Genomic DNA, 51,389 nt, shown 5'->3' on the forward strand with positions numbered 1-51,389 from the left:
CCCGGGGTGATGCCCACTTCAGGGTGACCTGGCGTCTTCGAATGCATCTGGCGGAACGCGCGCAGATCGTCCATCGACAGGTCATAGCCTGCCAGGTGCAGCAGCGCGTAATGCAGCATCGAGCCGTGGCCGTTCGACAGCAAAAAACGGTCGCGGTTCATCCAGCCCGGATTGGCCGGATTGTGGCGGTAGTGCTTGTCCCACAGCGCGACGGCAATCTCGGCCATGCCCATTGGCATGCCCGGGTGGCCCGAGTTGGCTTGCTGGACGGCGTCCATCGCCAGCGCGCGGATCGCGTTGGCCATCAGGGTGGTGGTTTGCGTAGATTTCATGGAGATCGGGGATCAGGGATTGGAAAGCATGTGGCCTGCGGCTGGCCGTAGCCCGTTATTTTACCAGACCGATGTAGCAACGATTTAAAATGCGGGCCTGCCCATATCGATTTCAGGAGTGCCATGCCGCGTTTTTATTGCCCCCAGCCGCTCGTCAACGGCAGCACCGTCGAGCTCCCGGAAGCGGTCGCGCACCACCTGCACGTGGTGCGGCTCCAGCCGGGGGCCGCGCTGACGCTGTTCAATGGCGAAGGCGGTCAATACCGCGCCACGCTGGTCGAGACCGGCAAGCGCCGCGCCACCGCCATCGTCGACGGCCATGAGGCGCTCGAGGCCGAGGCGCCCTACGCCGTCACGCTGGCCCAGGGCTTGCCGGAAGGCTCTAAAATGGACTGGATCGTCGAAAAGGCGGTCGAACTGGGCGTGGCCGCGATCCAGCCGCTGGCGGCGGCGCGCAGCGTGGTGCGCCTGTCGGGCGAGCGGCTCGAGAAGCGCCAGGCTCACTGGCATGGCGTGATCGTGGCCGCGTCCGAGCAGTGCGGGCGTAATCGGCTCGCGCAGCTGTTGCCGATGGCGGACGTGCAGCCGTGGCTGGCGGCAAGCGCTGGCACGACCCGCATCCTGCTCAGCCCGCGCGCCACCGAATCGCTGGCCGGCTGGGCGCGCACCAATCCGCCGCAGGCCGTCACGCTGCTGATCGGCCCGGAGGGCGGACTCACGCCCCAAGAAGAAGACGCGGCCGTTGCCGCCGGCGCGCTGTCGCTGTCGATGGGGCCGCGCGTGCTGCGTACCGAGACGGCGGGCCTGGCGGCGCTGGCCGTGTTGGCCGGGGCGTGGGCAGGCGTGTAACGCTATATATAGATAGAGCACATATAAAAAACCCCGCCGGCATCGCTGCCGGCGGGGTTTTTATTGACAGCGACAGGCTTAGAACGTGTAGTTCGCGCCCAGGCTGAAGAAGCGGCCCACTGCGCCCGGCTGGTGCAGCGAGGCGTTGTACGACGTTTGCGCACCGGCGTTGCCGTAGGTGGCGACGTCATATGGTGCTTCCTTGTCGAACAGGTTCAGGATCGCGCCGCGAATGGTCAGGTTGTCGGTGACCTTGTAGGCCACGTTCAGGTTGGTAACCGTGAACGACGACACGTTGCAGTAACCGGAAGGCTGGACGAAGTTCTGGAAGTAGGTGCGGCCACCCACATCCAGCGCGGTCGAGGCGCAGTCGAACGCACCCAGCGCCGGGTCGGTCGTCGAGAAGCCGCTCGTGTAGTTCACGGTGGCGGTCACGTCCAGGGGGCCACGGTTGTAGCCGAGGGTGAACTGGGCGCGGTCTTTCGGGTTGCCGGTGGCGCCGCCAACCGACGATGGGCCCTGGGTGCCTGCCAGCTGATACGACTCGCCGGCCACTTCGGTCACATAACCAAACACGTGGGCTGCGCTCAGATTGGCCGTCACGGTGCCCATTTCATTGGCCAGGCGCCAGCGGTAACGGATATCCGCTTCGACGCCGTGGGTCTCGGTGCTGCCGGCGTTGATGTACGGCGAGGTTGCGTACAGGATCGGACCGACCGAAGGGATGCCGGTCACGCGGCCAGTACCCACGCCGGTGGCGATATCGATCGGACCTGCCGGGCCACGGACCCAGGTCGGCTCGAAGCTCGGATCGTTACCGGCTTGCGTGACGATCAGGTTCTTGATCTGGATCTTGTAGTAATCCAGCGTCATGTTCAGGCCACGCATCGGCTCGACGATGATACCGGCCGTGAACGACTTCGATTTCTCTGGCTGCAGGTCCGGGTTGGTGGTCTGGACGTACGGCGGCGCGAAACCGCACGCGGTCGGCACGTTGCCGGCGGTGTTCTGGCTGCCATTGGCGCACAGGATCGGATCGTTGATTGCGTTGAACGTGAAGAACGAGCCTGCGTTGCCGACTTCGGCCGGGTTCGGTGCGCGGAAGCCGCGTGCGAACGTGCCGCGCACGCCGAACTGCTGGATCGGCGTCCACTTGAAGTTGGCCGATGGCGTGAACGAATTGCCGTAGGTATCGTAATGGTCGTAACGGCCAGCCAGGCCCACTTCGACATTCTTGATCGGCGTGGCCTGCAGCTCGGCGAACACCGCGCTGTTGGTCTCGTCGCCAATGGTAAAGGCCGACGTGTTGGCAACCGAACCGTTCAACGTCAGGCTCGACGGTGGCGCATTCTGCTTGCGCTCATGCCAGTGCACACCGGCAGCGAAGGCCAGCGGGCCGGCGCCGAAGTTCGACAGCAGCTCACGCGAACCGACCAGGTCGGCGTAGTTCAGGGTCGAATCGATTTTGTTGCTGAACTGCGGCGAGACGGCATTCACGGTGGCCGGGTCGTTATTGCCCAGCACGTTGAAGGTGCCCGCGCGCAGCGCGTTGTACAGATTGGTACGGTTGACGTAGCCGCTGTAGTCCAGGTCGCTCTTGACGCGGGTGCCGCCGATCGCAGCGTTCACGTCCCAGCCGTAGGCGCTACCGACGAGGTCAGCCGAGAAGCGGGTCGCAGTCGACTTGTTGTCGGTGGTCAGGGCCGCGCCGACGTCCGGGATGTAGCCGTACAGACGGGCGGCTGCGCCGAGCTGATTGGTGATGTTGGCGCCGACTGGCGCGTTGGCGGCAAACGTGGTGTTCGGGATCGCGCCCACGCGTGGGGTCAGCACACCGTTGACCAGGGTGGTGGTGCCGTTGAAGCTGATCGGGTTGAACGCTTGCGGGGTCGCGTTGCGGTTGTTGCTGCTTTCGCGCTGGAACATCGAACCATTGAAGCGCACTTCCCAGTTCTCGCTCAGCTTTTTCGTCATGCCGATCATCAGGTTGACGTTTTCGGTCTCTGGCTGAATGTTCGACAGTTCATCGCGCACCGAGCAGCCGCCGGCGCGGTACAGCGTGAAGTTGCAGCTCGGGTCGAGGAACTGGTAGTTGGCCGCGTTGTTGACGCCGCCTGCGCCAGCCGGGTTGTACAGGAACGGGCTGCTCGATGGGGTCAGGAAGCTGTTCAGGGTGGTTGGAACGCCCAGGGTCAGGTCGTTACCGCCACGTGCGCGCCAGTCGCGGTTGGCGTAGCCAAATTGTTCGCGGTCGACGACCTTGATCGCGTTCTGCTTGCGGTATTCGGCGGTGATGAACGCGTTGTAGCCGTCGTTGTCGAGGTCACCGATGCCGGTGCTGATCGAGGCGCGCTTGGTCTTGCCACCGCCATGCTGCGTGTCGCCGACTTCGGCCGACATGCGGGTGCCGTTCAGGTTTTTCTTGAGCTTGATGTTGATGACGCCGGCGATGGCGTCCGAGCCGTACAGCGACGAGGCGCCGCTTTTCAGGACCTCGATGCTCTCGATGGCGTCGAACGGGATCGACGACACATCGACGAACGAGCGCTGGGCATCGTCCGACAGCGGGTACGGGGCCATGCGGTGGCCGTCGATCAGCACCAGGGTGGCGCCGACGGTCAGGCCGCGCAGCGAGATGCCCGATGCGCCGTTGGCGAACGCGCCGGCAAAGCCGGTGCCGAGGGTACCGGCGCCGTTGGCCGCCAGGTCAGTCAGCAGTTCGGCGACCGAGGTCTTGCCGCTCTTCTGGATGTCGGCTGCAGTCAACACCTGGACCGGGGTTGGCGTCTCGGTGTTGGTGCGGCTGATCAGCGAACCGGTCACGACCACGCGTTGCGCGGTGGGTTCGGTGCTGCCTTGCTGGGATTGGGCCAAGGCCGGTGCAGCGCCAATCAGGGCGCCGCTGGCAATTGCGCAGGCAATTGCGAATGGCATCGACTTCAGTTTCAACATCATGTGTACTTCTCCTTGTGCGTTTTTCTTGTCAGTGGTGGCTCGCCGGCGCGCATTTGTGACATGCGACGGTCTCCTCCCCTCCGGCTGCTTGCCTGCATGCGGGTCGCACGCCCGGCTTTCCTGCGCCGGCAGCGAGGGGGTTCAATCTTGTTCGTCCAAACATACGGACCGCATAAATCGCATTTCACGGCAAGATATGTCATGCATATCCCTAAGGAAGGACGAACGGCCTCAATATTCGCTGGTCGTTAAACCAAACGTTATTCAAGTAAACACATAAAAACATACGGCTCAGAAAAGTGTCAACACAGCATCAAGCGTGCGGAGTGTTAAATACAACACATTATTTTCATGCCGCTACGCGATGCTGGAAGCTGGTGCAACGCAGCACCAATTCAGAGCGCATAGTCAGATTTTCCGGAGAAATTTGAAAGAGAGGACTAACACCTTGTATTGACAAGGTTTTAAGGCGAGCCGAACAGGTGCCAAAATAGCGCTTGCCGTGCACTGAGGGTGACGGGATATGCACGCGATATGTACATCATTTAACGCGCTGCACCAAATTGATGCGGACGATATTCGGTTGGATAAAAACAACGCTTTTCGGTAGGGAGCTGCTGTGATCGCCATGTGGCAGGCCACCGGGACCAAATGTCACCCGAAAAAAAAGCCGCTCCAAAGAGCGGCCTGGATCATGCGGGGGCGGTTACGCCCCCCGGCAAATCAATTAAAACCTGCGGTCATACATCAGCGAGAAGCGGGCATAACGCGGCGTCGTGTACGACAGCGGTGTCTGATACAGGCTGCTGACGTTGGCGCCATTGTTGTAGGCCTCGGTCACGTTGGCAACCGACTGGCTGTTGAACACGTTGAACACGTCGACGCGCAGCTGCAGGCCCTTGATGAAGTTGGGCTTGTAGGCCAGGTTCACGTCCCAACGGTGGGTCCATGGCAGGCTGCCGACCGAACCGCGTGGGGTGATGACGTTTTGCGCACGGGTCGCACCGCCGCAGAAGAACGTCTGGTTCGCATAGTTCGGCGAATCGCCCGGGTTGGCCGCGCTGCCGATGCAGCTGCGTGGACGACCCGATGCGATCAGCGCATTGCCACCCACGCTCAGTTCGTCGGTGAACTGGTAAAACCCGAACGCCTTGACCTGGTGCTTGCGGTGGTTCGGCAGGTAGCCGTACGAACCTTCCATCAGCTCGGGGTAATCCCAGGTCGAGGTCACGGCGACATCAGCCTGGCCGTTATCCGAACGCACCTGGCCTTCGGTATTGCCCTTGTTGCGCGACCAGACATAGCTGAACTTGCCGTACCAGCCATTGCGGAACGGGTGCTCCAGGAACGCCTCGATCGACGAGTAGGTACGCTTCGGCTTGTCGAAGCCCTGGTCGGCTGCGCTCAGGTTCACTGCCGTCAGGTTCGATGCGTCACCCGAGAAGTCGACCAGGAACTCGTTGTCTTCGCCCGGGTTGAAGGTCTGGCAAGTATTGCCCCACAGCGGATTGGTGATCGCAATGCCATTGGCTTCGGCGAAACGCTCGAACGGACGCACGTCGCAGAAGTCATCGATGGTCGATTGCAGCTTGCGATGGATAGCCTTGGCGCCGAAGTTCAGCGTTGGCGACCAGGCTTTTTCAAAGCCGAGGGTCACTTCGTCCTGGTAGGTCGGGTCCATATTGCGCGCTGCCAGGGTCTCGACGACCTTGTCCTGGCCGAATTCGTTATTACCCGACAGTGGCTCGCTCAGCTGCACCAGGCCGGTCGGCGCGCCATTGGCGTCGGTACCGGTGTAGGTATAGTACTGCGACGTGTAGGTCGAGCGGCCGGCGCCGCGCACCGAGATGTGGGTCGGGATCGGCACCGAGTAGCGGCCCAGGGTTGCGTACACCTTGAAGGTCGAATCGCCATTCACGTCCCACACTGCGGCCAGGCGCGGCTGGATCTGGTTCTTCATTTCCAGGAACGTGGTCTTCGAGTCGTTCTGGTTCTTGAACGATTCGCTGCGCACGCCCAGGGTCAGCAGCACGTTGTCGGCGGCCTGCCAACGGTCTTCCAGATACCATGCGCTCTGTTCGCCGAACGAGTTCGTCACGGTCGAGAACAGGTCGCGGCTCACGTAGTAGCCCTGGCTGCCCAGTGCGCTGCCGGTGCTGGCTGGCGACGGCACCAGGATGCCCAGCGGGCCTTCGATCTCGGCAGTCGGATCGCTGGCGCGGCTGTAGGTCCAGGTGCCGCCACCGGCAGTCAGGTCACCTGCTGCGCCAGATTCGATCTTGGTCTGGTCGAAGCCGCCGCGCAGGGTGTGGGCGCCGAGGCGCCATTCGAGGTCGAGACGGGCCGAATCGACGATGTCTTCGGCGCCCGGGGCCACGATGGTGCCGCTGATGTTTTGCGGGTTGGTATAGTTCAAGCCAGGCGCGCGCGCATCGACTGTCGACGCAATCTGGAACAGGTCCGGGTTGTAGCCGGTGAAGTAGTTTTCATGCGGCGATTTCGAGCGGCCGTACAGGGCCGTCACGGTCAGGTCGTCGGTCAGGTTGCCGACGTAGCGCAGGGTGTTGATCTTGGCGCCGTTGCTGTCGACGTTGCTCAGGCGCGAGCCCGAGCTGACGACGCCGGTGCGGGTGCGGGTTGCGTAGTTGAAGCCACTGTTCACGTTGTTCACTTCAGGCGTGTCGCCCAGCGTGGTGAATTCGATGCGGTGATTGTCGCTGATGTTCCAGTCGATCTTGGCCATGTAGCGCTCGAGCTTGGTGTCGCGCTCGCGCCAGCCGACGGCGGCATTGTTGGTGGCAACACGGAAGCCATTGACCAGGCCTTCTTCGGTGTCGGTCTTCTCGGCCGATGCAAAGAAGAACAGCTTGTCCTTGATGATCGGGCCGCCGACATAGGCGCCATACACCTTCTGGTCGCGCGTATTTTCGGCGCGGGCCAGGCGCAGCGTGCCATCGGTGGCCGTATTGTTCGGGGTACCGGTGTTGCCGTAATAGATGTCTTTCGGCGTGGCGCGCAGCGATTTCGGTTCCCAGGTCACGAGGCCGCCCGCTTCCCAGGTGTTGGTGCCGCTCTTGGTGACGATGTTGACCACGCCGCCGATCGAACGGCCGAACTCGGCGCCGGTGCCGCCGGTCAGCACTTGCGCTTCGGCGATTGCGCCGAAAGGCAACTGGGCAGCGCCCAGGCCGGTCAGCGGATTGGTGACAGGGAAACCGTTGACGTAGTACGAGTTCTCGGATGCTGCGCCGCCACCGAACGAGGCGCCGCCAGCGAAGCGCGAGTCGGCGGTGGTGGTGTTCGGCGCCAGCTGGATGATCGCTTCGACACTGCGGCCGATCGGCAGCGCGGCCAGTTGGCGCGCGCTGAATGTCGTGTTGCTGCCAGCGCTGCTGGCGTCGATCGTGGTGCGGGTGCCAGTCACCTCGACGACCTGGGTGCTTGCGGTCGGTGCGGTGGCGAAAACGGCTTCGCCGTTGCGGCCGATGCTGGTCTCGACGTCGACCGAGCCGACGACGGCGCCATCACGAACCTGCGACACGCGGTACACGCCGCTTGGCAGCGAGCTGGCCACGAAGCGGCCCTGGGCATCCGGCGTCAGGGTGCGGCGAATACCGATGTCGGTGTTTTCAATGAGAATCTGCACATTGCTGCCCGGGGCGACGGTACCGAACACGCTGCCCGATGCATTCGACTGGGCCATGGCCGGCGACATCGCGGCCATGCCAATCACTGCGCCACCAAAAGCCAGGCCCAGTGCATGCACTAATACGGTTTTCTTCAACATTGTGGTCTTTTCCTGTCTTGTAGTTGTATTCGACGACTCTCGTGGAGTTGCCAATCGTGGTTTCAGGTGCAAATCACTGCGGCCGCAGCATTTGCAACTCTCTCTCCCTTTGCCTTTTTTACAGAGTAGTCATCTACATGACTGCCCTACCAAAAGGCGCTTTTTTATAAAACCACGCGGCAACTTCTTGTGTCAATGACACAGAATCGACGTATGCATAGAAACAACAGTCCACTGGAATTGCTTACGCAGGCTGAATAATAATCGCCTAACTGGTGCGTTAACGCACGATATTGGCGCTGCACGCCCTGCTTTGGCAAATTAATGCAATTTCGATCTATAGTGCCGTTATTGCCTGGATAGACAGTAGATATGCACTGAATTTTGCAATTGCATGCCGGGCCGCTCGCACACTTTGGCAGCGCCCATAAAAAAAGCCACTCCGAAGAGTGGCCTGGATAACGCGGGGGCTTTACGCCCCCATGCGCATCAATTAAAACTTGCGATCGTACATCAGCGAGACACGTGCGTAACGCGGCGCGGTCAGCGACAGTGGCGTCTGGTACAGGCCGCTGACGTTGGCTGCGCTGTTATAGGCCTCGGTCACGCTGGCAACCGACTGGCTGTTGAACACGTTGAACACGTCGACGCGCAGTTGCAGGCCCTTGATGAAGTTAGGCTTGTAGGCCACGTTCATGTCCCAACGGTGGGTCCATGGCAGGCTGCCGACCGAACCGCGTGGCGTGATGACGTTTTGCGAACGGACCAGGCCGCCGCAGTAGAACGTCTGGTTCGCGTAGTTCGGCGAATCGCCAGGAGCGGCGGCGCTACCGATGCAGCTGCGTGGACGACCCGATGCGATCAGGGCATTACCGCCGATGGTCAGCTCGTCGGTGAACTGGTAGAAGCCGAACGCCTTGACCGAGTGCTTGCGGTGGTTTGGCAGGTAGCCGTAGGCACCGACCATCAGCTCTGGATAATCCCAGGCCGAGGTCACAGCAACGTCAGACTGGCCATTGTCCGAACGCACCTGGCCTTCGGTATTGCCCTTGTTGCGCGACCACACGTAGCTCAGCTTGCCGTACCAGCCGCTACGCAGCGGGTGCTCGAGGAACGCTTCGATCGACGAGTAGGTACGCTTCGGCTTGTCGAAGCCCTGCTCGGCTGCGCTCAGGTTCACCTGGGTCAGGTTCGACGCGTCGCCCGAGAAGTCGACCAGGAACTCGTTGTCTTCACCCGGGTTGAAGGTCTGGCAGGTGTTGCCCCACAGCGGGTTGGTGATCGCGATGCCGTTGGCATCGGCGAAACGCTCGAACGGACGCACGTCGCAGAAGTCATCGATGGTCGATTGCAGCTTGCGATGGATGGCCTTGGCGCCGAAGTTCAGCGATGGCGACCAGGCTTTTTCAAAGCCGAAGGTCACTTCATCCTGGTAGGTCGGCTCCATATTGCGCGCTGCCAAGGTCTCGACGACCTTGTCCTGGCCGAATTCGTTGTTGCTCGACAGCGGCTCGCTCAGCTGCACCAGGCCGGTTGGCGCGCCATTGGCGTCGGTACCGGTGTAGGTGTAGTACTGCGACGTGTAGGTCGAGCGGCCGGCGCCACGCACCGAGATGTGGGTCGGGATCGGCACCGAGTAGCGGCCCAGGGTCGCGTACACCTTGAAGCTCGAATCGCCATTCACGTCCCAGACTGCGGCCAGGCGCGGCTGGTACTGGTTCTTCATTTCCAGGAATGTGGTCTTCGAATCGTTCTGGTTCTTGAACGACTCGTTACGCACGCCCAGGGTCAGCAGGACGTTGTCGCTGGCCTGCCAACGGTCTTCCAGGTACCAGGCGCTCTGTTCACCGAACGAATTGGTCACGGTCGAGAACAGGTCGCGGCTCACGTAGTAGCCCTGGTTGCCCAGTGCGCTGCCGGTGCTGGCTGGCGACGGCACCAGGATGCCCAGCGGACCTTCGATCTGTGCATTCGGATTGCTGGCGCGGATATAGGTCCAGGTGCCGCCACCGGCAGTCAGGTCACCTGCTGCAACAGACTCGACCTTGGTCTGGTCGAAGCCGCCGCGCAGGGTGTGGGCGCCGAGGCGCCATTCGACGTCGAAACGGCCCGAATCGACGATGTCTTCCGAACCCGGGGCCGCAATCGTGCCGCTGATATTTTGCGGGTTGGTGTAGTTCAAGCCAGGCGCGCGCGCGTCGACCGTCGACGCAATCTGGAACAGGTCCGGGTTGTAGCCGGTGAAGTAGTTTTCGTGCGGCGACTTCGAGCGACCGTACAGGGCCGTCACGGTCAGGTCGTCGGTCAGGTTGCCGACGTAGCGCAGGGTGTTGATCTTGGCGCCGTTGCTGTCGACGTTGATCAGGCGCGAGCTCGAGCTGACGCCGCCGACGCGGGTGCGGGTTGCGTAGTTGAAGCCGCTGTTCGAGTTGTTCACTTCAGGCGTGTCGCCCAGCGTGGTGAATTCGATGCGGTGATTGTCGGTGATGTTCCAGTCGATCTTGGCCATGTAGCGTTCGATCTTGGTGTCACGTTCGCGCCAGCCGACGGCGGCATTGTTGGTGGCAACGCGGAAACCGTTGACCAGGCCTTCTTCGGTTTCAGTTTTCTCGGCCGATGCAAAGAAGAACAGCTTGTCCTTGATGATCGGGCCGCCGACATAGGCGCCATACACTTTCTGGTCGCGCGTATTTTCGGCACGTGCCAGGCGCAGCGTGCCGTCGGTTGCCGCATTGTTCGGGGTGCCGGTGTTGCCGTAGTAGATGTCTTTTGGCGTGGCGCGCAGCGATTTTGGTTCCCAGGTCACGAGGCCGCCCGCTTCCCAGGTGTTGGTGCCGCCCTTGGTGACGATGTTGACCACGCCGCCGATCGAACGGCCGAATTCGGAGCCGAAGCCGCCGGTCAGCACTTGCGCTTCGGCGATTGCGCCGAATGGCAGCTGGGCAGCGCCCAGGCCGGTCAGCGGATTGGTGACAGGGAAACCGTTGATGTAGTACGAGTTCTCGGACGCTGCGCCGCCACCGAACGAGGCGCCGCCAGCGAAGCGCGAGTCGGCGGTGGTGGTGTTCGGCGCCAGTTGGATGATCGCTTCGACGCTGCGGCCGATCGGCAATGCAGCCAGTTGGCGCGCGTTGAAGGTGGCGCTGCTGCCGGCGCTGCTGGTGTCGATCGTGGCGCGGGTGCCGGTGACCTGGACCACCTGGGTGCCTGCGGCTGGTGCGGCGGCAGCGAAGATCGCTTCGCCGTTGCGGCCAATGCCGGTCTCGACATCGACCGAGCCGATCACGGCGCCGTCACGGACCTGCGACACGCGGTACACGCCGCTTGGCAACGAGCTGGCATTGAAGCGGCCTTGCGCATCCGGCGTCAGGGTGCGGCGGATACCGATGTCCGTATTCTCGATCTGGATCTGCACATTGCTGCCAGGGGCAACGGTACCGAACACGGAACCGGACGCGTTGGACTGCGCCATCGCCGGCGACATCGCGGCCATGCCGATGACTGCGCCACCGAAGGCCAGGGTCAGTGCGTGCACTAATACGGTTTTTTTCAACATGTGATTTAGCTTTCTCTCTTGTGTCGGGCCGCTCGTGGCAGTCCTGTTGTTGGTCGCATCGACCAGCCTGATGGCGCCGATGCTTTCCCTGTTCCACCTGCACTGCGCACAGGTACGTTCATGCCATTTTTCCCTCTCGGGGAAAATGAACGCTCATCTACGTTCGTGCATGAGTCGTTATGGCGTCAACAACTTTTTGTGCATATGTGTATGCGGAGGACATTTTTCGAACGCACAATGTTGCGCTCGCGATACACCGCGCCAGGGTGGTGCGCCCATTCACCAAAACAGCCCAAATCTCGCTCTGCTGCAGTGCGATTTACTGCGCATCTGGCGTGCTGTTTCAGCGCCATTTTTCTCGTAGATTCGTTGTTCAGCGCCCACAAAATTCTGGGTAGATTTCCAGCACAAGACTAACCACCAAGAATATTTAATTAAATACCAAGAAAGATAAATCATTCTGCGCATATCGATTTTTTAAACTATTCGTATTTACTTGATAGATACCAACTAGAAGGCTTCCGGCGCGGTAAAATAACGCCTTGCCCGTCTTCCCTTTTGTTGCCTCACCAGCAACCACTCCCATGCTGCGTATTAACGAACTCAAACTCCCCCTGAACCACCCGGATGCCGCCCTGCGCGATGCCATCGTGTCGCGCCTCGGCATCCTCGATGCCGACCTGCTCGACTTTTCCGTCTACAAGCGCAGCTACGACGCGCGCAAGAAAAGCGCGATCGTCCTGATCTATTCAATCGACGCCACGGTGGCCAACGACGACGCCGTGCTGGCGAACCTGCGCGATCCGCACGTGATGCGCGCCCCCGACGTCGGCTACAAATTCGTCGACGCCGCCAAACCGGCTCCCGGCACCCCGCGCCCGGTCGTGGTCGGCACCGGCCCGTGCGGCCTGTTCGTCGCGCTGATCCTGGCGCAGATGGGCCTGAACCCCATCGTGCTCGAGCGCGGCAAGGTCGTGCGCGAGCGCACCGTCGACACGTTCGGCTTCTGGCGCAAGCGCAAGCTCGATACCGAATCCAACGTGCAGTTCGGCGAAGGCGGCGCCGGTACCTTCTCGGACGGCAAGCTGTACAGCCAGATCAAGGACAGCAACCACCACGGCCGCAAGGTGCTGACCGAGTTCGTCAAGTTCGGGGCGCCCGAAGAAATCATGTACGTCAGCAAGCCGCACATCGGTACCTTCCGTTTGGTCAAGATGGTCGAGCAGATGCGCGCCGAGATCATCAACCTGGGCGGCGAGATCCGTTTCGAGACCCGCATGGAAGATGTGCTGATCGAAGAGACCGGCGGCGTGCGCCAGGTGGTCGGCGTGCGCCTGGCCAGTGGCGAAGAAATCCCCACGCGCCACCTGACCATTGCCATCGGCCACAGCGCGCGCGACACCTTCGAGATGCTCTACGAGCGCGGCGTGTACGTCGAAGCCAAGCCGTTCTCCATTGGCTTCCGGGTCGAGCACCCGCAGTCGCTGATCGACGTGTGCCGCTTCGGCCCCAACGCCGGCAACAAGCTGCTGGGCGCAGCCGACTACAAGATCGTGCACCACGCCTCCAACGGCCGATCGGTCTACAGCTTCTGCATGTGCCCGGGCGGCACCGTGGTGGCCGCATCGAGCGAAGAAGGCCGCGTCGTCACCAACGGCATGAGCCAGTATTCGCGCAACGAGCGCAATGCCAACAGCGCCATCGTGGTGGGCATCACGCCCGAGGATTTCCCGGGCCACCCGCTGGCCGGCATCGCCTTCCAGCGCGAACTCGAATCGCGCGCCTTTGTGCTGGGCGGCTCGACCTACGACGCGCCGGGCCAGCTGATGGGCGATTTCGTCCGCGGCGTGCCGTCGACCGCGTTCGGTTCGGTCATGCCGTCGTTCCGCCCGGCCGTGCACCTGACCGACCTGGCCACCTCCTTGCCCGACTACGCCATTTTGGCGATGCGCGAAGCGTTCGTCGCCTTCGACAAGCAGATCAAGGGCTACTACAAGGAAGACGCCGTGCTGACCGGCGTGGAAACGCGCACCTCGTCGCCGATCCGCATCCGGCGCAACAACGACGACCTGCAAAGCCTGAACACGCGCGGCCTGTTCCCTGCCGGCGAAGGCGCCGGCTACGCGGGCGGCATCATGTCGGCGGCCGTGGACGGCATCCGCGTGGCCGAAGCGGTGGCGCTGGCCATGGCCGCGCGTTGAACCCCATCGACCGGCATGCGGCATGGGGCCCGGGTCTGGCGATCCTGGCCTCGATGGTGTCGGTCAATGCGGGCGCGGCCTGGGCCAAGGGCTTGTTTCCAGCCGTGGGCAGCGAAGGCGTCACCGCCCTGCGCGTGGGCCTGGCGGCGCTGATCCTCCTGGGCATCGTGCGCCCGTGGCGCTTTGGCCGGCCGGCGCGCAGCGATGTGGGCAACTTGCTCGTGTACGGCCTGATGCTCGGCGCAATGAACCTGTGCATCTACCGCGCGTTCGAGCGCATTCCACTGGGGATCGCCGTGGCGATCGAGGTCACCGGGCCGCTGGCGGTCGTGGTGCTGTCCTCGCGCCATGCGCGCGATTTTGTCTGGGTGGTGTGCGCCGGATTCGGCCTGTGGCTGCTGCTGCCGGTGGCCGGCGCCACGCAGCTCGACCCGGCCGGCATCGCCTACGCGCTGGCGGCGGCGTTCTGCTGGGCGATGTACATCGTGTTCGGCAAGCGCGTCTCGACCCTGAACGGCGGCCAGGCCGTGGCCTGGGGCTTGCTGGCGGCGAGCGTGTTCGCGGTGCCGTTCGGCGTGGCGCATGCCGGTATGGCGCTGTTCACGCCGGCCATGCTGCTCGGCGGCGTGGCGGTGGCGCTATTGTCGTCCGCCCTGCCCTACTCGCTCGAGATGATGGCCCTGGCGCGCCTGCCGCAACGGGTGTTCGGCATCCTGGTGAGCAGCGGACCGGCCATCGCGGCGCTGGCCGGCTTCTTGTGGCTGGGCGAGCGCCTCACCAGCGTGCAGTGGCTGGCGATCGCGCTGGTGATCGTGGCGTCCGGCGGCGCGGCCGCCACCAGCCGTAGGGTTGGCGGGGGACCCGCCAACCCTACGACGCACACCAACCCTACAACCACCCCGCCCGCTTGAACTTGCGATACAGGTAGCCGCACACGCACACCATCGTGAGCATCGCGAACGGGTAGCCGTACTTCCATTTCAGCTCGGGCATGAACTCGAAGTTCATGCCCCACACGCCGGCAAACGCGGTAAACACCGCGAAGATCGCCGCGTACGACGCGAGCTTCTTGCTTACTTCATTTTCTTCGATCGCCACCATCGACAGCGTCACCTGGATGGCCGTATTGATCGTGTCGCGCACGGCGTCCAGGCGCCCGGCGATGCGGTGCAGGTGGTCGTGCACGTCGCGGAAATATTCCTGGGTCTCGTCCACCACGGCCGGCACGCGCCCGCCGTACAGGCGCCCCAGCGCGTCCATCAGCGGCACCACGGCGTGGCGCAGCGTCTGCGCCTTGCGCTTGAGGTCATACAGGCGCTCGACGTTGTCGCGCTGCTTGCCCTGCATGGAAAAGATGTGGTCCTCGATCGATTCGAGCTCGGATTCGAGCATGTCGACCACGGGGAAATAACGGTCGACGACAGCATCGACCAGCGCATACAGCACGAAGCCGGCGCCTTTTTTCAACTGGTGCGGTTCGCGCTCGGCGCGTGCCCGCACGCCCAGGAAACCCTGGTTGGCATCGCGCCGCACCGACAGCACGTAGTTAGGGCCGGCAAACACCGACAGCTGGCCGACGGACAGTTCATCGCCCGCCAGCTCGACGATCTGCACCACGACGAACAGCGAGTCGCCATACTCCTCCAGCTTGGGCCGCTGGTGGCCGCGCAGCGCATCCTCGACGGCCAGTTCGTGCAGGCCGAATTCTTCCTGCATCAGGGTGATGTCGGCCACGCCTGGGTCGCGCAGCGCGACCCAGACAAAGGTGTCGTCCAACTTGATGTATTCGCTGATATCCTCGACCGGGATATCGGACAGCTTCTTGCCTTCCTGGTAGGCGACGCAATTAATCAGCATTAGGTAGAAAGATAGAGCGGGCGCGGCGCGCCGATGCAGGAGAATACACCACCCCCGCCCTCGTTGAAACCTACTCTTCGCGCGCTCCGTCGATCCCCAGCTCCACGATCTTGCGCGTGATGGTGTTGCGCCCGATGCCGAGGCGCATCGCGGCGTCGTTCTTGCGGCCGTGCGTGTGCTTGAGTGCCGTGCGGATCAGCGCCGATTCGAACTGGCGGCCAAGGATATCCATCACGTCCATCTGCCCTGCGCTGAGCATGCCGGCCGCCTGCAGCTCGAGCAGGCCGACCCAGCCTTCGGGCGACTGGGCACCCGCCGCCTGCAGCACGACGCCGCCGCCGGCCGCTACCGGCAGCGCACCGGCGCCGACGATGCCGTCGGACAGCGGCACGACATTCGGCACGCCCGTGCCTGCCAGCGGCGCCTGGCCCTGGGTCAGGTCGCGCGGCAAATCCTTGACCTCGACGGTCTGGCCCGGGGCCATCACGGTGATCCAGTTGCACAGGTTTTCCAGCTGGCGCACATTGCCCGGCAGCTCGAGGCCGGACAGGAAGCGCATCGCCTGCTCGCTCATGCGCTTGGGCTCCACCCCCAATTGGTGCGCGCTCTGCACCAGGAAGTGGCGCGTCAGGACCGGAATGTCTTCATTGCGCTCGCGCAGCGACGGCAGGCGCAGGCGGATCACGTTCAGGCGATGGTACAAGTCTTCGCGGAACAAGCCGTCGCGCACACGCTGCTCGAGGTTCTGGTGGGTGGCGGCGATCACGCGCACGTTGGCCTTGACCGGCTGGTGTCCGCCCACGCGGTAAAAGTGGCCGTCGGACAGCACGCGCAGAAGGCGGGTCTGCAAGTCGAACGGCATATCGCCGATTTCATCGAGGAACAGCGTGCCGTCTTCGGCCTGCTCGAAGCGGCCGCGCCGCATCGCCTGCGCGCCCGTGAACGCCCCGCGCTCGTGGCCGAACAGTTCGGATTCGAGCAGGTCTTTCGGGATCGCCGCCGTGTTCAGTGCAATGAACGGCTGCTGCGCGCGCGGGCTGTGCTTGTGCAGCGCGCGCGCGACGAGTTCCTTGCCGGTGCCCGATTCACCCGTGATCAGGACCGTGACATTCGACTGCGACAGGCGGCCGATGGCACGAAACACTTCTTGCATCGCCGGCGCGTGGCCAAGGATCTCGGGCGTTTCGGCCGGCGGCGCCTCGACGCTCGCTTCGCGCAGGCTCTCTTCCAGCGCGCGCCGGATCAGCGAGACAGCCTTGTCGATGTCGAATGGCTTGGCCAGGTAATCGAAGGCGCCGCCCTGGAACGAGGACACCGCCGAATCGAGGTCCGAAAAAGCGGTGATGATGATGACCGGCAGGCCCGGGTGGCGTTCCTTCACCACGGCCAGCAGCTCGATGCCGGATTCGCCCGGCATGCGGATGTCCGACACCAGCACTTGCGGCGTGTCAGTTTCAAAAGCGATCATGGCTTCGCGCGCATTGGCGAAACTGCGGGTCTCCAGGCTTTCGCGCGCCAGGGCTTTTTCAAGTACCCAGCGAATCGATGCGTCGTCGTCGACAATCCAGATTGGTTTCATGTATTCGTGCTTCCCGCAACATGGATTCAATAAAGGACTGGTCGGGGCGGCCTGCCCGCCTCCGCTTATGGCAGGGGCAGCAGGATCCGGAAATCCGTCAGTCCAGGCCGGCTTTCGCACTCGATCACACCCAGGTGCTGCTGCACAAAGGTTTGCGCCAGCGTCAGCCCGAGGCCACTCCCGCCGTCACGCCCGGATACGAGCGGATAGAAAATGCGGTCGCGGATATCGGGCGCGATGCCCGGTCCATTGTCAATGATATGCAAGTCTAATGCCAGCCCGTAGCGCACCTTGGCCAGCGTGACCTGGCGCGCCACCCTGGTGCGTAAAACGATCTCGGCGTCGCCCTGCGCGATGCGTCCGGCGACGGCCTGCGCGGCGTTGTGGGCGATGTTCAGCACCACCTGGATCAGCTGCTCCATATCGCCGCGAAATTCTGGAATCGACGCATCGTAATCGCGCCGGATCGAGAGGCCATGCGGAAATTCGGCCAGGATCAGGCTGCGCACGCGCTCGCATACTTCGTGGATATTGACGTCGCCGACGATATGCGGCTTGCGGTGCGGCGCCAGCAGGCGGTCGACCAGCGTTTGCAGGCGGTCGGCTTCCTTGATGATCACCTGGGTATATTCTTGCAGTTCCAGCAAATGGTGCGGCGGCAGCTCGAGCTCGAGCAGCTGCGCCGCGCCGCGGATGCCGCCCAGCGGGTTCTTGATCTCGTGCGCCAGGTTGCGGATCAGCTCCTTGTTGGCCTGGCTCTGGTCCATCAGGCGCTCTTCGCGGTCGAGCTTCAGCTGCTGCACGTTCTCGCGCAGTTCGATCAGGGCCGTGCCATCGCCCAGCGCGCTGACGATGCTGTTGACATGCAGCGGTTCGCGCCCGCTGCGCTGCAGCGTCAGGTCCTGGCGCAGGTCGGCGTACTGGTGCACCAGCGCCTGGGTGATCAATACGCCGATCTCGGCGCCATTGGTAAACAGGTCGGGCAGGCGATGGCGCTGCAGCGACTTGAACGACAGCTCCATCAGGTTTTCGGCGGCGGCGTTGGCGTACACCACCTCGCCGTCCGGACCGGCCATCATCACGGCCGAGGCCAGCAAGTCCAGGCCGGCGTAGCGTGCCGGGTTGCCCGGGTCATACACGGGCGGGGCCATCGGTGGCAGGGTCATTTGATATTGCCGATCTCGCGCCGCAGCGCTTCGATATTGCGTTCGCTGCGATTGATTTCGTCGCGCATGGAGGCCACGCGCTCCTGGTATTTGGCGTAATTGCGCTCGTTACCCTGGCGTTCCGGCTCGCCATTGTTGAACACGCGCTTGAGGTCGGTGAGCTTGCGTTCTTCCATGCGCAGTTCATCGCCCAGGATCTCGCGCCGCTCGTCGTCGCGCGCGCGCTGCTGCGAGTTATCCACGCGCGGGAAGTTCGACTGCGCCGCGCTCGGGGTCGGGTTAGGGCTGGGACTGGACGACCCGCCCCCGCCCGACGAACGTGGCGCGGGGATCGGGGCCGAGGCCGCTGGCGGCGCGCTGTAGCCGGTGTCGATCAGCTGGCACTTGCCGACCTTGGTGTCGGTGTACAAGGGCCGGCCGTTGGCGTCGGTGCAACGGTAGATTTGCGCGTGCGCGGTGGCGCACAGCAGCACGGAGGCAAAAACGGCCAGGCTGGCCTGAAACATACTATTTGTCATTCCCATCCCGGTTGGTCGCAAGGCACCTGCATTGTAGATGCGCCCGACTATACCCCAAGAAATATAAACGCCAAGCAACAAAAAACGCGGGGAAAGCATGGCTTTCCCCGCGTTTGTCCTGCTCACCACACCGGCGCGACAGGTTCTCGCGCCAATCTGGTGTGGGCCGATTACGACGAATAGTACATGTCGAATTCGGCTGGGTGCGGGGTCATGCGCATGCGCTGCACTTCGTTCATCTTCAGCTCGATGTAGGCATCGATCATGCTGTCGCTGAACACGCCGCCACGGGTCAGGAACTCGCGGTCTTCGTTCAGTGCATCCAATGCTTCTTCCAGCGATGCGCACACCGTCGGGATCAGCTTGTCTTCTTCAGGCGGCAGGTGGTACAGGTCTTTGGTTGCCGCTTCGCCCGGGTGGATCTTGTTCTGGATACCATCCAGGCCGGCCATCATCAGCGCTGCGAAGCACAGGTAGACGTTGGCCAGTGGATCCGGGAAACGGGTCTCGATGCGGCGGCCTTTCGGGTTCGCCACGTGCGGGATGCGGATCGAGGCCGAACGGTTACGGGCCGAGTAAGCCAGCTTGACCGGCGCTTCGTAGCCCGGCACCAGGCGCTTGTACGAGTTGGTGCCCGGGTTGGTGATCGCGTTCAGGGCTCTAGCGTGCTTGATGATGCCGCCGATGTAGAACAGCGCCGTTTCCGACAGGCCTGCATAGCCGTCGCCTGCGAACAGGTTCTTGCCGTCTTTCCAGATCGACTGGTGCACGTGCATGCCCGAGCCGTTGTCGCCATTGATCGGTTTTGGCATGAAGGTCGCGGTCTTGCCGTAGCTGTGGGCCACGTTCCAGATCACGTACTTCATGTTCTGGGTCCAGTCGGCGCGCTCGACCAGGGTCGAGAACTTGGTGCCGATTTCATTCTGGCCGGCGCCAGCGACTTCGTGGTGGTGCACTTCGACCGGGATGCCCATCGATTCGAGGATCAGCGACATTTCGGAGCGCATGTCCTGGAACGAGTCGACCGGTGGCACCGGGAAGTAGCCGCCCTTGACGGTTGGACGATGGCCGCTGTTGCCGCCTTCGATTTCCTTGTCGGTCGACCACGATGCTTCGTCCGAGTCGATCTTGACGAAGCAACCCGACATGTCGAGCTTCCAGCGCACGGCGTCGAAGATGAAGAATTCTGGTTCCGGACCGAAGTAGGCGGTGTCGCCGATGCCCGAGGATTTCAGGTAGGCTTCAGCGCGCTTGGCGATCGAGCGCGGGTCGCGGTCGTAGCCCTTGCCGTCCGACGGTTCGATCACGTCGCACTGCATGAACAGCGTGGTCTCTTCCATGAATGGATCGAGGTTCGCGGTGTTCGCGTCAGGAATCAGGAGCATGTCCGACGCTTCAATACCTTTCCAGCCGGCGATCGACGAACCGTCGAAAGCGTGACCGGATTCGAATTTGTCCAGGTCGAAGTGCGACACCGGGACCGTGACGTGTTGTTCCTTGCCGCGGGTATCGGCGAAGCGTAAATCAACGAATTTGACTTCGTTGTCTTTGACCATTTGCATTACATCTGCGGCGGACTTTGCCATTCGGAATCTCCTAATTGAAAAAGGGAAGTCAGTCTATGCGAACCGACAACTTGCATCATGTTGAAGCACAAATTGTGCCAACAACGCTACCAACTTCAGTGCATGAGAACATGCGCAAATCGTTCTTGGGCAATGGGCTAGTTTACCCATAAAATCGACTCGATCGGGGACTGCTGGAAAGATTTACATGTTTGCCAGTCTGCACCACCAAAGGGCAATTCTACGTGTTTGCACCAAATCAGCGCACGTCACAGCGCGCCACGATGGTGCATCGGTGACGATGGACTAACAATGGACTCAACGAACATGACCAAAGAACAAATTCTCGCAGCAGCGCGCCAACGTGGCGCTGGCCAGCCCTACGCTGGTGCGGTGACGCCTCAAGAAGCGTTCGATCTGCTCCAATGCGGGCCAGACGTCAAACTGGTCGATGTGCGCACCAATGCCGAACGCGATTGGGTGGGACGTGTCGCGATCGGCGAACCCCAGCACCTGGCGGTGCAGTGGGCAACGTATCCGGGTGGCGCACCGAATCCGGATTTCGGCGCGCAGCTCGAACGCGTGGCAGGCAAGGATGACGTGTTGCTATTTTTGTGCCGCTCGGGCGTGCGCTCGCGGCACAGCGCGCGCGTGGCGACCGAACTGGGCTACGCGAGCGCCTTCGACATCCTCGAAGGCTTCGAGGGCGACCGGGATGGCGACGGGCATCGCAAGACGATTGGCGGCTGGTGCACGGCCGGCTTGCCGTGGGTGGGCGCGTAGGCGCTCAGTTCGGCAGCACCATCAGTTCCAATCCTGACGCCGTGCCCGGCGCGTGGTACACACGCTGGGTCGCCTTTTTGAAATCTTCCGGCTTGGCGTCAAGAATGCGCATGAAGGTCTGCGGATTCAGGTCGATCAGCGGGAACCACGAACTTTGCACCTGCACCATGATCCGGTGACCGCGCCGGAAGGTATGGTTCACTTGACCCAGGTCGTACTTGATCGGTTCCACCTTGCCGGGCACAAAGGCTTCGGGCTTCTCGTAGCCGTTGCGGAACTTGCCGCGCAGCGGATTGCCGCGCACCAGTTGCTGGAAGCCGCCCAGGCTCACCGTTGGCGGGCCGACGTCGCTGCCCCGCTCGGCCGCCGGCGTCGGATAGCTGCTCGGGTAGACGTCGATCAGCTTGACGACCCAGTCGGCATCGGTGCCGCTCGTCGACACGAACAGTTTCGGCGTCACTGGCCCGGCGATCGTCACGTCTTCTTCCAGCACGGCGCTCTGGTACACCAGCACGTCCGGCCGCGTGGCGGCAAAGCGCTGGTCGGACACCATGTACTCGCGCGGCACGCCCAGCGCCGGGTAGCCGATATATGGCACCGGGCGCGCCGGGTCGGCCACGTATTCGTCGAAACCGGCGCCTTTATTCTCTGTCGCGGCAGGCTGCTGCCAGCCCAGCGTGCCATCCGCGCCAAAGTACAGCGTGCGCGCCCTGGCCGGCTTCGGTGGCCAGGCGTCGTACTGGCGCCAGACATTACTGCCCGTTTCGAACACGGTCACCGGCGCCAGCGTTTTCGCGGGCTTGATGCCTTTCAGGTGCTGCTCGAAGAACGGAAACTGGACCTCGCGCCGGAACCATTCGCTCGTCTTCGCGTCGAACTTGACGTGGCCCAGCAGGGCGCCGTCGCCGCGCGCCCAGCCGCCATGCACCCAGGGTCCGATCACCAGCGAATGGTTGCCGCCCCTGTTTTGCCCTTGTAATGCGCGGTGCACGATGAACGGGCCGGCGGCATCTTCGGCATCAAACCAGCCGCCCACGGTCAGCACGGCCGCCTTCACGTTCTTCAGGTGCGGGCCGATGGCGCGCGCTTGCCAGAAGCTGTCGTAGGTGTCGTGCTCGATGTTCGGCATGAACAGCTCACGCTGCGTGGCCGTCATGGTGGCGGCAATGTTCGCCAGCGTGCGGTGCTTGAGAAAATAATCGTAGCCATCGGCCACGCCGTAGTCGAATTCGCTGCCGGTTTTTGGTAGCGGCGTCGGATTCGGCGCCGCGGTAAAAGCTGCATAAAAATCGAAATTGGCGGCCAGCTTGAAGGCCCCGCCGTGGTACGAATCGTCGCCCATGTACAGGTCGGCAATGGGCGCCTGCGGCGAGGCGGCCTTGATCGCCGGATGCGAATCGATGACGCTGGCGGCGGCGTAGAAACCGGGATAGCTGATACCCCAGATGCCCACCTTGCCATTGTTGTTCGGGATGTGTTTCAGCAGCCAGGTCACCGTGTCGTGCATGTCTTCGCTCTCGCGCCCTTCCCCTTTGTCCAGCCTGGCCTTGCCGTGCGGTGTCATCTCTTGCCACGTGCCCTCGGACATATAGCGCCCGCGCACATCCTGAACCACGAAGATGTAGCCGGCCTCCTCGAATTCACGCGACGGGCCGAGCGACTCGGGCAGCCAGTCCACGCCGTAGCGCAGTTCGCCTTCGGCGCGCACGCCGGCGCTGTACGGGGTGCGCTGCATCAGGAACGGGTAGCTGCGGGCGCTGTCCTTCGGCACGTACACGACCGTGAACAAGTGCGCGCCGTCGCGCATCGGGATCCGGTATTCGTACTTGGTATAGGCTTCGCGCGTCGGGCGCTTGCTGTCTTTGGCGCTGTCGGCAGCGCTGGCAGCGGCGCTGGCGGAAGGGATGCCCGAGCCGCCGGCAAGCAAGAGACCGAGGACAAGGGCGGGAAGCGTACGGCGGATCATGACGACCTTCGAAAAAATATCTGGGGACGCCAAGTGTAATCGGATTCCAGGCAGAAATGCTCAGGCCGCCGGCAGTTCCTCATGCACGCCGCGCACCCGCTCGCGCACCAGGTGGATGTGGCTGCGCAGGCGGTACAGCTCGTCCGCATAGGCCAGCGGCACCGATATATGATTGACGCGGTCTTCGAGCCCGTTCAGGCGGCGCAGCAATTCCTGGCGCACCGACTCGTCGGCATCCGCCCCGCTCTCTTCCAGCGATTGTTCGATCGCACGCAGTTCGCCATACCAGCGGTACACGCGCGAGCGCACGCGCCAGACATAGATCGGCGGCACGATCTTGGACAGCGGAATCAACAGCGCGGTCAGCGCCACCACCACGACCCACAAGCGCTCGGCCAGGTTGGCCAGCCAGAAGCGCATATAGCGCTGCATGAACGGCGGGCCGTCGCGGTAATAGCGCGCCGCCTCTGGTGCGACCGGGATCTCGGTGTACTTCGGCGACGGGAATTGCCCCTGCTGCTGGAACCAGCCGGCGCCGCCGTGGATCTCGGTGGCCGCCTTGACCAGCAGGCCCACCAGCGCCGGATGAATTTCCTCGCGCGCGACAAGCGTGGCGGTCGGCGCGATCAGGTGGTATTCCTGGTTCGGGATATTGCGGCCCAGGTCGACGATCCCGCGCGGCAGCACCACGTGCGTCAAAAACGGCAGGCGCCGCGTATAGGCTTCGGCCTGCGCAAAGTCGAACAGGCGGATACCCGGCGTTTGCAGCAGCATCTGGATCAGCGGCGCTTCCGGCGCCGAGCTGAACACCAGGCCATCGATGCGCCCGGCCAGCAGTTCGACCGTGGCCGGCGTGTTGGCCAGGTCGCTGATGGTCAGTTCTTTCGCTTCGATATTGTTGGCGTCGAGCACCTGGCGCAGCAGGCGCGGCACGCCGGTGCCTTCGGGCCCCAGGTTGATGCGCTTGCCGCGCAGGTCGGTCAGGCGCGTGACCTGCGCCTCTTCGCGCAAAAACAGCCACACCGGCTCGGTGAACAGGCTGCCCAGCGACACCAGGCCGCGCCGCTCGGCGCTGTCGGCGTTGCCCACCCTGTCGTCGGTCGAGCCGCTTTGCACGAACGCGACGTCGGCCTGCCCGGCCAGCAATTGCTGCAGATTGTCTTGCGAGCCGAGCGTGCCCTGCAGCGTGACGGTGATGTCGTCGCGCGCGAGCACGCTCGCGTACTGCTTGCCGAATTGCTCGTAGGCGGAATTTTCCTGGCCGGTGGCCAGCCGCAGGGTGCGCGGCGGCGCCGGGTCGACCCACCAGTAGGCAAGCAGCACGGCGGCCGTGACCATCAGGATCGTCGGGCCGGTGGCCACGACGAGGTCGCGCAGCGAGACGATGCTGAAGTTTTGCAGGCGGGCGCGCAGGCCCTTGACCGGCGCGCCCGATGGTTCATGCGTTGGCGTCAACGCACGCACGTCCGCGGCGCGGCCGCCACTGCCTGCCCCGGCACGGGAGCCGGCGCCACCGGCGGTTCGATCATCGGCATCAGGCTCGGCGCCAGCGTGACGAGCAACTGCACCGGCAGTGCGCTGGTGAAGTCATAATTTTCAGACTGCGGCCCGTGCACGTACGCCGTCATGCTGCCGTAGAAGCGTTCGCCGATGTTGAACACGAACGTCGCCGAACGGTTCACGTAGCGCGACTCGACCAGGCGGCCGCCGCGCGCATACACGTCGAAGCGCTGGTCGCCGGTACCGGTCTTGCCGCCCACGGCGATGATGCTGCCGTCGGCCTGCACGAAGGCGGTCTTGACGCGCTTGGCCGTGCCGTCCGAGACCACGCCCTGGATGGCGTCGGCCACGGCGCGCGCGACTTCCGGCGCCAGCACTTGCTCTTTGCCGCCGCCCTTGTTGCGGCGCACGAGCGTTTCATACGGCGTGGCCTTGGCGAAGTGCAGCGAATCGATGCGCTCGATCGGTTTGCGCACGCCGCCATTGACGATGATGCCCATCATCTCGGCCAGCGCGGCCGGCCGGTCGGCCGAAGCGCCCAGCGTGGTCGCATACGACGGCACCAGCGAGTCGAACGGGTAGCCCATTTTTTTCCACTGCGCGTGGATCTTCAAGAACGCTTCCACCTCGAGCAGCCCGGCGATGCGGTTGTCCTGCGCGTGCTTGCGGTGCGTCTTGAACAGCCATTGGTAGACTTCCTGGCGTTCTTTCACGCTGGCGGCCGTCACCTCGGACCAGCTCGCTTTTGGATGGGTGCGCAGATAGCTCACCAGCCACAGTTCGAGCGGGTGCACCGACGCCACGTAGCCGCGGTCGGCCAGCGACATATTGCGCGGGTCATACGTCTCGTACAGTTTCGGGATGCGATCCGGATCGATCTCGTTGGCGGCCGGCACCGACGCATCGATGAACGCGCCAAACTGCGCCAGCGTCGCGTTCGGCGCCACGGTGCGGTGGGCCGCAGCGAGCTTTGACGCCAACGGGCGCACGCTGGAGAACAGCAGCGCCTCGACTTCTTGCGGCGTCTTGCCCTTGTACTTGTTCCAGAACTTGGCCATGAAGACCTTGCCTTCGCTGTCGGCAAAGCGCGCCAGGTAGCTTGCGCGGCGCGGGTCGTCGGCATCGGCCAGCAGCTGCGCGGACGAGCCCGGCAACTGGAACATGTAGTAGCGCACGACGTCGCGCATCATGCGCACGAACACGAGGTTGGTGGAACTGCGCAGCGCCTGGTTCACGTCCATGATGCGGCTGTCGTCGAGCTTGCTGAAGTTGCCGAACGTGTGCAGGCCACCGCCAGTGAAGAAGCGCTCGCCCGGGTTGGCCGAATACTTGCGCGCCATGGCAGCGTCGAGCATGGGTTTCAGGCCCCGGTCGGCGCCATCGGGCAGCGTCTTGAAATACTCCAGGCCCCACAGCGACATGCGGTCTTTCGGATCGACCTCGGTGCCCATCAGGGCGATCTTGTCCATCACGCCAAAGCGCTTGTGCAACTGGTCGACAATATCGAGGTAGGTTACCAGCGTGCGCAGCTTGGCGGTGGAGCCCAGGTCGAGTTTGGCGCCCTCATTGATGTCGAGCGGCTGGTCATAGTTGTCGGTCTGCACGCGCAGGTAATTGACGTGCTCGCCCCGCTCCATCAGCGTGAAGCTGTACACCACTTGCGCCGGGTCGCCATTGCCGAGCATTCCCTTGCCGGTCAGGCCGGCCTCTTTGGCGTGCTCGGCGTCGGACAGCTTGCGCAGCGCGGCCGTGACGGCCTGCTGGGCATTGCCATCGAGCGTCGAGACTACCGACAGATCGAGGCGGTCGACGTTGTACAGGCGCGCGTCGCCGATCAGGAAACCAACGTGGTTGCGCACCGCATTGGCTGCCTTGCGCGAGACGAACGCGTCCGCCGGCGGCGGCGCCACCCCCGTGTGCAGCGCGGGTTTCAGGTTGGCGCTCAGGGCGGCGTCGCGCAGTTGCGGCGAAATCACGCCCTCCTGCGTCAGCACCCGCAGATGGCTGTTGGTGAGGGTTTCAAGGTCGTTCTCGCCGGCGCCCAGGTAATAGGCCGGGCGGCGCTGGGCGATCATCAGCGAGAGCGCCTCTTTGTAGGCCATCACGGCTTCCGGGCTCGTCATCGGGCCCTTGAGCATGGCGTTGACCTGGGAAAAGTCGCGGCCGTACCAGACCCACATGCCATCGCCGATGCCGTTGACTTCGCCGTAACCCGGCTTGGCCGACAGCGGCACCGTGTTCAGGTAGTCGAGCACGACCTGACGGCGCGAACCCGTCGTGTCTTCGCCATCTTGATAGGCACGCAGCGTGGCCGAGGCCATCTGGATGATCTTGTCGGTCAGCGAGCCGGTGCGGCCTTCGGCCGAGTGGCGGTATTTTTCGATCTGCGTCGCCAGCGTGCTGCCGCCGGCCACGCGGCCTTCGCCGCCCAGGCCGACACTGGCCAGGGTCTTGTCGAACACGGCCTTCGAGAAGCGGTCCCATTCGACCGCCGGGTTGCGGCGCGGGTGGCTGGCGTCGAGCAGTTCGCGGTTCTCGATGAACAGCAGGCTTTGCACCAGCAGCGACGGCGCGGCATTGAAGTTATCGTAGTAGCGCTCGGGGAAGCGCGACGTAAACAGCGGCTGGGCGCGGCAATCGAGGATCTCGAGGCCGACCTTGGTTTTCTCATGGTACGTGGCGTACAGGCCCAGGTCGGCCATCTTGACCATCTGCGGCGAAATGCGCGCCTGCGACGCGATCGCGTAATCGCGCGTCTGCAGGCGTTCGAGGTATTTCGGCAGGCCGGCATAGCCAAGCCGGGTGTCGTACGGACTGGCGGCCGGGAAGCGGATCGAATCACTCGGGCCATTGGCCATGCGGAACGTGAGTTCGCTGGCCATGTCGGCAAAGATCTTTGCCTGCAGGCGCGAGGTGCGGGTTTCCATCGCGGCCCAGGCGGCCAGGATCGCGAACAGCAGCAGGCCGATCAGGGCGAGCCAGAGCTTCCAGCGCCGCTTGCGCGGGGCCGGCGGCGGTTGATCCGGACCGCCCGCAGGGCCGCCCGGCACGCCGCCGTTGCCGGCCAGGTGCGGGAATGCTTCGTACAAGGGCACGTCGCCGGTCGCACCCGGCGCAGGCGCAGGTGCAGGTGCGGACGCAGCAGCGCCCGACGCTGCCGCAGCGCTCGCTGAGGCAACGACGGGCTCGGCAACTGCGCCGTCCATGGACGGTTCGCTCCGCGAGTTGGCGGCGCGCTTGCCGAATACATTGCTTGGTCGCACGAGGCGACGAATACTTTCCATGATGGCTTAACCGGTCCGAATCAAAACGCTTGCAACCCCCGCCAACCTGCTCGCCATCCGTATCGCTGCTGGTCCGTTCGAGTGATTGTGGTGTCTGTTAGTTCACAAATTTCAGCAGTGCAATCCCACTCCAGATCGCCCCGTCCATAGGTAATATTCCACCACATCAATACGTCACACGCGAGATACCGTTTAACAAATCGGCTTTAACTGGAATATTTTCGCAAAAAAACAACGAGTTGGCGCAATGGCATGACTACAAGGCATGCTCGGCTGTCACAACTGTTGGCGGCAACACATCACGGGCTGCAAGCACGCCCGACACCGGCAGTTAACGCATGGGCAACCCGGACGGTGCACAGCGCACGGCTGATTTACATGAACGTGTCGGATTGGGGACGGGGTATGACCTGAGGCGCGCGCCATTCCTCCAATGCCTGGAGGCAGTAGTACTGGAACCAGAGTCCGGCGAACAGGAAGATCATGATGTACAGCCATAGCGACACCAGCGCCAACACCGGGAACAGCACGACCGAGATCAGCGCGCCGCCCATCCAGGCGATGCCCGGCAGCGCGCCGGCCAGGCCCGAGGCCAGGCCGATGGCCAGCAGCGCCGGGCGGCATCGGCGCATCAACGCCTGGCGCTCGGCCGGGCTGGCATGCGCGGCCAGCGCGTCATAGCTCATCACGCGCGACGTGACCCAGGCCCACAGGCTGGCCTGCACCAGCCAGGCCAGCGGCGGCACCGCATACAGCGGCAGCGTGAACAGCCACAGCAGTGCGAACGCGGCCGAACTGCCCAGGTTGATCGCCAGGCTGCCGATGAACGAGCCGCCCTCTTTCTTCTCGAGCTTTGGAAAGTGGCGGCCGCTCACGTGGCGCTCGATCGCCGGCATCGCCACGATCCCCATGAACAGCAGGCTCGATGCAATCATCAGCGGCAGCAGCAGCGCGATCGCCAGCAGGGGCACGACCATCACCTTGAGCATGCCCAGGCCGAGCATGCCCAGCATGCTGTTGCTGGTGTCGAAACCGCCATAGTCCGCGAACAGGCCGTGCAGCCAGTCGAGCAGCGGCTGCAGGCCGGACCACATCGCCACGCCCCACAGCGTGAGCGAGAGCAGCAGCGGAACCAGCGAGAGCAGCAGCATGCGGCCGCTGAACTGCGCGCGCAGCGCGCGCCGCCAGGCGAGCAGGACACCCTTCATGGGGGCGGTCCCGGGAATAACGTTCGCGCTGTCGGCGTGCGGCATGGCGGCTCCAGATGGATGGTCGAAAAGCGCATTCTACGGGACGGCGCCGGCCGGCCACGCGGCGCACGGCTGGCTTGGCGATTGGCGGTTTCCCGACCCATGCACTACAATCGGCGTTCAATCTGAACAACAAGGAAGACCATGTCCACCATCACTACCGATTCTGGCCTGCAATACGAAGAACTCGTCACCGGCACCGGCGACGAAGCCAAGGCTGGCCAGCACGTCACCGTGCACTACACCGGCTGGCTGCGCAACGACGACGGCAGCCTCGGCAGCAAGTTCGATTCGAGCAAGGACCGCGGCGATCCGTTCGAGTTCGCACTCGGCGCCGGCCAGGTCATTCGCGGCTGGGACGAAGGCGTGCAAGGCATGAAAATCGGCGGTTCGCGTCGCCTGACCATTCCTGCAGCCCTGGGCTATGGCGCGCGCGGCGCCGGCGGCGTCATCCCGCCAAACGCCACCCTGATCTTCGACGTCGACCTGCTGGCTGTCTGAGCGTTGTCGTAAATTTTCTGCCATGCGCCCCCGTCAAGCGGCGCGTGGCAGGCTGTTCCCTGCGCTGCTCCCAGCGTTATCCTGCATTTGAAGTTCCCCTCTAAAGTACGACCGAATCCCCGGATCGGCCCTGTCTCCTGCGCTAAGATGCCTGCCGCATTGTCCAAGCGACAATACCGCAACCAACCATCACAGGAGTTTTTCATGAGCGTGCAAGAACAGTTCAACCAGGCCCAGCTCGATTCGAAGAATCTGTCGGAGCGTCCGGACAATATGACGTTGCTGAAGATTTATGCGCTGTACAAGCAGGGCTCGAGCGGCGACGCCACCGGCGAGCGTCCGGGCATGACCGATTTCGTGGCGCGCGCCAAGTTTGACGCCTGGGCCGGTCTGGCCGGCACCTCGCAAGAAGAAGCGCAGCAGCAATACATCGATCTGATCGAAGAGCTGAAAGGCTGATTGGCTGATTGGCAGGCTAGCCGATCATGCGGCGGTGAAGGTCTTGCGCATCTTCTCCGCCACCTTGGCCTCGATGGCCGGCGCGAACGCGCCCATGAAGAATCCCAGGCGAATCCGCATCGCCGCTTGCTGGTCTTCCAGCGTCAACACCCCTTCCACGCCACTGCGCTCGAAGCGCAGCACGTCGCCGTCCCACTGGCATGCCAGTCCATATTCGGCAGCAATACGCTGCGCCACTTGCTCGGCCGCCGTACGTGCCGCAGCCGGGCTCAGGCTGTGTTGCTGGACGATACTGATTTCCGCCATCGGGACTTTCCTTCCTAAATCATTGCGAACAATCCGCCATGATGCCAGTTGACGCCGTCGTATGCCAGAGCTCGCTAGAACTGATGCATTCGTGACGGCGCGGTTGATCCATGTCAAAGCGTACTCGACATAGCGGGCGACCATGAAGGCGAACGCCGTCATTACGCAAGGAGTCGTCATGGAAACTTATCCCCTGGAGCCGCACGAGGTGCAGCACGGCGCCCGGTTTCGCCAGCCGGGGCGCGTGGCCCGCCTGGTCGATGAATCCGCTGATACCGCCGAGCCCGCCGATGCCGATCCGGGGCCACTCGTCGACGCCGAGCCGCTGCCCTATGCCTTCGGCGCACGCGTGCTGATGTGGAAGCAAGACCCGTCGGTCGGCGAGATCGGCACCCGCCGCGCCTACCTGCCCGGCGTGGTGCGGGCCGGGCCGCGCGACGCCCGCATCGCGCCCGGCGTGCCCGGCATCGATCCGGTCGAACCGAATGCCTTCGGCGACTTCGTCACCGAGCCCGACACGCCCCAGTTCGACGCCGTGCATACCTTTGCCGTCGTGCGCCAGACCCTGACCATGTACCAGCGCGTGCTGGCGGCGGCCGGCGTCGCCATGCCGCTGCCGTGGCAATGGAACAGCAGCAGCGACACCAATCCACTGCGCGTCTATCCGCACGGCCTGCCCAACGTCATGAACGCGTTCTACAGCCGCACCCAGGGCTGCCTCAAGTTCGGCGACTTCATTCCCAGCGGCGCGCCCGGGCGCGTATTTACCTGCCGCTCGTTCGACATCGTCTCGCACGAGACCGCCCACGCGATCCTCGACGGCATCAAGCCGCGCTGGCTGCAGGCCGACGCCCCGCCCCAGACCGGCGGCCTGCACGAATCGTTTGGCGACCTCACCGCGGTATTCCTGGCGCTGGCGCAGCTCGACCAGTGCGAAGCGATCGTCGCCCAGACCAAGGCCAATCTGCACGACAAATCGTTCCTGACCGACGTCGCCGAGCAGTTCGGGCTGGCGCTGGGCAACAGCAATGGCTTGCGCAATGCCGACAATGACCTGCGCCTGAGCCAGGCCGGCACCCAGGTGCACGCCATTTCCCAGGTCTTCACCGGCGCCGTGTACGACGTGCTGGCCGACCTGTTCGCCCATGAGCGCAATCCCGAGCGCGAAGACGACGCCGCCGTGTTGCACCGGGTGGCTGCCTACCTGAGCGGCGTGCTGCTGCGCGCCCTGATCGGCGCCCCCGACGCGGCGGCCACCTTCGCCGACGTCGTCAACGGCATGCTGCTGGCGGTCACGAGCGATGGCAAGCCGAACGCGTACGGCGGCTTCATCCGCAACCAGTTCAGCCGGCGCGAAGTGGTCGAGGCCGGCGAATTGAAGGCCGGCGAAGCAAGAACGCTATTCCTGCCCGGCGTGCCGCTGGCCGCGTGCGTATGCGATGCCCCCGGCGCCCGGCAAGACCGGCGCGCCTGCTGCGGCACCATGCAATTGCCCGAATACGATGACGCCGACCGTGTGCTGGCCGGCGAAGCACGCCTGCTGGCCCGCTGGTGCGCCGAACAGGGCCGCCACGGCCCGGCCGGCGCCGACGCGTCGCTGCTCGCATGAAGATCAGCGCACGCGCCGACGGGGGCTTTTCCGGGCTGGCCGAATCCTACGAGCTCGACACCGCCAGACTGGCCGTGGGACCAGCGCTTGAAGCGTTGTTGCAACGCCTCGATTTTTTCGGCGCCGCCCCCGCAGCCGCATTCGGCGCCGCGCTTGGCGTCGATATCCCGCGCTGGGAAATCACGATCGACGATGGCGCGCGCCGCCACACCGTTGCCTTGCAAGAGGACGGCAGCTGTGGTGAATGGCAAGATCTGCTCGCGCAGCTGCGCCAGGCCGCCTGAGCTACCACCCGTCTGCTCTGCTCCGTCCGCGGACCGCACGCCCGTGCGGTTCAGTTCGTCATTTGCTTATGTCCATTGTGTATATGCGCGAGTTTGTGAGAAAACCGGAATTGCCCTAAAATACAGTGCTTTGTCTTGTCCGGCCGGCCCTCGTGCGCCCGGCAATGCGACACCCCACCAACTGATAGGACTGTTATGACCCACGTTGTCACCGAATCGTGCATCAGCTGTCGTTACACCGACTGCGTCGATGTATGCCCGGTAGATTGTTTCCGGGAAGGCCCGAATTTCCTCGCCATCGATCCCGACGAGTGCATCGACTGCGCCGTGTGCGTTGCCGAGTGCCCGGTCAATGCAATCTTTGCCGAAGAAGACGTGCCTGGCGATCAACAGCAGTTCATCAAGATCAATGCCGACCTGTCGCGCTTCTGGCCGTCGATTACCAAGACGAAGGCCGCCCTGCCAGACGCGGACAAGTGGAAAGACGTCACGGACAAGCTGGACCAGCTGGCCCGCTGATCTAGCGGTCAGGCAGGCGTCGCGCCGGGCGTCCGGCGTTGGTCCCGGGGTCGTACTGCATGGCGGTTCTGGCCGCCATTGCCTCACCATTCATACATCACAGGATTTAAGCGCATGACTATCAGTGCCACCCACGAAGCGGGCAGCATCGCTCCCAACAGTTCGTTCGCCGGCGCCATCGAAACCGATGCCGTCATCATCGGCGCCGGTCCGGTCGGCCTGTTCCAGGTCTTCGAACTCGGCCTTCTTGAAATCAAGGCCCACGTCATCGATTCGCTGCCAGCCGTCGGCGGCCAGTGCGTGGAGCTCTACCCTGACAAGCCGATCTATGACATCCCGGCCGTGCCGGTGTGCACCGGCCAGGAACTGACCGACAACCTGCTCAAGCAGATCGAGCCGTTCGAGCCAACCTTCCACCTGGGCCAGGAAGTCACCGGCGTGCAGCGCCGTGAAGACAACCGTTTCAACGTCGAAACCTCGACCGGCACCCAGTTCATCACCAAGACGATCTTCATCGCTGCCGGCGTCGGTTCATTCCAGGCGCGAACGATCAAGGTCGACGCGATCGACAAGTTCGAAAACGAGCAACTGTTCTACCGCGTGAAAGATCCGGCACGCTTCGATGGCAAGAACATCGTCATCTGCGGCGGCGGCGACTCGGCGCTCGACTGGGCGCTGAACTTCGTCGGCAAGGCCGAGTCCGTGGTGCTGGTGCATCGCCGTGATGACTTCCGCGCGGCCCCGGCATCGGTCGCCAAGATGAAGGCGCTGTGCGACGAATACGAAATGCAACTGATCATCGGCCAGGTCACCGGCTTCGATGAAAAAGACGGCCAGCTGACCGAAGTGAAGGTCACCGGCGCCGACGGCGTCACCCGCCGCGTGCCGCTGGACATGCTGCTGGTGTTCTTCGGCCTGTCGCCAAAGCTGGGCCCGATCGCCGAGTGGGGCCTGGACATCGAGCGCAAGCAACTGAAGGTGGTGGACACCGAGAAGTTCGAGACCAATGTCCCGGGCATCTTCGCCGTCGGCGACATCAACACGTATCCGGGCAAGAAAAAGCTGATCCTGTCGGGCTTCCACGAAGCCGCGCTGGCCGCCTTTGGCGCCGCGCCGTATATCTTCCCGGACAAAAAGATCCACATGCAGTACACGACCACGTCGCCGAAACTGCACAAGATCCTGGGCGTCGAAACGCCAGTGTTCGACTAAGTTGTCCAGAACGGTCGTTCTGTAACTTCTCGGCGACAGAGTCTTCCCGAAACGCCCCGCCTTGCGGGGCGTTTTGTTTTATGTGGGACGTCCAACCGAGCGTGCGCGGGTAAATATGCTACAACTGCACCATGCATAAGGGTGCGTCCAGGCCCTAGTTTCCACGCGCCAAGAATAATCCCCTATAATCGTTGAAGCTTCAACGCAGTCGATTGCGGCGCGCTCAGTCACCAGAAGGATCTATTTATGCTTTACCAATTGCACGAAATGCAGCGTTCCTTCCTGACCCCACTGATGCAGTGGGCCGAGGCGTCGTCGAAGATGTTTTCCAATCCCGTTTCGCCATTCGCACACACCCCGTTTTCGCAGCGTATCGCTGCCGGCTACGAGCTGATGTACCGATTGGGCAAGGAATACCAGAAGCCGGCCTTCGGCCTCAAGACCACCACGATCAAGGGCGAAGAAGTCGCCATCGTCGAGCAGATCGTGCTCGACAAACCGTTCTGCAAGCTGCTGCACTTCAAGAAGGATCTGCCGGACGCCAGGATCGCCAAGCTGGCCCAGCCAACCGTCCTGCTCGTCGCACCGCTGTCGGGCCACCACGCCACGCTGCTGCGCGACACCGTCAAGGCCCTGCTGGTCGACCATGACGTGTTCATCACCGACTGGACCGATGCGCGCATGGTGCCGCTGGCCGACGGCCCGTTCCACCTCGACAATTACATCTTCTACGTCCAGGACTTCATCCGCCATCTGGGCCCGAATGTGCACGTGATTTCCGTGTGCCAGCCAACCGTGCCGGTACTGGCCGCGATTGCGCTGATGGCGAGCGAAAAAGACGCCAAACTGCCGAAAACGATGACGATGATGGGCGGCCCGATCGACCCGCGCAAGTCGCCCACGGCCGTCAACGACCTGGCCGTCGAAAAGCCGTTTTCGTGGTTCGAGAACACCGTGATTTACGCGGTGCCGGGCAATTACCCGGGCTTTGGCCGCAAGGTCTATCCGGGCTTCCTGCAGCACGCCGGCTTCATCGCCATGAACCCGGGCCGCCACGCCCAGAGCCACCGCGAGTTCTACCAGCACCTGGTGCAGGGCGACGATGATTCGGCCGAATCGCACCGCCAGTTCTACGACGAATACAACGCCGTGCTCGACATGCCGGCCGAGTACTACCTCGACACGATCAAGACCGTGTTCCAGGACTTCAGCCTGCCGAAAGGCACCTGGAATGTCGGCGGCCAGCTGGTGCGCCCGCAGGACATCGAATCGGTGGCGCTGCTCACTGTTGAGGGCGAGCTGGACGACATCTCGGGCCTGGGCCAGACCAGCGCCGCGCACGACCTGTGCAGCGGCGTGCCGGCCGAGAAAAAACACGCGTTCGTGGTCGAGAAAGCCGGTCACTACGGTATTTTCTCGGGCCGCCGCTGGCGCGAGATCGTGTGTCCGAAGATCACCGAATTTATCCGTGAGAACCAATAAACGGACGCAGAATGAACAATGCCATGGCTGAGGTCATGGCATTTTTTTTGCGCGGGCAATGGGGTGCGACAACCCGCGCTCAGCGCCCCAGCACCACCTGCTCCACCCGCCCGGTGGCAATGGCCACCAGCGCAAAGCTGCCATCGGCCTGGACCCATTGATGTCCACGCGGCGGCTTTGACAGGCGCAGCTTGCGCCAGTCTTCGATCACATACTGATGGGTCTGATAGCGCGCTGGCAGACGCTCGCCGCGCCGCAATTCACCGCTCGATTCGACGCTGCGGTACAGCGAAGGCAGCGCAGGCGCAGCCTGAACCTGCTCGGCGTGCGGGGCAGCGTTGCCATCCCTTGGCGCACGTGTCTGTAAATTGTCGCCCGCAGAAAAGATGGCGGCGAACAGCAACGGCGCGATCAACTCATTCATGGTCAGTCCTCGTCGTTCAGCATCAGGCAATAGTACAGCACGTTGCAAACTGACCCTCTGTTCGATTGACCACGCACTGTAAGGAAGCGTTCGACGTGCAGCGCAATCGACCCTGTTTCACCGCAGCGCATCCGGATTTGGCGGATAATGTCGGCTTTACCAACTGCGCCACGCCGTGACCAAGACCCTCGCCGATCAGCTCGAAGACCTGCTGCCGCAAACCCAGTGCACCAAGTGCGGGTATCCCGCTTGCCGGCCCTATGCGGAAGCGATCGCCAGCGGCGAAGCCGACATCAACCAGTGCCCGCCGGGCGGCATGGAAGGCGTGCGCCGTTTGGCCGCCGCCACCGGCCGCGCCGTCATCCCGATCAATCCGGCCAATGGGCTCGAGCGGCCGCGCCCGGTGGCGTTCATCGACGAGGCGCTGTGTATCGGCTGTACCCTGTGCATCCAGGCCTGTCCGGTCGATGCGATCATGGGCGCAGCCAAGCAGATGCACACGATCCTGCCGAGCCTGTGCACCGGCTGCGACCTGTGCGTGGCGCCCTGCCCGGTCGACTGCATCGCAATGGTGCCGGTCACGGGGGAGCGCACCGGCTGGGATGCCTGGACGCAGGAACAAGCCGACGCGGCGCGCAGCCGCCACGACTTCCGCGAAGCGCGCCTGCGTCGCGAGCGCGACGAAAACGATGCGCGCCTGGCTGCCAAGGCCGTCCAGAAAATGCGCGAAGTGACGGCCGAAGCGACCAATACGCCAGCAGAAGTGGCCGAGAAGGAACGCAAGCGCGCGATCATCGCCGCCGCCATGGAACGTGCGCGCCTGAAGGCCGCCAGCAACACCGACCCGACCTGAGACTTGACTGTACCTCGATGAACTCCGCCAAACGTCTCGACATCTTCACGCGCTTTCGCGCCGCCAATCCCACACCGACAACCGAACTGGAATTTTCCACGCCGTTCGAACTGTTGATCGCGGTACTGCTATCGGCCCAATCGACCGACGTCGGCGTGAACAAGGCCATGCGCCGCCTGTTTCCCGTGGCGAACACGCCGCAGGCAATCCTCGACCTGGGCATTGACGAGCTCAAGACCTATATTTCGACCATCGGCCTGTACAACACCAAGGCGAAGAACGTGATCGCCACCTGCCAGATCCTGGTCGAGCAGCACGGCGGCGAAGTGCCACCCGTGCGCGAAGCGCTCGAAGCCTTGCCGGGCGTCGGGCGCAAGACGGCGAACGTGGTACTGAATACGGCGTTTGGTGAGCCGACCATGGCGGTGGACACGCATATCTTCCGCGTCTCGAACCGCACGAAGATCGCGCCGGGCAAGAACGTCGACATCGTCGAGCACAAGCTATTGAAGTTCGTGCCGAAGGAATTCCTGCACGATGCCCACCACTGGCTGATCCTGCACGGGCGCTACACCTGCGTGGCGCGCAAGCCGAAATGCTGGAACTGCCTGATCGCCGACCTGTGCGAGTTCAGGGACAAGACGCCGGCGCCAGCCGGCACGCTCGATCCGGCGGCCGTGGCGCTGGACGCCGCAGCAGCGGCTTAGATCCGGGTTACATCCGAGTCTCGCCGGTGGCGAACGAGGCGCGCACGATGCGCCCGTCGATCACTTCGTACACGCACAACATCTCGACCGTGCCCTTTCCTTCCGGGAAATTGCGGGTGACGATCTCGAGGTCGGTGACGAAGTTGCCCAGCACCGTGCGCGACAGCAGCCGGGCGTGCAGGTCGGGCTCCTGAAAACGTACCGCATAGCGTGGACGGATCTGCGCGTGGCCCTCGGCCAGCAGGGCGCCATGCAGCGCGAATTGCGCCGCATCGGGCGCATAGGTGTGCATCAGGGCGTCGAGGTCCTTGGCGTTGTAGGCGTCGAGCTGGGCCTGGACCACGGCGAGCGGCGAAGACGGCATGGCAGCTTTCAAAAAAATACCCGCATGCTGCAAGGCGTGCGGGCGTGGTGATATGGCAGGCGCGTGCCCGCCCCTTACAACAGCACCATATTGTCGCGATGGACCAGTTCCGGCCCTTCGACGAAGCCCAGGATGCGCTCGATCTCGGTCGACGAATGGCGCATGATGCGGCGCACCTCGCTGCTGGCGTAATTGGTCAGCCCGCGCGCGAGCGGCGTGCCCGCTTCGTCGACGCAGGTGATCACCTGGCCACGACCGAACTCGCCCTTGACGGCGATGACGCCGATCGGCAACAGCGACTTGCCTTCACGCGTGAGCTTGACCGCCGCGCCGGCATCGATGACCACTTCGCCGGTTGTGTGCAAATGATCGACCATCCACTGGCGCCGCGCCGTCAGGCGGCCGGTGGCGGCCAGCAACTGCGTGCCGATCGCCTCGCCATTCGCCAGGCGAGTCAGCACGTCCGGTTCGCGGCCCCACGCAATCACCGTGTGCGCGCCGGAGCGCGCGGCGCGCTTGGCGGCCAGTACCTTGGTCAGCATGCCGCCGCGACCGATGCTGCTGCCGGCGCCGCCCGCCATGGCTTCCAGCGTCACGTCGCCAGCCTGGGCTTGCTGGATCAATTTCGCATCGGGATTCTTGCGCGGGTCGCTCGAGTACAGGCCCGGCTGATCGGTCAGGATGACAAGGGCATCGGCCTCGATCAGGTTGGCGACCAGCGCGCCGAGCGTATCGTTGTCGCCGAACTTGATCTCGTCGGTGACGACGGTATCGTTCTCGTTGATGATCGGCACCACATTCAGGCGCAGCAAGGTGGTCAGCGTCGAGCGTGCGTTCAGGTAGCGTTCGCGGTCGGCCAGGTCGGCATGCGTGAGCAGCACCTGGGCCGTCTGCACGCCATGCGCGCGAAAACTGGATTCATAGATTTGCGCCAGGCCCATCTGGCCGCAGGCGGCGCATGCCTGCAGTTCGTGGATATCCGTCGGGCGCTTGGTAAAACCCAGGCGCAGCATGCCTTCGGCGATGGCGCCCGAGCTGACCAGGACGACGTCCTTGCCGAGGGCGCGCAGCGCGGCGATCTGGAATGCCCAGCGGGCAATAGCGGTATGGTCCAGGCCCCTGCCCTCGTCCGTGACGAGGGAGGAACCGACCTTGACGATGATGCGGGAAGCTTGTTGGAGGGCGGAGTTCATGGCGACAGGAATTTTCCCCGCGGTCGCAATGCGAGCAGGGAAAGTCCTGCCAGCAGTTCAACCGCGCAGACAGCTAATAATACCCCCGTGGGCAAGCCGATCGCGAAGGCCGCGACGAGGCGGCCGGCCGGCTGGGCCAGGAGGAACAGGGCAGTCAAGTCGCCCAGCAACGGCTGATCGCCGTTCCTGGCCGCCAACAGCGCCAACCCCGCGGTAGCGAGGCGCACGCCAACATAGATGGCGTAGAACTGGCTGTAGCCGTTCACGCCAACCAGAAACAGGCCCATCGCCGACGCAATACGGTCGGGATCGAGCAAGGCCGCCAGCGAGGCCAGCGAACTGACAGTCGCGACCAGCTGCAACAGCTGGCCGCGCAGCCAGGCGCGCGACCAGGCGAGGGGCTGAAGAGTGCTACCGGCCAACGGTCAGTCTTCGAGGATCTTGAAGCGTGGATCGTCCGGATCGATCGACGAAATACCGCGCGCTTCTTCGGTCATCGCGGTTTCTTCGGCGCGGTGCTCGGCGTGACGCTTTTCTTCGAGGTGCAGGTAGATCGCGTTGATCAGCTCCTGGCAACCTTCGCGTTTCAGTGCCGAAATCTCGAACACCGGGCCCTTCCAGGCCAAGCGCTTGACCATGTCCTTGACGCGCTTCTTGCGTTCGGCTTCGTCGAGCACGTCGAGCTTGTTGAGCACGAGCCAGCGCGGCTTGTTCAGCAGTTCTTCGTCGTACTTTTCGAGTTCCTTGATCAGGGCCTTGGCTTCCTTGACCGGATCGATGTTCGCCTCGAACGACGACAGGTCGACAATGTGCAGCAAGAGCCCGGTGCGCGCCAGGTGACGCAGGAACTGGTGACCCAGGCCCGCACCCTCGGCGGCGCCTTCGATCAGGCCCGGAATGTCGGCCACGACAAAGCTTTTCTCGTGCGACACGCGCACCACACCCAGGTTCGGGTGCAGGGTGGTGAACGGGTAATCGGCGATCTTCGGGCGCGCGTTCGAGACGGCGGTGATGAAGGTCGATTTACCGGCGTTGGGCATGCCCAGCAGGCCCACGTCCGCCAGCACTTTCAGCTCGAGGCGCAAGGTGCGACGCTCGCCTTCCTTGCCTTCGGTCTTTTGACGCGGAGCGCGGTTGGTCGAACTTTTAAAGTGGATATTGCCCCAGCCGCCCTCGCCGCCTTTGGCGAGCAGTTCGGTCTGGCCGTGTTCGGTCAGGTCGGCGATGATCTCGCCGTTGACGTCATCGATGATGAGCGTGCCAACTGGCATGCGCATATAAATGTCTTCGGCGCCCTTGCCATAGCAATCCGAGCCACGGCCCGGTTCGCCGTGCTTGCCGGTGTGGACTTTCGAATAGCGAAAGTCGACGAGGGTGTTGACGTTGCGGTCGGCAACCACAAAGATCGAGCTGCCCGTGCCGCCATCGCCGCCGTCGGGACCGCCAAATGGGCGGAACTTTTCGCGCCGGAACGAGGCGCATCCGTTGCCGCCGTCGCCTCCGATGACTTCAATTTTTGCTTCGTCGATAAACTTCATGATTGTGACCGCTTAAAAACTAAAAAGGCCCTACCTTGGGCAGAGCCTTTCGATGGAAGGCTCGCGCCTTGCAAAGAAGCGCCGCTCGAGAGCGGCGCGAAACGCGTAAATTACGCTGCGACTGCTTCCGCTGCTTCGTTAGCAACGACGGTCACGAACTGCTTCGAGCCGACGCCTTGCTTGACGAACTTGACGGTGCCAGTGACCAGCGCGAACAGGGTGTGATCCTTGCCCGTGCCGACGCCGGTGCCGGCGCGCACTGGGGTGCCGCGCTGACGAATGATGATGCCGCCGGCATTGACTGCCTGGCCGCCGTAGACTTTCACGCCGAGGCGCTTGCTTTCTGAGTCACGGCCGTTGCGGGTAGTACCGCCGCCTTTTTTGTGTGCCATTTATTTACTCCTGGATGACGTTGCTGGGAACCGGAACGGGGATTAGCCGTTGATCGAAACGATCTGGATTTCGGTGAAGTTTTGGCGATGGCCCATACGCTTCTGGTAGTGCTTACGACGACGCATCTTGAAGATACGCACTTTGTCGTGGCGACCCTGCGAAACCACTTTCACCAGCACCGTTGCACCTTCGACCAGCGGAGCACCAAACTTGATGCTTTCGCCTTCGCCAAGGGCGAGGACCTGATCGATCGTGAGTTCGGAACCAATGTCTGCCGGTATCTGTTCTACTTTAAGTTTTTCACCAGCGACAACTTTGTATTGCTTGCCACCGGTTTTTATGACCGCGTACATGATTTGAAACCTCATCAAATGTTAAAAGAACCCCTCGGCGCGTCGTCCTGCGCTTGTCACGCTGAACTATTCTTAAGCCGGGGAACAGAGGATTATACACAAGTAACCGCACCCCGTCAAAAGCATTCAGCGATCACTTTTCCGCGTGGCCGCACGTCAACAGCTGACCTGGCATCCTCCAGGCGAGTGCGTCCCTGTCAGCCGGACGGTTCCCCCTCCCATGACGTATAATCGCCCCACTCTTATAGTTAACCCAACGCCCACGCAGGTCAGCCTTGTCAGCCGCTACCCAACACGCCCAACAGAACACCATTGTCCAGTCGATCGCGCCCGATATGGAGGCCGTCAACACGGTGATCCGCCAGCGGCTGCATTCCGACGTCCCGCTGGTCAACCAGATCGCCGAGTACATCATCAGCGCCGGCGGCAAGCGCATCCGTCCAGTACTGGTCCTGCTGCTGGCCAACGCCTACGGCTACCGCGGCAGCGCGCACCATGAGCTGGCCGCCGTCGTCGAATTCATCCACACCGCCACGCTGCTGCACGACGACGTCGTCGACGAATCGTCGATGCGCCGCGGCCGCCAGACCGCCAACGCCCTGTTCGGCAACGCCGCCTCGGTGCTGGTCGGCGACTTTTTGTACTCGCGCGCATTCCAGATGATGGTTGGCCTGGACAGCATGCGCGTCATGCAGATCCTGTCCGACGCCACCAACGTGATCGCCGAGGGCGAAGTGCTGCAGCTGCTGAACATGCACGATCCGGACGTGACGGAAGCAAGCTACCTGCTCGTGATCCGCTCCAAGACCGCCAAGCTGTTCGAAGCCGCTGCCGAACTGGGCGCACTGATCGCCGGCGCGAATGACACGCAGATCGCGGCGGCCGGCGAGTACGGCCGTTCACTGGGCACCGCGTTCCAGCTGATCGACGACGTGCTCGACTACGCCGGCGACGCAGCCGAAATCGGCAAGAATGTCGGTGATGATCTGCGCGAAGGCAAGCCAACCCTGCCGCTGATCTGGCTGATGGAACACGGCACGCCAGAACAGCGCGCGCTGGTACGCAGCTGCATCGAGCAAGGCGACGAGGCACAGTTCGATGCAGTGCTGGCGGCGGTGACGTCGAGCGGCGCGCTCGATTACACGCGCGCGCAGGCTGAACAGGCGGCGCGCCGGGCGTCCGAAGCGATCGCCGACCTGCCGGACAGTGTGTTCAAAAGCAGCCTGCTCCAGCTGAGCAGCTTCGCGGTTGACAGGAACCACTAGGCGATTTTATATTGCGACCATCCCTGGGGTGGTTGTACGTACATCCCGAACCGTCGGGGTGTAGCTTAGCCCGGTAGAGCGCTACGTTCGGGACGTAGAGGCCGGAGGTTCGAATCCTCTCACCCCGACCAAGAGATTCCCTAAAAAACAGCGGGTTAGCATCCCGCTGTTTTCAAATAACGTGCGCTTCGCAATCATCACAGCGCAATCGTTCTATACCGTGGTCAATCAAAAATCGCTCTCCACCAAGTCTCCGTTACAAACAGGGACGACCTGACTCGATCGTTCGTGTGAATGAAGACAGGAAGCACCTGTCATGTCTTCCAGCGTTACAGGGTGCGTCTACGCTCCCTGAATCATCCGACTGCGAGCACAAAGTTTCCTTGAAACAGCGGATAATGATCGTTGTCTATATAACGATCGCCTGATCCGGTAGCCGCGTTCAAGGTAGTGCGTCGTTTGGAAGGTCGTTCTCGCGCCGGCATCCGAGCCCGTTTTGCCTCCCTTTCCGTCCTCCCCCGCCAGCACGAGGGGTAGCGCTGGCAGGCAACGGCAATGCCGTGCTTCGTGGCTTTTTTTCGAGAGTAAAGTCAGTGCTCAACATCGACGTCCCCTCCCTGTTCATCGCCATGACGCTCAATCTGTCGATCATGTCCTTGACGCTACCCTATTTCATGGGCCGGGTGAACCGCGCGGCGCGCTGCGCCCAGGCCGGGATCATCCTGCAGACCACCGGTTGGTTCAGCCTGATCGCCTCGAGCGCCTGCCCACCGGGTGGCTGGGCCGACCATTTGCTGTCGACGCTGGCAATGGCTTGCGTGTCGAGCGGCATGGTGTTCAATGCCATTGCCTTCCAGCTGTGGTGTGGGCGCGATGTCTCCGTGCGCCTGCCAGCCGCCATCGCCGTCCTGATGACAGCCGGCTACAGCATCGGCTTTTCCAACTATGCGTTCAGGGTCGGCTGGGCCAATGGCCTGCTGGCGCTGCAGATCGCCACCGTGGTGGTCACGCTGTGCCGGCCGCCACAACTGCCGGTTGGACGCTGGCGCTGGCTGCTGGTCATCTGCCTGTCGGTCCAGATGACGGTGCTGGCGTGCCGCGCCGTGCTGGGCGCCTTCTACACCAACGAATTTCCGAGCTTTTTCGGCCCCTACTTGGTGAACCAGATCTTCGCACTGTCATCGAACTCGATGCTGGTGCTGTCGATGGCCGCCATCCTGCTGGCCCACCGCGATGAAGCGGCCCGCGACCTGGAGCGGCTGGCCACGATGGACGGCTTGACCGGCGTCCTGAACCGCCGGGCCTGGCTGATACAGGCGAGCGCCGACCTCGCCAACAGCGTGCGCTACCGGAAGCCAATCGGCGTGCTTCTGCTCGACCTCGACCATTTCAAGCAGATCAACGATCAGCACGGCCATGCCGTCGGTGACCGCGCGCTGCAATTGTTCGCCGAAGGCTTGCGCGCCGTCAGCCGCAGCGGCGACGCCTGCTGCCGTTACGGCGGAGAAGAGTTCTGCGTGCTGCTCAATGACGCCGATAGCGCCGCCATCATGGCCCACGACGCACGCCTGCGCGCGTGGCTGGCGCGGCACTCGCAACAGGCGCTGGGGTTCGCGCTGTCGTACAGCGCAGGTGTCGACATGCGCGTCCGCGACAGCGATACCATCGACATCCTGCTGCAACGTGCCGACGTCGCCCTCTACGACGCCAAGTCGCAGGGGCGCGGCTGCACGCTGGTCAGCGCGGCCCTGCATGATGCGTCGCGGCCGCAGTCTACGCAGGTTGGCGACGACGCGGCGATCCGCCCCGTCCCGCTAATGCCTTGACTCAAGCCTGCCTTGAGCGGCGTTGCTCAGGGCGCGCGGTTGTGGGGTGAAGACGGTCGCCAGATTGCCGCGCAGGTTGCAAAAGACGTCGTCGGAAGCGAACTATCGGACTTGAAATCGGCAAGGCTTGCTGCCTACGCCAGCTCGGTAACGAACTGCGACATTGGCCGGCGCACTTTCTTGAGGTCGACAAGCCAGTCGCCTTCATCCGCGCGATAGCCAACCGGCAAGAGGATCACCGATCGCAATCCACGTTCACGCAATTTCAGGATCTCGTCGACCTTGGTCGGATCGAAACCTTCCATCGGCGTGGCATCCACTTTTTCGTCGGCGGCGGCAATCAGTGCGCTGCCGAGGCCGATGTAAGCCTGGCGTGCGGCGTGCTCGAAATTGGTCTGGGCGTCGCGTTGCGGGTAGGTCGACAGCAATTGCTGGCGGTAGGCTTCCCAACCTTCGTTTTTGATGCCGCGCTCGCGGTTGACCAGATCAAACATCGCATTGATGCGCTCGGCCGTATAGGTATCCCACGCGGCGAACACGAGCAGGTGCGAGCTGTCCGTTACTTGAGCCTGGTTCCAGGCAACCGCCTTGATCTGTTCACGCAGCGCATCGTTCGTCACCACAAACATCTCGTATTGTTGCAGTCCACTGGAACTGGCCGTCAGGCGGACCGCCTCGAGAATGCGGTCGATCTTTTCTTTGGCGACCTTTTTAGCAGGGTCCATTTTTTTGGTGGCATAACGCCACTGCAGGGTTTGCAGGAGATCTGACATGCGAAATTCTTTCTATGTGAGTGAATAACGCACCATGATGCCGAACTCTGCCGTTTCTTGCAGAGCAAGGCATCATTTTGCCGAACGGGCAGCGAGTCGCCCCTCAGGCGCCCGCAGCCGCCGACAAATCCACCACCGTCAACCCCGCCAGATCCTGCGTCGTATTCCCCGCAAACGCCGCACGGCTGGCGTCGCCGTTCTTCAGATAGGTCAGCACGACCGCCTTCACCTGCGCCAGCGTGCAGCCCAGCACGGCCTGGCGGAAACGCTGGCGCGTGGCCAGGTCGGTGCCGCGCCGGTGGATGCGCCAGCCCAGGCGCACCGCGTCCCACGGGGCTTCGGGTTTATCGAGCGCCTTGATGACGCCGATGATGGCTTCCTCGAGCTGCTCGTCGCTGTAGTCGGTGTCGAGCAAGGTATCGATCGCCGCGTCGAAATCGCGGTAGGTCGCCGCCAGGCGCGGATCGCGGTAGGACGACATCGAGAACACGCCCGAGTCGCCGCCGTACGAGGCATTGCCGCCGTAGGCGCCGCCCGCTTCGCGCAGCGCCGTGTGCAGCACCTGGTTCGTCAGCAGTTCGGCGGCCACGCTCAGCGCGCCGGCATCTGGATGGTGCGCCATCGGCGCCGCCCAGGCGATGCTGCAATGGTTCACTTGGCCGGCCGCGTGCAGCGCGACGTTCGCCAGCGGCAGCGCAGCGTGCGGCGCGGCTCCGGTATTGCCGGCAACAGGGTCCGGCGCTGCGCCGGCGACGGGAATGGCCGCCTCCACCAGGCGCGCCAGTGCTTGTCCATCGTCGCCGCTGCCGGCGCACAGGATGCTCGGCTGGCCGCTGAGAACGGCCGCGTGCATGCGCGCCAGTTCGGCCGCGACCTGGGCCAGGCCGTCGGGCGTGGCCGCCAGTTGTTTCAGGCGCGCGGTGAACGCCAGCGCCGTCGGGCCGGCGATGGCGTCCTGGAAGCGCCGCACCGGCGCCAGCGGCGCACTGACGGCGAGCGACGCGTAGCCGCTGCCGGCCTGCGCCAGATCGTCGAGCGTGTTCTCCACGGTGCGCTCGATCAGATAGCCGAGGCGCACGTGTTCGTCGAAACGGGGCCGCGCCAGATAGGCGCCCAATACCTCGGCGATGTTGGCATGCTCTTCGCGCAAGCCGCTGGCCGATACCGCCAGGTCAACCTGCAGCGCGCCGCTTGGCAGCTGGAACGGCTGCAGCTCGAAGCGGAACGACGGCACCATGCGCTGGCGCCAGGCGCCGGCTTCGGCGTAGTCGAGGCCCTCGAGACCCAGTTCGTCGCGCAGCTGGGCATACAGCGCCAGCCAGGACCAGTCGGCCGCCGGGATGGCCGAGACGTCGTACACGACGCTGGCCGACGAAATGCCGTTCGAGCCAATGCTGAAGACATGCGTGGCGCCGGCAGCCGGATCGATGGCCGGAAGGCTGCGCGGTTCTGCGCTTACGTCGCCCGGCCGGATGCGCGGCAGCACCTGCGTATCGAACGGCGTTTTCTGGTGCGCGTCGAGGGCGGCGCTATCGGCCGCGATGCGGGCGCGGTCGGCGTCGGTCAGCGTGGCCGACAGCTGCGCCAGGCGCGCGGTTTCGAGCGCGTCGCGGTCGGAAAAATAGCCGGCGTCCGGCACGATGGTCGAGACCAGGCGGCCAGGTGATGTCAGCAGGTTGCGCACGAGCGACTTGAAGTATGCGGGATCGGCGATATCGCGCTCCATCTCTTGCAGGATCGCGTCGCTGTCAAAGGCAGTCATGACATCCCCGTCACGCATCGCCACCGGCAGCGCGATCAGCAGGCGTTCGAGCACGTTCGGCATGCCGCCGCTGCGGGTATTGCGCTGCTGGTACTTCAGGTCGCGCAGCGCGGCCTGCAGCGTGGCGTGCGAGACACCCTGCTCGGCCACCTGATCGAGCGTCGTCCAGAGCAGCGCTTCAGCCGTGGCCACCTGCGCCTCGGTGAGCCCCTCCATGCCGACGTGGAACAGCATCTGGCGCGCGCTGTCGTCATGGCCATTGAAGCCCGACGGGCGGCCATAGCCCGCTGTTTCCATCGCCTTCATCAGCGGCGCGGCGGCGTCGCCCAGCAGGCCAGCCGACAGCAGGCTGGCTTCGAACGCCACCTTCGGGATCGCCGACTCGTTCATCAGCCAGGTGATCTGCAGGCCGAATTCATTGTCGCGGCCCTGCTGCGACGGGATGCGCACGGTATTGCGCTGTGGCGCCGCAAACGCGCTGGCCAGTTGCGGGATGCGGCGTGCCGACACGTCGGTCTGGCGCGCCAGCACGCGCTCGGCGATGCGGGCCTGCACGGCAGCGGCGGGCAGCGGCCCGGCCGTCATGAAGATCGCCTGCGACGGGTGGTAGTGGCTGGCGTGGAAGTCCTTGAGCATCTGGTGCGTGAGCTCGGGGATGGCCAGCGGGTCGCCGCCGGAATCGACCTCGTAGGTGGTGCCGGAGAGGATGGTCGAGGTCAGGCCCTTGTACAGCGCGTGGCCCGGGTCGGCGAACGCGCCCTTCATTTCATTGAAGACGACACCCTGGTAACCGAGCTTGCCGTCGTCGAGCGTGTAGCGCCAGCCTTCCTGTAAGAAGTTCAGGTAGTCGAGCTTCGGGAAGAAGGCCGCGTCGAGGTATACGTCGAGCAGGTTGAAGAAGTCGTTTTCGTCGGTACTGACGAACGGATAGACGGTGCGGTCGGCGTAGGTGAACGCATTCATGAAGGTCGCGGTCGAGCGGCGCAGCATGGCGAAGAACGGGTCGCGCACCGGATAGCGCTGCGAGCCGCACAGCGCCAGGTGTTCGAGGATGTGCGCGCGGCCGTCGCTGGCGTCGGGCACCGTGGGAAACGCCACCAGGAACGCCATCTCGGCGCCGCTGGTGCTCAGGTGGATGTGGCGCGCGCCCGAGACGGGGGCCAGGTAATCTTCCACCGACGCCTGCAGTGCAGGAATCGCGTGGCTGCGTAGATGTTCAAAATGACTCATGTGCGGTTCTTTCAAGGCGGTGACCAATGATGATGATCATACCGCCTTGAATCTATCTGCGTGCAATGGCCGCCCACAGTCTCGGGGCAACGACCGCTGTCAGAACGTGCTGCGCAGGCGCACGCCCAGCTGGCGCGGCGTACCCACCAGTGCGCGCAAGGCGCCATCGGCCGACGGGTAGTAGGCGCGATCGAACGCGTTGCGCAGCATGACATCGAGCTTGAGCGCCGTGCCGTTCCAGTTGAACTGCGTGCCCACGCCCAGGTCGGTCACCGTGTACGACGGCAGCGTCACCGAATTGGCCGAGTCGCCTTCGCGCTCGCCCGAGTAACGGATCGCGGCGTTGGCATGCAGCGGCAGGTTGGCGATGCGCCAGCCCGGCGTGTAGTGCGCGGCGATCGAGGCTGCATGACGCGGCGCGTTCGGCAGGCGGTTGCCCTGCAGGCCGCTGGCGTCTTCCAGCACTTCAGTGGCGGTAAAGGCATAGGCGCCGATGAAGCGCAGTTGCGCGTTGACCTGGCCGGTGACATCGAGCTCGGCGCCGCGCGAGCGGGCCTTGCCGATCGCCTGGGCCGTGTCGTCATCGAGGTTGACGACGATGTTCTTCTTCTCGATGTCGAACAGCGCGAACGTGCCCGAAATGCGCTCGGCGGCCTTGAACTTGGCGCCCAGTTCCAGCGAGCGGCCTTCGGTCGGATCGAACGCGCCCTGCGTCGGGCTGCTGGCCACGTTCGGCACGAACGAGGTGGCGTAGCTGGCGTACAGCGACACCTGTGGCGCGAGTTTGTAGAGCGCGCCGACGCGCGGCAGCACTTCCGAGCCCGAGATATTCTGCGTCTCGACGAAATTCAGGCCGGCGCCTTCTTCCTGGCGATAACGCTGGTAGCGCACCGAACCCGACACGATCCAGCGCTCGCCAAGCGACATGCTGTCCTGGGCAAAGACCGACGTCGTGCTCAACAGCGCACGTGCGTTGCGGCTTTCGTCGTCGTATTCGGTCGGCAGCGGGATCTGGCCATACACCGGGTTGACGGTGTCGAAGCCATTGTAGGTCAGGCGCAGCAGCTCGCCGCCGGTGCGGCCCAGCGTGCGCTCGTGGTCCACGCCTACCAGCACTTCGTGACCGATGCCACCGGTGCGGAACTTGCCCACCAGGTCGGCGACAGCGTAGTTGCTGCTGTCGTCGACGTCCTGGCGGCCGTCGACACGGCGCCGCAGCAGCCCGGTCGCATCGTCGTAGCGGTTGGCGCGCACGCGCACGTCGCTGTAGCGATTGCGGTTGAAGGCGTAGCTGGCGCGCGCCGTCCATTGGCTATTGATCGCATGCTGCAGGCGCGTGCTGATGAAATCCGTGTTGCCTTCCATGCGCGAGAACGCCTCGCTGAAGCGGCGCTCGCGCGGCACGGCGATCGGCGCGCCGTCGGCGCCGAAGATCGCGCCGTCGTCGAACGGCACATCGTAGTCGGTGTGTTCGTAGCTCACGATGAATTCGGTGCCGCTGCTCCGCCAGGCCAGCGACGGCGCCACCAGGTCGCGCCGGGTGGTGCCGAAGTTGCGCCAGTCGTCGCGGTCTTCGCTCGATGCGATGAAACGGTACGACCAGTTACTCCCCTCGATCGGGCCGGTGTGGTCGAACTGCACGCCGTAACCGCCGGCTTCTTCGGTGTCGACCTGCACATCGGTGCGCGCACGCGCCAGCGGCACCTTGCTGACCACGTTGATCACGCCGCCCGGCTCCTGGATGCCGTACAGCGTCGAGGCCGGCCCCTTGAGCACCTCGATGCGGTCGGTGGTGGCGCTGAAGTTGCGCGCCTGGATCGAGCGCACGCCGTCGCGCAGCGTGCCGCCGGACGATTCGCCGGTAAAGCCCCGGCGCACGAACGCGTCCTGCGTGCCGGCGCGGGTGGGCGCCTGGGCGATGCCGCTCACCAGCGACATCGCCTCGTCGAGATTACGCACTTGCAGGTCGTCCAGCACTGTCGGCCCGATCACCTGCACCGATTGCGCCACGTCCATCAGCGACTGGTCGGTGCGGGTGGCCGTGCTGGCCTGGCCCGATTCAGTCGCGTAATCCATGGCGCCGCGGATTTCGACGATGGCCGGGGCAGTGGTTTGCGCGATGGCGGTGACCGTGTGCGCGGCGAGCGCGAGAAAGGCGATAAGGTGTTTGGCAGCCATGAGGTCCGATTTATAAATGAGAGTGATTCGCATTTACATAGTATCGTGTTTCTTCGTAGCATGCAAACAAGGTTTTGTACTTACAGGTTTTGGCCGAAGAACGTATGCCTGCGGGTGCGATATCATATACAACGCTACGGCCGGCGCTGTCTGCCCCCGGCCGGCACCCAACCCTTCAACCAGAGGAATCCCATGTCCGAAACACTCACCGTCACTACCGCCGAACGCAGCTTCGACTGCTACGTGGCCCGCCCGAATGTCGTCGGCACCTACCCGGTCATCATCGTGCTGCAAGAGATCTTCGGCGTGAATGCCGGCATCCGCAGCATTGCCGACAATTACGCCGCCAAAGGCTATATCGCCGTTGCCCCGGATCTGTTCTGGCGCGACGAGCCGGGCGTCGACCTGTCCGAAGCGAGCGAGGCCGACGTCGCGCGCGCGTTCGCGCTGTATAAAAGCTACGATTTCGACCATGGCGTGCAGGACATCGCCGCCACCATCAGCGCGGCGCGCACGATGGAAGGCAGCACCGGCAAAGTGGGCGTTACCGGTTACTGCCTGGGCGGCCTGATGACATACCTGAGCGCAGCGCGCACCGATGGCGACGCCTTTGCGGCCTACTACGGCGGCGGCACCGACAACTACCTGGGTGAAGCCAAGAACATCGGCGCACCGATCCTGTACCACCTGGCGGGCAACGACGAATACGTCGGCCCGGACGCGCAAGAGCAGATCAAGGCGGCGTTTGCCGACAGCGCCGACGCCGAAATCCATGTGTATCCGGGGTGCGATCATGCGTTTGCCCGGCCGGGCGGCGGTCACTATGACCATGATGCGGCCATGCTGGCAAACAGCCGTACTGATGAGTTCTTTGCGCGTACGCTGCGTTGATTTTCAACACCGCTGGCGGGGTCAGCACCACCTCCGCCAGCCCGTCGTTCCCGCGCAGGCGCACTGCTGTCCGGAATAATCTTGTTGACTGTCGCATCAGAATAGACATCCCTGATTTT

40 protein-coding genes and 1 tRNA gene (1 of these 41 running past the window's edge) are annotated in these 51,389 nt (G+C 63.6%); 17 read left to right on the forward strand and 24 right to left on the reverse strand.

Going from position 1 to position 51,389, the window contains the following annotated elements:
• Window positions 1-332: the beginning of a transketolase gene (gene tkt, locus AB2N08_RS15835; protein ID WP_367611632.1), read on the reverse strand. Its footprint begins 1,666 nt before the window's first position; the window shows 332 of its 1,998 coding nt (coding positions 1-332); the start codon lies at window positions 330-332; its stop codon lies beyond the left edge, outside the window.
• 123 nt (window positions 333-455) lie between these two features.
• On the opposite strand from tkt, the gene AB2N08_RS15840 reads away from it, so the two are divergent.
• Complete coding sequence (locus AB2N08_RS15840) at window positions 456-1,181, forward strand: 16S rRNA (uracil(1498)-N(3))-methyltransferase (protein WP_367611634.1); 726 nt, start codon at window positions 456-458, stop codon at window positions 1,179-1,181.
• Window positions 1,182-1,259: 78 nt separating this feature from the next.
• Here the strand turns inward: AB2N08_RS15840 and AB2N08_RS15845 are convergent, their stop codons facing one another.
• From AB2N08_RS15845 to AB2N08_RS15855, 3 genes are all read right to left on the reverse strand, one after another.
• A complete protein-coding gene (locus AB2N08_RS15845) occupies window positions 1,260-4,136 on the reverse strand; it encodes a TonB-dependent receptor (protein WP_367611636.1) in 2,877 nt (958 codons plus the stop codon).
• Window positions 4,137-4,863: 727 nt separating this feature from the next.
• Window positions 4,864-7,923, reverse strand: a complete 3,060-nt coding sequence (locus AB2N08_RS15850; RefSeq protein ID WP_367611638.1) for a TonB-dependent receptor — start codon at window positions 7,921-7,923, stop codon at window positions 4,864-4,866.
• 493 nt (window positions 7,924-8,416) lie between these two features.
• Window positions 8,417-11,479: a TonB-dependent receptor gene (locus tag AB2N08_RS15855; RefSeq protein ID WP_367611640.1), complete on the reverse strand. Its 3,063-nt coding sequence runs from the start codon at window positions 11,477-11,479 to the stop codon at window positions 8,417-8,419.
• Between the two features lie 584 nt (window positions 11,480-12,063).
• On the opposite strand from AB2N08_RS15855, the gene AB2N08_RS15860 reads away from it, so the two are divergent.
• Both AB2N08_RS15860 and AB2N08_RS15865 read left to right on the forward strand, forming a co-directional pair.
• Entirely contained in the window at window positions 12,064-13,680 is a 1,617-nt protein-coding gene (locus AB2N08_RS15860) for an NAD(P)/FAD-dependent oxidoreductase (protein WP_367611642.1), read from the forward strand.
• Between the two features lie 53 nt (window positions 13,681-13,733).
• Window positions 13,734-14,591 (forward strand): EamA family transporter, encoded by an 858-nt coding sequence (locus AB2N08_RS15865; RefSeq protein WP_367611707.1) that lies wholly within the window; start codon window positions 13,734-13,736, stop codon window positions 14,589-14,591.
• On the opposite strand, the gene corA is transcribed toward AB2N08_RS15865, so the two are convergent.
• The 5 genes from corA to glnA all read right to left on the reverse strand — a co-directional run bounded on the left by corA (window position 14,569) and on the right by glnA (window position 20,386).
• Window positions 14,569-15,537: a magnesium/cobalt transporter CorA gene (gene corA / locus AB2N08_RS15870; protein WP_367611644.1), complete on the reverse strand. Its 969-nt coding sequence runs from the start codon at window positions 15,535-15,537 to the stop codon at window positions 14,569-14,571. The genes AB2N08_RS15865 and corA overlap by 23 nt on opposite strands.
• Before the next feature lie 70 nt (window positions 15,538-15,607).
• Window positions 15,608-17,116, reverse strand: a complete 1,509-nt coding sequence (gene ntrC, locus AB2N08_RS15875) for a nitrogen regulation protein NR(I) (protein ID WP_367611646.1) — start codon at window positions 17,114-17,116, stop codon at window positions 15,608-15,610.
• Window positions 17,117-17,181: 65 nt separating this feature from the next.
• Window positions 17,182-18,282, reverse strand: a complete 1,101-nt coding sequence (gene glnL, locus AB2N08_RS15880) for a nitrogen regulation protein NR(II) (protein WP_367611648.1) — start codon at window positions 18,280-18,282, stop codon at window positions 17,182-17,184.
• The gene (locus AB2N08_RS15885; RefSeq protein ID WP_367611650.1) at window positions 18,279-18,788 is read right to left on the reverse strand and encodes a DUF4124 domain-containing protein; all 510 of its coding nucleotides are present in this window, start codon (window positions 18,786-18,788) and stop codon (window positions 18,279-18,281) included. Before AB2N08_RS15885 ends, glnL begins: the two co-directional genes overlap by 4 nt.
• A gap of 182 nt (window positions 18,789-18,970) precedes the next feature.
• Complete coding sequence (gene glnA, locus AB2N08_RS15890; RefSeq protein ID WP_367611652.1) at window positions 18,971-20,386, reverse strand: type I glutamate--ammonia ligase; 1,416 nt, start codon at window positions 20,384-20,386, stop codon at window positions 18,971-18,973.
• 306 nt (window positions 20,387-20,692) lie between these two features.
• On the opposite strand from glnA, the gene AB2N08_RS15895 reads away from it, so the two are divergent.
• Window positions 20,693-21,148, forward strand: a complete 456-nt coding sequence (locus AB2N08_RS15895; RefSeq protein ID WP_367611654.1) for a rhodanese-like domain-containing protein — start codon at window positions 20,693-20,695, stop codon at window positions 21,146-21,148.
• 4 nt (window positions 21,149-21,152) lie between these two features.
• Here the strand turns inward: AB2N08_RS15895 and AB2N08_RS15900 are convergent, their stop codons facing one another.
• From AB2N08_RS15900 to AB2N08_RS15915, 4 genes are all read right to left on the reverse strand, one after another.
• Window positions 21,153-23,114 (reverse strand): CocE/NonD family hydrolase, encoded by a 1,962-nt coding sequence (locus AB2N08_RS15900; protein ID WP_367611656.1) that lies wholly within the window; start codon window positions 23,112-23,114, stop codon window positions 21,153-21,155.
• Window positions 23,115-23,174: 60 nt separating this feature from the next.
• Window positions 23,175-24,569 (reverse strand): TAXI family TRAP transporter solute-binding subunit, encoded by a 1,395-nt coding sequence (locus AB2N08_RS15905; protein WP_367611658.1) that lies wholly within the window; start codon window positions 24,567-24,569, stop codon window positions 23,175-23,177.
• Entirely contained in the window at window positions 24,566-27,898 is a 3,333-nt protein-coding gene (locus AB2N08_RS15910) for a transglycosylase domain-containing protein (RefSeq protein ID WP_367611660.1), read from the reverse strand. Before AB2N08_RS15910 ends, AB2N08_RS15905 begins: the two co-directional genes overlap by 4 nt.
• 374 nt (window positions 27,899-28,272) lie before the next feature.
• Window positions 28,273-29,151 carry an EI24 domain-containing protein gene (locus AB2N08_RS15915; protein WP_370662427.1) on the reverse strand — a complete coding sequence of 293 codons (879 nt, stop codon included), beginning with the start codon at window positions 29,149-29,151 and terminating at the stop codon, window positions 28,273-28,275.
• Between the two features lie 141 nt (window positions 29,152-29,292).
• Here AB2N08_RS15915 and AB2N08_RS15920 point away from each other — a divergent pair, with 141 nt between their 5' ends.
• On the forward strand, window positions 29,293-29,649 hold the full coding sequence (locus AB2N08_RS15920) for an FKBP-type peptidyl-prolyl cis-trans isomerase (RefSeq protein ID WP_367611662.1): 357 nt from the start codon (window positions 29,293-29,295) through the stop codon (window positions 29,647-29,649).
• A gap of 204 nt (window positions 29,650-29,853) precedes the next feature.
• Window positions 29,854-30,108: an acyl-CoA-binding protein gene (locus AB2N08_RS15925; RefSeq protein WP_367611663.1), complete on the forward strand. Its 255-nt coding sequence runs from the start codon at window positions 29,854-29,856 to the stop codon at window positions 30,106-30,108.
• 24 nt (window positions 30,109-30,132) lie between these two features.
• On the opposite strand, the gene AB2N08_RS15930 is transcribed toward AB2N08_RS15925, so the two are convergent.
• On the reverse strand, window positions 30,133-30,414 hold the full coding sequence (locus AB2N08_RS15930) for a polyhydroxyalkanoic acid system family protein (RefSeq protein WP_367611666.1): 282 nt from the start codon (window positions 30,412-30,414) through the stop codon (window positions 30,133-30,135).
• Window positions 30,415-30,592: 178 nt separating this feature from the next.
• Here AB2N08_RS15930 and AB2N08_RS15935 point away from each other — a divergent pair, with 178 nt between their 5' ends.
• The 5 genes from AB2N08_RS15935 (at window position 30,593) to AB2N08_RS15955 (ending at window position 35,520) form a co-directional block, all read left to right on the forward strand.
• Window positions 30,593-32,023 (forward strand): hypothetical protein, encoded by a 1,431-nt coding sequence (locus AB2N08_RS15935; RefSeq protein WP_367611668.1) that lies wholly within the window; start codon window positions 30,593-30,595, stop codon window positions 32,021-32,023.
• The gene (locus AB2N08_RS15940; RefSeq protein WP_367611670.1) at window positions 32,020-32,307 is read left to right on the forward strand and encodes a protealysin inhibitor emfourin; all 288 of its coding nucleotides are present in this window, start codon (window positions 32,020-32,022) and stop codon (window positions 32,305-32,307) included. The genes AB2N08_RS15935 and AB2N08_RS15940 overlap by 4 nt, the downstream gene beginning before the upstream one ends.
• A gap of 195 nt (window positions 32,308-32,502) precedes the next feature.
• Complete coding sequence (fdxA, locus tag AB2N08_RS15945) at window positions 32,503-32,826, forward strand: ferredoxin FdxA (protein WP_367611672.1); 324 nt, start codon at window positions 32,503-32,505, stop codon at window positions 32,824-32,826.
• A 114-nt stretch (window positions 32,827-32,940) separates the two neighbouring features.
• Window positions 32,941-34,038, forward strand: a complete 1,098-nt coding sequence (locus AB2N08_RS15950) for an NAD(P)/FAD-dependent oxidoreductase (RefSeq protein ID WP_367611674.1) — start codon at window positions 32,941-32,943, stop codon at window positions 34,036-34,038.
• Window positions 34,039-34,284: 246 nt separating this feature from the next.
• Window positions 34,285-35,520, forward strand: coding sequence for a polyhydroxyalkanoate depolymerase (locus AB2N08_RS15955; RefSeq protein WP_367611676.1), 1,236 nt, complete (start codon window positions 34,285-34,287; stop codon window positions 35,518-35,520).
• Window positions 35,521-35,599: 79 nt separating this feature from the next.
• Here the strand turns inward: AB2N08_RS15955 and AB2N08_RS15960 are convergent, their stop codons facing one another.
• Window positions 35,600-35,944: an RcnB family protein gene (locus AB2N08_RS15960; protein WP_367611678.1), complete on the reverse strand. Its 345-nt coding sequence runs from the start codon at window positions 35,942-35,944 to the stop codon at window positions 35,600-35,602.
• Window positions 35,945-36,119: 175 nt separating this feature from the next.
• On the opposite strand from AB2N08_RS15960, the gene rsxB reads away from it, so the two are divergent.
• Both rsxB and nth read left to right on the forward strand, forming a co-directional pair.
• Window positions 36,120-36,797, forward strand: a complete 678-nt coding sequence (rsxB, locus tag AB2N08_RS15965; RefSeq protein WP_367611680.1) for an electron transport complex subunit RsxB — start codon at window positions 36,120-36,122, stop codon at window positions 36,795-36,797.
• Window positions 36,798-36,814: 17 nt separating this feature from the next.
• On the forward strand, window positions 36,815-37,504 hold the full coding sequence (gene nth / locus AB2N08_RS15970) for an endonuclease III (protein ID WP_367611682.1): 690 nt from the start codon (window positions 36,815-36,817) through the stop codon (window positions 37,502-37,504).
• 7 nt (window positions 37,505-37,511) lie between these two features.
• Here the strand turns inward: nth and AB2N08_RS15975 are convergent, their stop codons facing one another.
• The 6 genes from AB2N08_RS15975 to rplU all read right to left on the reverse strand — a co-directional run bounded on the left by AB2N08_RS15975 (window position 37,512) and on the right by rplU (window position 41,345).
• Window positions 37,512-37,868 carry a nuclear transport factor 2 family protein gene (locus tag AB2N08_RS15975; protein ID WP_367611684.1) on the reverse strand — a complete coding sequence of 119 codons (357 nt, stop codon included), beginning with the start codon at window positions 37,866-37,868 and terminating at the stop codon, window positions 37,512-37,514.
• Window positions 37,869-37,942: 74 nt separating this feature from the next.
• Entirely contained in the window at window positions 37,943-39,061 is a 1,119-nt protein-coding gene (gene proB / locus AB2N08_RS15980) for a glutamate 5-kinase (protein WP_367611686.1), read from the reverse strand.
• The gene (locus AB2N08_RS15985; protein WP_367611688.1) at window positions 39,058-39,483 is read right to left on the reverse strand and encodes a hypothetical protein; all 426 of its coding nucleotides are present in this window, start codon (window positions 39,481-39,483) and stop codon (window positions 39,058-39,060) included. The genes proB and AB2N08_RS15985 overlap by 4 nt, the downstream gene beginning before the upstream one ends.
• Window positions 39,484-39,486: 3 nt before the next feature.
• A complete protein-coding gene (gene cgtA, locus AB2N08_RS15990) occupies window positions 39,487-40,599 on the reverse strand; it encodes an Obg family GTPase CgtA (RefSeq protein ID WP_367611690.1) in 1,113 nt (370 codons plus the stop codon).
• A 110-nt stretch (window positions 40,600-40,709) separates the two neighbouring features.
• Window positions 40,710-40,991, reverse strand: coding sequence for a 50S ribosomal protein L27 (rpmA, locus tag AB2N08_RS15995; protein WP_183549343.1), 282 nt, complete (start codon window positions 40,989-40,991; stop codon window positions 40,710-40,712).
• A gap of 42 nt (window positions 40,992-41,033) precedes the next feature.
• On the reverse strand, window positions 41,034-41,345 hold the full coding sequence (gene rplU / locus AB2N08_RS16000; protein WP_183549341.1) for a 50S ribosomal protein L21: 312 nt from the start codon (window positions 41,343-41,345) through the stop codon (window positions 41,034-41,036).
• A gap of 335 nt (window positions 41,346-41,680) precedes the next feature.
• Between rplU and ispB the strand changes: the two genes are divergently transcribed.
• The 3 genes from ispB (at window position 41,681) to AB2N08_RS16015 (ending at window position 44,436) form a co-directional block, all read left to right on the forward strand.
• Window positions 41,681-42,610, forward strand: coding sequence for an octaprenyl diphosphate synthase (gene ispB / locus AB2N08_RS16005; protein ID WP_370662429.1), 930 nt, complete (start codon window positions 41,681-41,683; stop codon window positions 42,608-42,610).
• A gap of 54 nt (window positions 42,611-42,664) precedes the next feature.
• Window positions 42,665-42,741, forward strand: a tRNA-Pro gene (locus AB2N08_RS16010).
• A gap of 462 nt (window positions 42,742-43,203) precedes the next feature.
• Entirely contained in the window at window positions 43,204-44,436 is a 1,233-nt protein-coding gene (locus tag AB2N08_RS16015) for a GGDEF domain-containing protein (RefSeq protein ID WP_367611695.1), read from the forward strand.
• Between the two features lie 134 nt (window positions 44,437-44,570).
• Here AB2N08_RS16015 and AB2N08_RS16020 read toward each other — a convergent pair whose 3' ends face one another.
• From AB2N08_RS16020 to AB2N08_RS16030, 3 genes are all read right to left on the reverse strand, one after another.
• Window positions 44,571-45,209 (reverse strand): NAD(P)H-dependent oxidoreductase, encoded by a 639-nt coding sequence (locus AB2N08_RS16020; protein WP_367611697.1) that lies wholly within the window; start codon window positions 45,207-45,209, stop codon window positions 44,571-44,573.
• A gap of 103 nt (window positions 45,210-45,312) precedes the next feature.
• Entirely contained in the window at window positions 45,313-48,201 is a 2,889-nt protein-coding gene (locus tag AB2N08_RS16025) for an insulinase family protein (RefSeq protein WP_367611699.1), read from the reverse strand.
• Between the two features lie 99 nt (window positions 48,202-48,300).
• The gene (locus AB2N08_RS16030; protein WP_367611701.1) at window positions 48,301-50,379 is read right to left on the reverse strand and encodes a TonB-dependent siderophore receptor; all 2,079 of its coding nucleotides are present in this window, start codon (window positions 50,377-50,379) and stop codon (window positions 48,301-48,303) included.
• Window positions 50,380-50,571: 192 nt separating this feature from the next.
• Here AB2N08_RS16030 and AB2N08_RS16035 point away from each other — a divergent pair, with 192 nt between their 5' ends.
• Complete coding sequence (locus AB2N08_RS16035) at window positions 50,572-51,270, forward strand: dienelactone hydrolase family protein (RefSeq protein WP_367611703.1); 699 nt, start codon at window positions 50,572-50,574, stop codon at window positions 51,268-51,270.
• The last annotated feature ends 119 nt before the right edge of the window (window positions 51,271-51,389 follow it).

Origin of the sequence: Massilia aurea (assembly GCF_040790145.1) — a bacterium.
Lineage (GTDB): Bacteria > Pseudomonadota > Gammaproteobacteria > Burkholderiales > Burkholderiaceae_D > Telluria > Telluria aurea_C.

Bases quoted from the DNA above. Each gene is read 5' to 3' on its own strand.
- AB2N08_RS15840 (WP_367611634.1), top strand. From the start codon at position 456: ATGCCGCGTTTTTATTGCCCCCAGCCGCTCGTCAACGGCAGCACCGTC.
- AB2N08_RS15845 (WP_367611636.1), bottom strand. From the start codon at position 4,136: ATGATGTTGAAACTGAAGTCGATGCCATTCGCAATTGCCTGCGCAATT.
- AB2N08_RS15850 (WP_367611638.1), bottom strand. From the start codon at position 7,923: ATGTTGAAGAAAACCGTATTAGTGCATGCACTGGGCCTGGCTTTTGGT.
- AB2N08_RS15855 (WP_367611640.1), bottom strand. From the start codon at position 11,479: ATGTTGAAAAAAACCGTATTAGTGCACGCACTGACCCTGGCCTTCGGT.
- AB2N08_RS15860 (WP_367611642.1), top strand. From the start codon at position 12,064: ATGCTGCGTATTAACGAACTCAAACTCCCCCTGAACCACCCGGATGCC.
- AB2N08_RS15865 (WP_367611707.1), top strand. From the start codon at position 13,734: ATGGTGTCGGTCAATGCGGGCGCGGCCTGGGCCAAGGGCTTGTTTCCA.
- corA (WP_367611644.1), bottom strand. From the start codon at position 15,537: ATGCTGATTAATTGCGTCGCCTACCAGGAAGGCAAGAAGCTGTCCGAT.
- ntrC (WP_367611646.1), bottom strand. From the start codon at position 17,116: ATGAAACCAATCTGGATTGTCGACGACGACGCATCGATTCGCTGGGTA.
- glnL (WP_367611648.1), bottom strand. From the start codon at position 18,282: ATGACCCTGCCACCGATGGCCCCGCCCGTGTATGACCCGGGCAACCCG.
- AB2N08_RS15885 (WP_367611650.1), bottom strand. From the start codon at position 18,788: ATGTTTCAGGCCAGCCTGGCCGTTTTTGCCTCCGTGCTGCTGTGCGCC.
- glnA (WP_367611652.1), bottom strand. From the start codon at position 20,386: ATGGCAAAGTCCGCCGCAGATGTAATGCAAATGGTCAAAGACAACGAA.
- AB2N08_RS15895 (WP_367611654.1), top strand. From the start codon at position 20,693: ATGACCAAAGAACAAATTCTCGCAGCAGCGCGCCAACGTGGCGCTGGC.
- AB2N08_RS15900 (WP_367611656.1), bottom strand. From the start codon at position 23,114: ATGATCCGCCGTACGCTTCCCGCCCTTGTCCTCGGTCTCTTGCTTGCC.
- AB2N08_RS15910 (WP_367611660.1), bottom strand. From the start codon at position 27,898: ATGGAAAGTATTCGTCGCCTCGTGCGACCAAGCAATGTATTCGGCAAG.
- AB2N08_RS15915 (WP_370662427.1), bottom strand. From the start codon at position 29,151: ATGCCGCACGCCGACAGCGCGAACGTTATTCCCGGGACCGCCCCCATG.
- AB2N08_RS15920 (WP_367611662.1), top strand. From the start codon at position 29,293: ATGTCCACCATCACTACCGATTCTGGCCTGCAATACGAAGAACTCGTC.
- AB2N08_RS15925 (WP_367611663.1), top strand. From the start codon at position 29,854: ATGAGCGTGCAAGAACAGTTCAACCAGGCCCAGCTCGATTCGAAGAAT.
- AB2N08_RS15930 (WP_367611666.1), bottom strand. From the start codon at position 30,414: ATGGCGGAAATCAGTATCGTCCAGCAACACAGCCTGAGCCCGGCTGCG.
- AB2N08_RS15935 (WP_367611668.1), top strand. From the start codon at position 30,593: ATGGAAACTTATCCCCTGGAGCCGCACGAGGTGCAGCACGGCGCCCGG.
- AB2N08_RS15940 (WP_367611670.1), top strand. From the start codon at position 32,020: ATGAAGATCAGCGCACGCGCCGACGGGGGCTTTTCCGGGCTGGCCGAA.
- fdxA (WP_367611672.1), top strand. From the start codon at position 32,503: ATGACCCACGTTGTCACCGAATCGTGCATCAGCTGTCGTTACACCGAC.
- AB2N08_RS15950 (WP_367611674.1), top strand. From the start codon at position 32,941: ATGACTATCAGTGCCACCCACGAAGCGGGCAGCATCGCTCCCAACAGT.
- AB2N08_RS15955 (WP_367611676.1), top strand. From the start codon at position 34,285: ATGCTTTACCAATTGCACGAAATGCAGCGTTCCTTCCTGACCCCACTG.
- AB2N08_RS15960 (WP_367611678.1), bottom strand. From the start codon at position 35,944: ATGAATGAGTTGATCGCGCCGTTGCTGTTCGCCGCCATCTTTTCTGCG.
- nth (WP_367611682.1), top strand. From the start codon at position 36,815: ATGAACTCCGCCAAACGTCTCGACATCTTCACGCGCTTTCGCGCCGCC.
- AB2N08_RS15975 (WP_367611684.1), bottom strand. From the start codon at position 37,868: ATGCCGTCTTCGCCGCTCGCCGTGGTCCAGGCCCAGCTCGACGCCTAC.
- proB (WP_367611686.1), bottom strand. From the start codon at position 39,061: ATGAACTCCGCCCTCCAACAAGCTTCCCGCATCATCGTCAAGGTCGGT.
- cgtA (WP_367611690.1), bottom strand. From the start codon at position 40,599: ATGAAGTTTATCGACGAAGCAAAAATTGAAGTCATCGGAGGCGACGGC.
- rpmA (WP_183549343.1), bottom strand. From the start codon at position 40,991: ATGGCACACAAAAAAGGCGGCGGTACTACCCGCAACGGCCGTGACTCA.
- rplU (WP_183549341.1), bottom strand. From the start codon at position 41,345: ATGTACGCGGTCATAAAAACCGGTGGCAAGCAATACAAAGTTGTCGCT.
- ispB (WP_370662429.1), top strand. From the start codon at position 41,681: ATGGAGGCCGTCAACACGGTGATCCGCCAGCGGCTGCATTCCGACGTC.
- AB2N08_RS16020 (WP_367611697.1), bottom strand. From the start codon at position 45,209: ATGTCAGATCTCCTGCAAACCCTGCAGTGGCGTTATGCCACCAAAAAA.
- AB2N08_RS16025 (WP_367611699.1), bottom strand. From the start codon at position 48,201: ATGAGTCATTTTGAACATCTACGCAGCCACGCGATTCCTGCACTGCAG.
- AB2N08_RS16030 (WP_367611701.1), bottom strand. From the start codon at position 50,379: ATGGCTGCCAAACACCTTATCGCCTTTCTCGCGCTCGCCGCGCACACG.
- AB2N08_RS16035 (WP_367611703.1), top strand. From the start codon at position 50,572: ATGTCCGAAACACTCACCGTCACTACCGCCGAACGCAGCTTCGACTGC.